Source organism: Pseudomonas borbori (assembly GCF_900115555.1).
GTDB lineage: Bacteria > Pseudomonadota > Gammaproteobacteria > Pseudomonadales > Pseudomonadaceae > Aquipseudomonas > Aquipseudomonas borbori.
This window is the reverse complement of record NZ_FOWX01000010.1, coordinates 57,672-114,608: the sequence shown is the minus strand read 5'-3', so window position 1 is coordinate 114,608 and position 56,937 is coordinate 57,672. Positions and strand designations below refer to the sequence as shown.

Here is a 56,937-nt window from a genome sequence, read left to right as displayed (position 1 = left end):
GTGCCACTTCCGGATTGTCTTCCAGGTACTTGGCCGAATTGGCCTTGCCCTGACCGATCTTGTTGCCCTGATAGCTGTACCAGGCACCGGACTTTTCCAGCAGGCCGTGTTGCACGCCGAGGTCGATGATCTCGCCATTGCGGTAGATACCCTTGCCGTAGAGGATCTGGAATTCGGCCTGACGGAACGGCGGTGCCACCTTGTTCTTGACGACCTTGACCCGGGTTTCGCTGCCGACCACTTCGTCACCCTCTTTCACCGCACCGGTGCGACGAATGTCCAGGCGCACCGAGGCGTAGAACTTCAGCGCGTTACCGCCGGTGGTGGTTTCCGGGCTACCGAACATCACGCCGATCTTCATGCGGATCTGGTTGATGAAGATCACCAGGCAGTTGGCGTTCTTGATATTGCCGGTGATCTTGCGCAGCGCCTGGGACATCAGGCGGGCCTGGAGGCCCACGTGCATGTCGCCCATTTCGCCTTCGATTTCCGCCTTCGGCACCAGAGCCGCCACCGAGTCGATGACGATCACGTCGATGGCATTGGAGCGCACCAGCATGTCGGTAATTTCCAGGGCCTGTTCGCCGGTATCCGGCTGCGACACCAGCAGATCATCGACATTCACGCCGAGCTTGCCGGCGTATTCGGGATCCAGCGCGTGCTCGGCATCGACGAAGGCACAGGTGGCGCCGAGCTTCTGCGCTTCGGCGATCACCGACAGGGTCAGGGTGGTCTTGCCGGAGGACTCGGGGCCGTAAATCTCGACGATCCGGCCTTTCGGCAGGCCACCGATGCCCAGGGCGATGTCCAGACCGAGCGAACCAGTGGAAATGGCCGGAATCGCCTGGCGCTCATGGTCGCCCATGCGCATTACCGCGCCCTTGCCGAACTGCTTCTCGATCTGGCCCAGGGCTGCCGCCAAGGCGCGCTTCTTATTCTCGTCCATTGAAGTCCTCACGTAATAAAGAAGGGCCTGCTAGCGGCCACTAACAACTGTATAAGTAGACAGTATTATTCCACAGGGCAAGTCGCTCGCCTACCCTGCATTTGGATTTTCTTGCGCAATCACGCGCAGCAGCCCTTGCAGCGCGGCTTCGACCGTTTGTCGGCGAACTTCGCCGCGGTCGCCGGCGAACTGTCGACGCACACTGAACAGCCGCTCGCCATCGCCCCAGGCCAGCCATACGGTGCCCACCGGCTTCTCTGCCGAACCGCCATCCGGCCCGGCCACGCCACTGACCGCCACCGCATAACGCGCGCCGCTCTGCGCCTGGGCGCCACGCACCATGGCCTCGACCACCTCGCGACTGACCGCGCCCACCCCGGCGAACAGCGCCTCGGGCACCGCCAACTGCTTGGTCTTCTGCGCGTTGGAATAGGTGATGTAACCGGCCTCGAACCAGGCCGAACTACCAGGAATGCGGGTAATCGCCTCGGCAATACCACCGCCGGTACAGGACTCCGCGGTAGTCACCTGGGCACCTTGCGCCTGCAACCGCTGGCCCAGTTCGGCGGCCAGTCGGGTCAGGCGTTGATCATTCACGGCCATCTGCACTCCGGGGTTAAAGCCAACCAGGAAGGTACCGTACACCAATGGCAAAGCAGCCGGCCAGCCGACATCCGGGCACGACAGGGACGCCCCGGCGCAATCGTGGGCGCAGGGAAGACGCTCAGAGGTTGTGAAAAAATCGAGCGCCGTAGCGAGACCGTCTCCAGACGTTCGCGTAGCGCAACACCGCAGCGGGCGTTTGGAGGCGGGCGCAGTAGGCGAGAGTTTTTTCACAAGCTCTCAATACTCCACCTGCAACTCGGCACTGGTGGGCTCTGCCTGACAGGCCAGGGTCCAGCCCTGACGCACTTGCTGCTTGCTCAGCGCCTGATTGTTGCGCATGGCCACGCTACCCGACACCACCCGACATTTGCAGGCGGCACAGACGCCCGCGCGGCAGGCCGTGGGTGGGTGCAGGCCGGCCTGCTCCATTGCCTCCAGCAAGACCTCGCCGCTGTGCACATCCAGTTCATGGCGGCGTCCGTCAAGCGCCACGTTCAAGCGACTCACTGGCTTGGCGGTTACCGGTTGAGGGTTGCGCGGGACCGGCGTGGCAAAGCGCTCCAGGTGAATCCGCGCGGCGGCCACCCCCAGGCCGGTCAGCGCCTCGCGCGCACCGTCCATAAAGGGTTGCGGACCACAGATGAAACATTCGCCGGCGCACCAGTCGGCGATCGAGTCGGCAATGGCACCGGCATCCGCTACACCATGGCTCGCGTCGAACCAGTAGCGTACCTCCAGCCGCTGCGGATAGCGCCGCTGCAACCCTGCCAGTTCCTCGGCAAAGATCACCGAGTCGGCATCTCGGTTGGCGTAGAACAGACAGATTCGCCCGCGCCCCTCGGCCAGCACCGCCTGCAGGATCGCCATCAGGGGCGTGACGCCACTGCCGGCACCGACCAGCAACAGATCGGTATCCAGACCGGTCGGGGTGAAGCTGCCCAGCGGCGGCAGTATGTCCAGGCTATCGCCCGGCTGCAGATTGTCGAGCAGCCAGTTCGAGGCGCGGCCGCCGGCAACCCGCTTGACGGTGATGCGCAGCGGTTGGTCGGTCGACAGCGCGCGCGACAGCGAGTAACAGCGCAGCAGTGGCGGCTCGCCGCAAGGCACCTTGAGGGTAAGAAACTGACCGGGGCGAGCAGCAAAGCGTTGACGCTGTTCAGCCGGCACGCGCAGTTCGAAGGAGCAGGCATCGGCGCTCTCCTTCACTCGACCACTGACTTGCAGCCGGACAAATTCATCGGGCGCCGATAAGGCGTCCGGCGCAGCGCCAGGCGCCGGCTTCGGCAGCCCACGCAGCATCGGCCAGGCCGCTTTGCTGCGAAAAATCAGTACATAGCCTACGTGTAGACCGATCAGCCACAGCGCCAGGTTGGCGAGGAATTCATGCACCTCTTCGGCATCGCCCAACCACGCGACGAAATCGATATCGCTGGCGACGCCGAACAGATCCGCCGGCACCCCGGGCAAGGCCGCCAACACCTCGCCATTGTCGACCATGCCAAAGCCGATCAGGCTGGCCAGGGCGAAGCTGGCCAGGGCGCCTGCTGTCAGCCATTTACCGACCACCGCCAGGCGCGGCTTGTGCCACTCCGTCCGCGACGGCGTCAGGCGCGGGAAACCGCGCAAGCGCAACGCTGCGATCAGCAAACGTAGGAACAACAGTGCAGCCAGGCCATAGCCCAGCCAGATATGCAGCAGTTCGGCATCATCGCCGCTCAGGTAGACAGCGACGAACAAGCCGGCCAGCAGCCAATGAAATAGCCGGAAGCGGTTGAATGCGACCACGATAGCAGTCCTCGGCGGGGTGGGATGCCATCCGTTTTAGCCCTCTTCGCTTAAGCGCAGCTGAATGCGCGCAGCAGGCGAATTCAGCTGCGCTTAAGCCAGCAGGCCTAGCCTCTGATCATCGCCACCGGAGAGTCCCCCATGAAAGCCACATTGTTTGCCCTCGCCTGCGGCCTGAGCCTGCCGGCCCTGGCCGCGCCAGGGCATCCGCTGCTTGCCGGCTATGCCGCACAGGCCCGCCAGGAAAATCCAGCCTTCGACGGCTTTTCCGCCGAACGCGGCAAGGCCCTGTACTTCGCCGAGCTAACGCGCGACGGCAAGACCATGAGTTGCACCAGCTGCCACACCGCCGACCCGCGTCAGAACGGTAAAACCCCGGCCTACCGCAAGATCGAACCGCTGGCGCCGGTGGCCAACCCCGAGCGTTTCAGCAACCCGAAGAAGGTGGAGAAATGGTTCCGGCGCAACTGCGACGACGTCTTCGCCCGCGAATGCAGCGCCCTGGAAAAGGGCGACTTCATCACCTGGATCAACAGCCTGCAATAGGGGTAAGCCATGCACTACGGAAAACCTCTGGCTCTCGCCCTGCTGATGCTCGCGACGGCCGATTTCAGTCTTGCCAACGACGGGCACGGCTACAAGCGCCCCAAACGCCTGGCGATACCGGCCGACGCGCCGCAGCTATGGAAGGACGAGTGCAGCGGCTGCCACATGCTCTATTCGCCGGGACTGCTGCCGGCCGAATCCTGGCGCCAGCAGATGGACACGCTGAGCGACCACTACGGCAGCAATGCGTCGCTGGAGCCCGAGGAACAGCGCGAAATCGTCGATTTCCTGGTGCGCGCCTCGGCACCCAACCGCCTGCCGCTAGAACCTTCGAAAACGACTGGCGAGCCACCGCGCATCAGTCAGACACGCTGGTTCGAGCGCAAGCACGATGATGTCAGCGCAGCGAAATTCCGCCGTGAGTCGGTGGGCGGCCGAGCCAACTGCGTGGCCTGCCACCGCGACGCCGAGCGCGGCGACTTCGATGACGACCGGGTGAAGATTCCGCGCTGACGTTCCCTGACAACCTCTCGATGAGGTAAACCTGTGCTGACGCCATCCGCTGGCTCGCCAATGAATGGATGACGAGCAGGAGAAGCTGGGCGCGCCGCAGAACGGGAAGCCCCTGATGCCGCATCCGGCTACGGACAACCACAGCGCCCATGGTGCAACAGGCCGAAACACCGCGGGCCGTGGCTGACGACTCGCGGCGTTTGCTGATGTGGCGGCTAGCGGCGTTCTCTACCCTCGCTCGCCACAACCGACTTGATTGCCACCAGCGGCGGGGTTTCCGCCTCTGCGCTGGCCGCCTCCACCGCGGGTTCGCGCTCGCGGTCTGCCGTGTTGTCGGCCAGCAGACTGTCGGTCGCGGTCTGCAGGTACGCCCGCAGTTGCTCGCTCATGGCCCGGGCGATCGCACTCGCTGCCAACCGTTCGGCCTGTGGCTGTTCACCGAGACGGTAGCGGTACAGCTGCGGCTCCTGGCCCTTGGGCTGCACCAGGATGCGATCGCCGCGCAACATCGCCACGGTCTGATCGCTGCCCGAGGGCTTGATGATGCCGAAACCCGGATCGTCCGCAGCCAGGCTGAGCAGATCGCGCCCCCAGCATTGGTGACGCACCTCGCCGCCAAACCGGCCCATGATGGTCGGCACCATATCGACCTGAGTACTGACCACCTCGCGGCGGCTGCCGAATTTCTCGGTGATGCCCGGTGCGATCAACAGCATGGGCACGTGGAAGCGGTACAGGTCCATCTCGGTAAGCTGTTCATTGGCGCCGAAACCATGGTCGCCGACTACCACGAACAGGGTTTCGTCGAACCAGGGCATCTTGCGCACCTTGTCGAAGAACGCCCCCAGCGCCCAATCCGAATAGCGCATGGCGGTCAGATGCGGGTCCAGCGAGCCGTGCCCCGTTACCGCGTCTACCGGCAGCTGCTCCGGCAAGGCATAGGGGGTGTGGTTGGACAGCGTCTGCAGCAGTGCATAGAACGGCGCGCCACGATCCAGCTGCTGCAACTCGACAACGGCGCGATCGAACATGTCCTGGTCGGAGACGCCCCAGGTCGGGTCGGCCACCACTGGATCGAGGTAATCGCTGCGGCCTATGAAGCGGGTCATGCCCTGGTTGGCGAAGAACCCGGCCTGGTTATCCCAGGCGAAGTCGCCGTTGTAGAGGTAAACGTCGTTGAACGCGCGGCTGCCGAGCAGTTGTGGCAGACCGGAGAAGCGCTGTCCGCCTTCCGGTGCCTGCATCAGGTACTCAAAGCCGGGCAGGTTGGGAAAGCAGGCCATGCTGGCAAACATGCCCTGGTGCGTGTGGGTGCCGTTGGCGAAGAATCGGCTGAACAGCAGGCCTTCTTCGGCCAGCCGATCGAAGTTGGGGGTGATGCCGTCCCGGCTGCCCAGTGCGCCGACGAAGCGCCCGGCGAAGCTTTCCATCAGGATCACCACCACATTGCGCACGGGCAGCGCTCCGGCTGCCGGCGCCTGGTAATCACGACGCACCGCGGCGCTCTGTGCATCGACCAGTCGGTCATGCCCCGTCAGCAGCAGCTGGCGGGTGATCGCCCGCGCCTGCTCGTCCGCCATGGTCGGTTTCCAGATGTTCTCTCGATGGTTCGACATCCGGCTCTTGGCCGCGTCGTAGAGACTCAGGCTGCCGTTCAGGCCGAGATGGTTGGCGAACATCGAATCGGTGGTGAAGGCATCGCCCCAGCGCAGCGGCGGGCCCTGGCGCAGGGTGCCGCGCGCCGCCACCAGCGCAATCAGCACCAGCACCAGCAGTACCGCACTACGCTGCGCCCAGCCTGCCCCACCAGATCGCTGCGGGCAACCCTTCGGCAAGCGCATCGGGCGCCGCGTCAGCCGTTCCAGCCAACCGAACAGGGCGAACATCAGCGCGCTCAGCAACGCCCAGGCAGCCAGCAGCTTGAGCACCGGGAAGCCGTGCCAGAGCATGCTCAGCACAGTGGCCGGGTCTTCCTGCAGATACTGGAACACCAGGCTGTTCAGCCGCTGGTGGAACTCCCGATAGAAGTTGAGTTCGATCAGCCCGAGCAGGATCGCCACGCTGGCGCACCCGCTCAGCCAGATGCACAGCAGCCGCCGCGCAGCCATGGCACGCAGGCTCAGCGGCGCCAGCAACAGCGGCACAAGGATATACACGCACACCCGCAGATCGAAGCGCGCGCCGTTGACGAAGGCTTCGACGAAACTGGCCAGTGGCGTGGTGCCGATCAGTTCGCGGTTGAACCCGAGCAGGCCCAGGCGCAACAGGGCGAACATCGACAGCAGCGCCAGGGCGCTGGCGGCGGTGAACGCCAGGTGCTGGCCCGAATAACCCGCGAAGGGCCGTTCAATGGATTTCATGGGAGTCCTTGTTGACGCTGGGCACGCAGGTTCATAGCAGAATCACGGCCCAGACCACTACGACCAGGCTCAGACCCAGCAGTTGCGCGGCGCTGCCCATGTCCTTGGCCTGCCTGGAGAGTGGGTGCCATTCGAGGGAAATACGGTCGACGGTGGCTTCGATGGCCGAGTTGAGCAATTCGATGATCAGCCCGAGGAACACCACGGCGATCAACAGGGCCCGCTCGACCCGGCTGACATCGAGCAGGAAGGCGACAGGAATCAACAACAGATTGAGCAGCACCAGCTGACGGAACGCCGCTTCGCCGCTATAGGCCGTTTTCAGGCCCGCCACCGAATAAGCCCAGGCATACCAGATACGGGAAAACCCGCTACGCCCTTTCATGGCGTTGCCAGTTGTGGCTGTCGAATCAACTGGCATGCCGATACACCCCGCCGGGATTGGCAAAGGATGCATCGTAGGCAAGCCGCAGCAGGCGCCAGTCGCACTCGGGCATGTCCTGACGGTGACGATACAGCTGGCGCAAATCATGTCGCGAGGCGGCTGAGCGACGCAGACGGCGACGGCTCTTTTCCAGATCGAGCAGGGCGATCTCGACCCAGGCCACATCGGCCTGGCCGTGAACCTTGATGAACACGTGCTTGGGATAGCAGCAGCCATGCTGCCAATGGGCGTGGTGAAGTCGGCTCAGGGTGAGCCCCAGGTTCTGCAACAGCTGCCGGTGAATCCGCATGCCCCACTGTTCATGCAGCTTGCCGCGGTACCAGTCGTGCAAGCTGACAAAGCCCTGGAGCTCCTCGGTCACCAGCAGCGCCTGCCACTTCCCGGCCTCCTGGCGGGCGCCGCAGTAGACGATTTTCGGTACCCGTATGCCGATGCGCGCCAGGGCGTTCAACGCCTGCCGCTCGCGCAGAATGGTGGGGCGGCCGAAGGGGTGCAGCAACGAGCGATACAGATGGCCAACCTGGCGCTTGCAATAAAGCGCCGGCAACGAGGGGCCACGTCGCTGCAAGCGCTGCACACCGCTTTCGCCATCGCGGCGCTGGTTGGGTGCCTCGACCCATTCGCCCTGGGTGTTCCACCAGCGCTGGAAAGTGCTGGTCAGGGCTTCACGGGCGGGCAGGATGAGCGGTCTGTGCATGTTCAGTTGCTCTTGCGCAGCACGTAGACCCGCCACATGGCATAGCCGGGGAGAAAGTCGTTGCGGCCGAGAATGTCGAAGCCGGCCTGAGCGAACTCCGCCTCGATCACCGAGCGCGCGACCACGAAGCGGTTCTGGTTGTCCCTGGGCGAGCGGCGGCGTTCCAGGCGCTTGCGTTTCCAGGCCTTGTAGTTGCCATCGACCCACAGCGAAACGATCAGGGTGTCGCGGCTGACCCGGTGGAATTCACGCAGCATCGCCAGGCGGTGCTGCGGGTCGGCAATGTGGTGCAGCAGGCGCATGCAGAAGATGCAGTCCACCGCGTTGTCGCCCATGTCGATGGCGAAGGCCGAGGCTTGAAACCGCTCCACCCGTTTGACCACTTCCAGCGGCTGTGCAGCCTCGGCGATGGCCAGCATGTCGCTCGAGTTGTCCGCGGCGAAGATCATCCGGCTCGGATGTTCGGCCAACAGCGGCCAGAAGCGTCCGGCGCCACAGGGCAGATCGAGCACCAGGTCGGGATCACCGGCCAGCTTCAGCGCGCGGCGTGCCAGTTGCTCGTCACGCCAGTGCGACAGACGCCGGGCCAGGCCGTCCCGATGCTTGAGCAGGTATTGATGGGCGTGCGCGCGGTCGTACTTGCGCGAGAACTCCAGTTCGATGGGGCCCGAATCGCTCATGGCAGGTACTCCTCTGAAAAGCGGAACGCCAGACTAACGAGACACACATCAAGCCCCTGTCAAAAGGATGTGAAAAAACCGTCACGCCGGGTCGGATCCGAGCACCACCTGAAAACAACTGCCCTGGGGCGGGAGCTGCTGCACACTGACCGTCCAACCCTGGTGCGCGCAGATCCGCTTGACCAGTGACAGCCCGAGCCCGAGCCCCTCCCCACGCGCCTCGCAACCACGCACGAACGGCTGAAACATGCGTTCCTGCTGTTCCAGCGGAATGCCCGGACCACTGTCCTCGACGCGAAAGCCGCCATGGCCCAGGACCAGCCGTACCACACCGCTTTCGGTGTAATGCAGGGCATTGCGCAGCAGGTTGGACATCACCGTACCGAGCAACGTCAGGTTGTACAGGCCGCTGTCATGGCCCTCCTCCACGCACTCGAAATGCAGGCCTTTTTCCCGCAGCAGCGGCGCCCAACGCTCGACCTGCTCCTGTGCCACGCGGGCCAGGGTGGCATTGCCGCCGAGGGCGCTGGTCTCCGGGCGGGCCCGGGCCAACAGCAGAAAGGTCTGCACCAGCTCGTGCATTTCCTGCGCAGCACGCTGGACCCGCACGGTCTTCTGCCTCGCCGGCGCGGGCAACTCGGCCTGATCGAGCAACTCGCAAGCCCCGAGGATGACCATCAGCGGCGTGCGCAACTCGTGACTGACGTCGCTGGTGAACAGCCGCTCACGCTCCAGCGTCTGCCGCAACTGGCCAAGGGTGCTGTCGAACGCCGCGGCCAGATGACCGACTTCATCGTCGGGGTATTGCAGCGCCAGCGGCGGTGCCAGCGGGTGCAGCTGATCGCGATGACGCACCTGCTGCGCCAGCCGCGTGACCGGCGCCATCACCCGCTGCGCCATCAGCCACCCCAACCCCCAGGCGCCGACAACGCTGAGCAGAAACCCCGCCAGCACCACATTGAACAGTACATTCTCGCGCGCCTCGAACTCGTGCTGATCCTCGACCAGCACATAACGTTCGCCGGCAATATCACGCACATAGACGTAATAGGCCTCGTCGCCGCGCACCAGTTCGGTGAAGCCCTCGTCGAGCGCGGCCAGGCCTTCTGGCAGCGCATACCGCGGCAAGTGGGAGGCGAAGAAGCGGGTGCTGGCATCCAGCTTCGGCGGCTGCCCGCGGGGCAGATCCTCGCTCAGCACGGTATCCATCTCGCGGCTCAGCGCCTCGCTGACCAGTTGCTCCTCGATAAAATGCACCACCGCAACGATGCTCAGGGCGAAGGCGCCGCTGACCACCAGGGTGGTCAGCGTGAAGGCGATGACGATGCGCCGGGCAAGCGGCTGTTTAGCGATCATCCTCGTCCTCCGCCAGACGGAAACCAACGCCATGCAGGGTGTGCAGCAGCGGTTTGGCGAAGGGCTTGTCCAACGCCTGACGCAGCTGATGGATATGGCTGCGCAGGCTGTCGCTGTCTGGTGGATCCTCACCCCACAGCGCCTCTTCCAGCGCCTCGCGGCGCACCACCGCCGGACTCTTCTGCATCAGGATCGCCAGCAGCTTGTGGCCGATGGGGTTGAGCCGCAGCGTCTGACCGGCACGGGTGGCCTGCAAGGTGTCGAGGTCGTAGTGCAGGTCGCCGACCTGCAACTGGTGCCTGCGGGCGCCCTGGCTGCGCCGCAGTATCGCCTCGATGCGCGCGACCAGTTCGGACAGGGCGAAGGGCTTGATCAGGTAGTCATCGGCGCCGGCACCGAGCCCCCGCAGGCGATCGCCCAGAGCGTCACGGGCGGTGAGCATGATGATCGGCGTATCACGCCCGGCGTCCTCGCGCAGACGCTTGCACACCTGATAACCGTCGATGCCCGGCAGCATGATGTCCAGCACGATCAGATCGTAGTGGCCGGTCGCGGCCAGGTGCAGACCACTGAGCCCGTCCTCGGCGCAGTCGACCCCGTAACCCTTGAGTTCCAGATAATCCAGCACGTTGGCCAGGATGTCGCGGTTGTCTTCGATAACCAGGATGCGCATGCATAGCTCTCGGCGAATGGGTCAGGCCGCGCTCAAGGCAAGGCTAGGCGCGGCAAAAACAGCAGATCGAAGGTGAAGCAAACGTCAGCCGACGAGCCCCTGGCTCACCCAGCCAATATGCACCACGCGACTTAAGACTGCCTTAAGAATGAGCACCAATAATCGGCTCAGACATTCAACCGAGGCTCCCCCATGGAACTGCCCTGGGTAGATCAAACAGACGCACTGGCACGCATCGGCCGCGAGCAGCCGCTGACCCTGCAACTGGCCCGGAGTGGCCAGGGCGAGCGCCGCGAGGCGCTGGAGAAGTTTATCCGGGAGCGCTTTGCCCTTCACTATCAGGCGCGCATCCAGCACTTCATGCCTTGCCTGCTCGGCCTGCATGCCAGCAATGGCGAGGTGCAGGGCGCGGTCGGCCTGCGCAGCGCCCAGCGCCGCCCGTTGTTCCTCGAACGCTACCTGAACGAGTCGATCGAACAGGCGATCGGCCGGCGTTGCGGAGGCGCAGTGCCGCGCGAAGAAATCGTCGAGGTGGGCAACCTGGCCGCCTTCGGCAACGCCTCGGCACGCCTGCTGATCGTGGCGCTAACCGACCTGCTGGTCGCCCAGGGTTTTCGCTGGGTGGTGTTCACCGGCACGCCGGCCTTGCTCAACAGCTTCCAGCGCCTGGCCCTGACGCCGATAGCGCTGGGACTCGCCGATCCGGCGCGGATGGGCGATGAACTGGCCGACTGGGGCAGCTACTACGCCAGCCGCCCACAGGTGATGGCCGGCGAGATCCTGCCCGGTCACCAACGCCTGCTGCAGCTCGGGGCCTATCCGCGCCTCGGCTACCAGCCCTTGTTCAACGTCGGGGAGGTAGCTCATGCAGCCTGCAGTTGAACATTTCTGGCAGCAGCTCGAGCAACACAACGGTGTCGCCCTGATCGAAGGCGAACGCAGGTTGAGTTACGTCGAGCTGCGCCACGAGGTGCAAGCCCGCGCCAATCACCTGAAAGAACTCGGCGTGCGGCGCGTCGCCCTGGCCATGGACAACGGCCTGCAGTGGGCACTGTGGGATCTCGCCCTGCTGCGCGCCGGACTGGTCTGCGTGCCGCTGCCGGGCTTCTTCTCCCCGGCACAGCAACAGCATGTGCTGGATCACGCAGGCATCGATTGCCTGCTCGGTGCGGAAAATGAGCTGACCCGTAGCAGCGGCTTCGCACCAACCGCGCCCGGACTGTTGCAACGCCAGCAAGCAACGGTGACCGAGGTGCCGAGCGGCACACGGAAAATCACCTACACCTCCGGCACCACCGGCCAACCCAAGGGCGTCTGCCTCGATGCCGAGGCACAGCTCGAGGTTGCCGCCAGCCTCTGGCTGGCCAGCCGCAGCTGCGACGTGCAGCGCCACCTCTGCGTGCTGCCGCTGGCCACCCTGCTGGAAAACATCGCCGGGCTTTATGCGCCGTTGCTGGCCGGTGCCAGCGTCGAGCTGCGCCCGCTGGCCGAGATCGGTCTCAGCGGCGCCAGCGGCTTCGAGCCGTTGCGCTTGATCGGCACGCTGCGCGCGAGCCAGCCGCACAGCCTGATTCTGCTCCCGCAATTGCTCCTGGCACTGGTCAACGCTGCGGAGCAGGGTCTGTCGCTACCGACCTCGCTACGCTTCATTGCCGTTGGCGGTGGCCGCGTGGCGCCACAGTTGCTGCAGCGTGCGGACAAACTCGGACTGCCTGTGTTCGAAGGCTACGGCCTGTCCGAGTGCGCTTCGGTGGTCTGCCTGAACACCCCCCAGGCGCGCCGGATCGGCAGCGTCGGCCAGCCCCTGGCGCACGTCGAATTGCGCCTGGCCGATGATGGCGAAGTGCTGGTGCGCGGCCCCCACATGCGTGGTTATCTCGGCGAACCGCCGCTGGTCGACGACTGGCTGGCGACTGGCGATCTCGCTCACTGGGAGAACAGCTTTCTGATCCTGCACGGGCGCAAGAAGCACCAGTTCGTCACGGCCTACGGACGCAACGTGAATCCCGAATGGGTCGAGGCCGAACTGCTGCAGCAGACGGCAATCGCTCAAGCCTGGCTGCATGGCGAAGCGCTGGCGGAGAACGTCGCCGTGTTGGTGCCGCGGCGCGCCGACTGCAGCGACGCCGAACTGGATGCTGCCGTGGCGACAGTCAACCAGAGCCTGCCCGACTATGCCCGCGCGCACCACTGGCTGCGCGCCGCGCAATCGTTCAGCGCCGCCAACGGCCTGGCCACCGCCAATGGTCGCCTGCGCCGCACGGCTCTGTTCAACCATTACCAGCCGGCCATCGAGGCCGTGCAGAAGCCGATCCAATGAGGAGCACCATGGAATTCTTCGAGCAACTGCAACACCAGACCCGCAACGAGCGCGAATACCTGCTCGGCGCGCCGATTTTCGCGGCCGCATTTGACGGCAGCGCCACGCTGGAGCAATACATCGCCTTCCTCACCCAGGCCTATCACCACGTCAAGCACACGGTACCGCTGCTGATGGCCTGTGGCGCGCGGCTGCCGGAGCGGCTGGAATGGCTGCGCGAGGCAATCGCCGAGTACATCGAGGAAGAACTCGGCCACCAGGAATGGATCCTCAATGACATCCGCGCCTGCGGTGGCGACCCCGACCGCGTGCGCAACAGCCAGCCGGCGCTGCCCACCGAGCTGATGGTCGCCTACGTCTACGATCGCATCGCGCGGCACAACCCGGTGAGTTTCTTCGGCATGGTCAACGTACTGGAAGGCACCAGCATTGCCTTGGCCAGCCAGGCGGCCGGCGTGCTGCAGGATCGGCTGCAGCTGCCGGCCCAGGCCTTCAGCTACCTGACTTCCCATGGCAGCCTCGACCTGGAGCACATGGAGCTGTTCAAGAAACTGATGAACCGTCTCGACAACGAGGACGACCAAACCGCCGTACTGCATACCGCCGCGGTGGTGTATCGCCTCTATGGCGACATCTTCCGCAGCCTGACGGGCACAGGGCACGACCATGCAACTCAATGAATGCCGGGCCCTGCTCACCGGCGCCAGTGGCGGGATCGGCCAGGTGCTGGTCGAGCAACTCTGTGCCGGCGGCGCCAAGCTGCTCCTGGTCGGCCGCGATAACAGTGCGCTGGAGGCCCTGGCCCGACGTTATCCGGGGCAGATCAAGCTGGTCTGCGCCGATCTCGGCCAACGCGACGACCGGCACCGGGTGCGCGATGCCGCGCGCCGCTTCGGCGGACTCAACTGTGTGATCCACGCCGCCGGGGTCAACCAGTTCAGCCTGCTGGAGCAGCAGGACGAAGATGCCATCGCCCGGCTGATCGAAGTCAATGTCACCGCCACCCTGCAGCTCACCCACCTGCTGCTGCCGCTGCTGCGCCAACAATCGAAGGCCCTGCTGGTCAATCTCGGCTCGACCTTCGGCTCCATCGGCTACCCGGGCTTCAGCGTCTACTGCGCCAGCAAGTTCGCCCTGCGCGGGTTCTCCGAGGCGTTACGCCGGGAACTCGCCGACAGCCGGATCAAGGTGCTCTACATCGCCCCGCGCGCCACCCGCACGACGATGAACAGCGAGCAGGTGGTGGCGATGAACGACGAGCTGAAAGTCGGCATGGACGCGCCCGCCAGCGTCGCCACGCAGATCGTCCAGGCCATCGCCCGCGAGCGCGAGGAGCTCTATCTCGGCTGGCCGGAGAAGCTCTTCGTGCGCCTCAACAGTTTGCTGCCGCGCCTGGTGGACCAGGCACTGCGCAAGCAACTGCCGGTGATCAAGCGCTTCGCCCGGCGCCCGACGGACACCGATGCGCCGGAGCCCCCAGCCATTAACCCTTCCCACGGAGATACACCATGAAATCCCTGTTCGGCATTTGCCTCACGCTGCTGGCGCTGTGCAGCCAGCCAAGCTTTGCCCTCAACCCCGCCAGCGAGACGGCGTTGCAGCAACTGCAGCAACGCTGGGCCGAAATCAACTATCAACTGCCGGCGGCGCAACGCGAAGCGGCATTCGCCAAACTCGCCGGCGAGGCCGAACAGGCCCTGGCTCGCGAGCCCGATGCAGCCGAACTGCTGATCTGGGACGGCATCATTCGCAGCACCTGGGCCGGCGCCAAGGGTGGGCTCGGCGCACTCGGCCTGGCCAAGCAGGCCAAGGCACGCTTCGAGCAAGCGCTGGCACTCGATCCGCAGGCGCTCAACGGTTCCGCCTACACCAGCCTCGCCAGTCTCTACTATCAAGTGCCCGGCTGGCCGATCGGCTTCGGTGACGATGACAAGGCCGCCGAACTGTTCCGTCAGGCCCTGGCAATCAACCCGCAAGGCATCGACCCGAACTACTTTTACGCCGGTTTCCTGGTCGACCAGGACCGCTACGCCGAAGCCCGCAGCGCGCTGGAAAAGACCCTGGCAGCCCCCGATCGGCCCGGACGCGCAATTGCCGATACCGGTCGCCGCAACGAAGCCCGTAAACTGCTCGACGATGTCGACAAAAAGCTGGAATAACCCAACGCAGCGGCGTTGAATGCTGCACAAGCTCTCAAGCCCCACTGGAACATCCATGCGCCTATTGTTGGTAGAAGATGACCGCGCACTCGCCGAAGGCATTCGCACCGCGCTCAAGCCCGAGGGTTACACCGTCGACTGGCTGCAGGACGGCGCCAGCGCGCTCCATGCGCTGAGCCATGAGAGTTTCGAGCTGGTAATTCTCGACCTCGGCCTGCCACGGCTGGATGGCATTGAACTGCTCAAGCAGCTGCGCGGCGCGGCGAATCCGGTGCCGGTGCTGGTACTGACCGCCCGCGATGCCACCAGCGACCGGATCGCCGGGCTCGATGCCGGCGCCGACGACTATCTGGTCAAGCCGTTCGATGTCGCTGAACTCAAGGCGCGTCTGCGGGCGCTGCTGCGGCGCAGCTTCAACCGCCCACAACCGGCGCTGGAATATCGTGGCATCCGGCTCGACCCGCTGGATCAGCAGGTCAGCTACCTGGGTAACCCGGTCAACCTGCCACGCAAGGAATTCCTCCTGCTGCATGAACTGCTGGCCCAGTCCGGCCGGGTACTGACGCGCGACAAGCTGCAGCAGGTGCTCTATGGCTGGGACGAAGAAGTCGAAAGCAACGCGCTGGAGGTGCACATCCACCACCTGCGCAAGAAATTCTTCCCCGAGTTGATCCGCACCGTGCGTGGCGTCGGCTACCTGGTGGACAAATGCTGAGACGCTCGATCCGCAACCGCACCCTGGCACTGGTGCTCGGTGCACTGGTGCTGTCGTTGAGCCTGATCTCCTATCAGAGCTACCGCGATGCGGGTCATGAAATCGAAGAGTTGTTCGATGCCCAGCTGGCGCAGAGCGCCCGACTGGTACAGGGGCTGGTGGTGCGCGAAATGAGCCCGCAGGTGCGCCAGTCGCTACAGGCCGCCCTGGACGAAGCGGTCAACGTGCAGCGCAGCCGGGGGACTCCCGGGCATGTCTATGAGACCAAGCTGGGTTTCCAGGTGTTCGCCGAAGATGGCGGCACGCTGCTGCAATCGGCCGGGGCTCCGCAGGGTGCACTGCAGCAACTGCTCGCCGGGGCCGGCGCAGCGCCGGCGCAACCTTTCGCCCGCCTGGCCAGCGGCTACCACGAGGTGACGCTCGACGCCCACGACTGGCGCCTGTTTCTGCTGCACGATCGCCAGGACGGCTTGTGGATTCTGGTCAGCGAACGCGACGACGTGCGCGGCGAACTGGTCGGCAAGATCGCCCGGCGCAGCCTGCTGCCGGACCTGATCGGCCTGCCGCTCCTGGCGCTGCTGATCTGGCTGGCGGTGGGCTGGGGCTTGCGCCCGCTGGAGCAGATAGCTCAGCTGCTGAAAAGCCGCGACCCGGACAATCTCGCGCCGCTGCTGCTGGCCCCGCTGCCCTTGGAGCTGGAGCCGGTGGCCGCTTCACTGAACCGCCTGTTGCAGCAGGTCAGGCAACTGATCGAACGGGAAAAACGCTTTATCGCCGATGCCGCCCACGAACTGCGTACGCCGCTGGCGGTGTTGCGCATCCACGCGCAGAACGCCCTGCAGACCCACGACGAAACCGACCGGGCACAGGCGCTGGAGCAATTGATAGCCGGCGTCGATCGCACCACTCGGGTGGTCGCCCAGCTACTCACCCTGGCGCGCCTGGAACCGAACGCGCAGCAATTGCGCATGCAACCGCTGGATCTCTCGACCCTGGTTCGCGACACCCTGGCGGAGCTGACGCCGCTTGCCATCACCCGCGAGCAGGAGCTGACCCTGGACGCCGCAGAAGGCGAAGACTTCAGTCTGATCGGCGATGCCGCCAGCCTGGCGACACTGTTGCAGAACCTGGTCGGCAACGCTCTGGAATACACCCCAACCGGCGGACAGATTCAGGTGCGCCTGGAACCCCGGGCGGACAACCTGATAGTGGAGGTGGCGGACAGCGGCCGTGGAGTGCCCGCCGAACTGCGCCCCCAGTTGTTTCAGCGCTTCTTCCGCCAGGGCGAAGGCCAGGGCGCCGGACTCGGCCTATCGATCGTCGCGCGCATCGCCGAACTGCATGGCGCCGACGTCGAGTTGCTCGACTCGCCGCTGGGCGGGCTGCGGGTCAGCGTTCATCTGCCCCGCTCGGTCAATCCGCAGAGCCCCGTGTGCCGCTGAATGCCGCTTGCGCCTGTCCTCTAAACGCGTGCTCCCACTACGGGAGTGGGTGGCCGGCACGGGGATCGGGATTCGGCAAAGCCCGGTGGTGCAGGTGCCTGGTCCGTACCCGAGTCCTGGAGCGCTAGACAGGGCAGCGTCCCGCACCAAGACAAGTCCGCCCTCGCCGCCCATAGCAAACCCGCCACAGCTGCGCCTGCTGGAGTCCGACAGCCCGTGGTAACCTTGCGTTCATTTCAAAGCCGCTGGGGCGCAAAGACTTCAGCATGCGGGGCGCATGTCTACGCCAGGTGGATGGCTGGCGAGCCACACAACCGGCACTGCGTGCAAAAGCCCTGAACCTGCCCCACACAATTCAACTACTTGCGCTAACTATCTGATGAATATGGCAACCCAGGATTTATCCAGCCACACCCCGATGATGCAACAGTACTGGCGACTGAAGAACCAGCACCCGGATCAGCTGATGTTCTACCGCATGGGCGACTTCTACGAAATCTTCTACGAGGACGCGAAAAAGGCCGCCAAGCTGCTGGATATCACCCTCACCGCCCGCGGCCAGTCGGCCGGCCAGGCGATTCCCATGTGCGGGATTCCCTACCACGCCGCCGAAGGCTATCTGGCCAAACTGGTCAAGCTCGGCGAGTCGGTGGTCATCTGCGAACAGATCGGCGACCCGGCGACCAGCAAGGGCCCGGTGGAACGCCAGGTGGTGCGCATCATCACCCCCGGCACGGTCAGCGACGAAGCCCTGCTCGACGAGCGCCGCGACAACCTGCTGGCCGCGGTACTCGGCGACGAACGGCTGTTCGGCCTGGCGGTACTGGATATCACCAGTGGCCGTTTCAGCGTGCTGGAGATCCAGGGCTGGGAAAACCTGCTGGCCGAACTGGAGCGCCTCAATCCGGTCGAGTTGCTGATCCCGGACGACTGGCCCCAGGGCCTGCCGGCGGAAAAACGCCGCGGCGCACGCCGCCGGGCGCCCTGGGATTTCGAGCGCGACAGCGCGCACAAGAGCCTCTGTCAGCAGTTCGCCACCCAGGACCTGAAAGGCTTTGGCTGCGAGAACCTGAGCCTGGCCATCGGTGCCGCCGGCTGCCTGCTCGGCTACGCCAAGGAAACCCAGCGCACCGCCCTGCCGCACCTGCGCAGCCTGCGTCATGAGCGGCTCGACGACACCGTGATCCTCGACGGCGCCAGCCGCCGTAACCTGGAGCTGGACGTCAACCTCGCCGGCGGCCGCGACAACACCCTGCAGTCGGTGGTCGACCGTTGCCAGACCGCCATGGGCAGCCGCCTGCTCAGCCGCTGGCTGAACCGCCCGCTGCGTGACCGCGCCATATTGGAAGCACGCCAGGAGTCGATCGCCTGCCTGCTGGAACGCTACCGCTTCGAAACCCTGCAGCCGCAGCTCAAGGAAATCGGCGACCTGGAACGGATCCTCGCCCGCATTGGCCTGCGCAACGCCCGGCCGCGCGATCTGGCGCGTCTGCGCGATGCCCTGGCGGCCCTGCCGACGCTGCAAATGGCCATGGCCAACCTCGAGTCGCCGCACCTGGCGAACCTGGCCAGCACCGTCAGCACCTACCCGGAGCTGGCCGAGCTGCTGTCCCGCGCCATTATCGACAACCCACCGGCGGTGATCCGCGACGGCGGCGTACTCAAGACCGGCTACGACGCCGAGCTGGACGAGCTGCAGTCGCTCAGCGAAAACGCCGGCCAGTACCTGATGGACCTGGAAGTGCGCGAGAAAGCCCGCACCGGCCTGGCCAACCTCAAGGTCGGCTACAACCGGGTGCACGGCTATTTCATCGAGCTGCCGAGCAAGCAGGCCGAGTCGGCCCCGGCCGACTATATCCGCCGCCAGACCCTCAAGGGTGCCGAGCGCTTCATCACTCCCGAGCTCAAGGAATTCGAGGACAAGGCCCTGTCGGCCAAGAGCCGCGCCCTGGCCCGCGAGAAGATGCTCTACGAAGAGCTGCTGGAACGCCTGATCGGCCACCTCGGCCCGCTGCAGGACAGCGCCGCGGCCCTGGCCGAACTGGACGTGCTGAGCAACCTGGGCGAGCGCGCGCTGAACCTCGATCTCAACCGGCCACGCTTCGTCGACGAACCCTGCATGCGTATCGAGCAGGGCCGTCATCCGGTGGTCGAACAGGTGCTGACCACGCCCTTCGTGGCCAACGACCTGAGCCTCGACGACGACACGCGCATGCTGATCATCACCGGGCCGAACATGGGCGGTAAATCCACCTATATGCGCCAGACCGCGCTGATCGTGCTGCTGGCCCATATCGGCAGCTTCGTCCCGGCGAAAAGCTGCGAGCTGTCGCTGGTCGACCGCATCTTCACCCGTATCGGCTCGAGCGACGACCTGGCCGGCGGCCGCTCGACCTTCATGGTGGAGATGAGCGAGACCGCCAACATCCTGCACAACGCCAGTGAACGCAGCCTGGTGCTGATGGACGAAGTCGGCCGCGGCACCAGCACCTTCGACGGCCTGTCGCTGGCCTGGGCGGCCGCCGAGCGACTGGCCAAGCTGCGCGCCTACACGCTGTTCGCCACCCACTATTTCGAACTCACGGTTCTGCCGGAAAGCGAACCGCTGGTGGCCAACGTGCACCTCAATGCCACCGAGCACAATGAGCGCATCGTCTTTTTGCACCATGTACTGCCCGGCCCGGCCAGTCAGAGCTATGGTTTAGCTGTGGCGCAACTGGCGGGTGTGCCCGGCGAAGTGATTCTGCGCGCCCGCGAACATCTGGCGCGCCTGGAAACCACCAGCCTGCCCCATGACTTGCCCCGCAGCGAGTCCGGACAGCCGACGACTCCACTGCAAAGCGATCTGTTTGCCAGCCTGCCGCACCCGGTGCTGGAGGAATTGATCATGATCAACCCTGATGATCTGACTCCGCGCAAAGCGTTGGAACTGTTATATACATGGAAGGCGCGAGTCTAACGCCCGCGCTCGCAAGCTGTTAGAATCCCGCGCGCTTTGGGGTACTGCGGCCTACTAGCCTGGCGTCGCAGTCATAGTTTCCCTAGCCGAGGGGCTGTTTATGGAAAACAGTCCCCGCGCCGTAGCCTGAGGAGAGAATTAGAAATGACCTTCGTCGTCACCGACAACTGCATCAAGTGCAAGTACACCGACTGCGTGGAAGTCTGTCCGGTGGACTGCTTCTACGAAGGCCCGAACTTCCTGGTGATCCACCCGGACGAGTGCATCGACTGTGCGCTCTGCGAGCCGGAGTGCCCGGCCCAAGCGATCTTCTCCGAAGACGAAGTGCCGGAAGATCAACAGGAATACATCGAGCTCAATGCCGACCTGGCCGAAGTCTGGCCAAACATCACCGAGAAGAAAGAAGCTCTGCCTGATGCGGAAGAGTGGGATGGCGTAAAAGACAAGCTGCAACACCTGGAACGCTAAGGCTCGACCGGCGTTCATTAAAAGACCCGCCTTGCGCGGGTCTTTTGCTTTCCTGCAGACAAAAAAAGGGGCGGTATTACCCGCCCACTCTTTTGTCCCTACTCCCTGTATTCCCTGCTCATCGTCCTGATGGAATCGCATCCTGCGATTGTCCTGACCCCAATCCTTGGTAGTCTGTGCCAGTCCCTAGGCACGGGGGTAATACTAGCGTTCTCCTGGCCTGCCACAAGCCTGCCAAATAACCTGAAAAGCTCAAAACCTGACAGCATAAAATAAAATAGCTTTATAAATCATATAGTTGAATTAACGCATCAAATTCAAGCAGCGACTTGCCTGCCATTCTTTCCCTTAATCGCTTACACGCCCTGTAAGTGATGACTTACACGCCACCCACAAAACCCCGGCCTGGCCCGCAAGGCTGTTCACTTATGCGGCCAGCCGGCTCGAGGCCGTAAGTCAGATAACACGCGCGTAGCCGGATACAGTCCGGGAACGATCGTTCAGGCGCCAGTCGGCCCGGATTTCATTGAGCTACAAAAAAAATGCTGCTCACTTGCCTTCAGTGAACAGCATTGCGGTCTGGCCTGGACTTTGTAGAAAAAAGCGGGAGCTACTGGAACAACGCCTCACTCGACAGGCCGTTCTTTTCCAGAATTTCACGCAAGCGCTTGAGTGCCTCGACCTGAATCTGCCGCACACGCTCGCGAGTCAGACCGATTTCCTGACCGACTTCTTCCAGGGTGCAGCTTTCGTGGCCGCGCAAGCCGAAACGCCGCACCACGACCTCACGCTGCTTGTCGGTCAACTCGGACAGCCATTGATCGATGCTTTGTGAAAGGTCGTCGTCCTGCAGCAACTCGCATGGATCGGTGGGCCGATCATCTGTCAGGGTATCGAGCAGGGTCTTGTCGGAATCCGGGCCGAGGGAAACATCCACCGAAGAAACCCGCTCATTCAAGCCGAGCATGCGCTTGACCTCCCCCACTGGTTTTTCCAGCAGATTGGCGATTTCTTCCGCCGACGGCTCGTGGTCGAGTTTCTGGGTCAACTCGCGCGCCGCGCGCAGGTAGACGTTGAGTTCTTTGACCACGTGGATCGGCAATCGAATCGTACGGGTCTGATTCATGATCGCCCGTTCGATGGTCTGGCGGATCCACCAGGTCGCGTAAGTCGAGAAGCGGAAGCCACGCTCCGGGTCGAACTTTTCGACCGCACGGATCAAGCCGAGGTTACCTTCTTCGATCAGGTCGAGCAGCGACAAACCGCGATTGACATAGCGGCGGGCGATTTTCACCACCAGGCGCAGGTTGCTTTCGATCATGCGCTTACGCCCAGCCGGATCGCCCTTCTGCGCCAGACGCGCAAAGAACACTTCCTCTTCAGGGCTGAGCAGGGGGGAAAAGCCGATTTCGTTGAGATACAACTGAGTGGCATCGAGCGCGCGGGTGTAGTCGATGTACTTGTGTTGCTTGCTGCCGGATGGCTTGGCTTTGCTGCGAGTGATTGGCGTTTCAGCCTGTTCACTCGATACATCAGTCAAGACGATACCCGTCTCCATCAGGAGCACTTCATCGTCGACGTCAAACTCCGGCGCTTCTTTTGGATTGAGTGCCATTATTGTTGTCCCTTGCTGAGTTCGACAGCAAGCCCGGGCGGCACCTATCTCCCTGGCGACACCTGAGCCCGTCCCTCCCACGTGATGGAACAGACGAGCGGCAGATCAACGGCGTGGCAAGTATTGCAGCGGATCTACAGGTTTTCCCTGCCGGCGAATTTCAAAATGAAGCTTCACCCGGTCGGCTCCCGTGGAACCCATCTCGGCAATCGTTTGCCCGGCTTTGACCTGCTGTCCCTCCTGCACCAGCAGCCTGCGGTTATGTCCGTAGGCACTTACGTAGGTATCGCTGTGTTTGATGATCAGCAACTCGCCGTAGCCCCGTAAACCACTCCCGGCGTACACCACTGAGCCATCAGACGCAGCCAAAACAGGCTGTCCCAAATCACCGGCGATATCAATGCCTTTATTCAAACTGCCGTTTGAGGAGAATCGCCCGATGACCACACCGCTGGCAGGCCAGGCCCAGCCTGACGCTGAGCGCTGTACCGGTTGCACCGCAGTGGTCGCCTGGGTCGCCTTGATTGGCGCCGGGGCCTGAGCCTGCGGCCGTGCAGCAGGGGCCTGAATCGGTGCAACCGGGCGGGCAACAGGTGCCGGCCGGCTCACCGCCGGCGCAACGGCAACCGCGGGCGCACGCGCCGGCTGACGACCGTCGAAGCGAATCACCTGGCCGACCCGGATCAGGTACGGCGGGACAATGCCGTTGCGAGCAGCCAGGGCTTTCCAGTCCCAGCCGAAGCGAAAGGCGATCGAATAGAGGGTATCGCCGCGGCGCACCACATATTGGCCGCTGGTCACCGGCTGACGCTGCTGTAGCGCCCCCCGGTTATTGCGATCGACGACCTGCACCCCTCCTGGTGGCGGACTGGCGCAACCAACCAGCAGCGCGCCAATCACCAGGCCAGTCAACAGACTCCGGGTGCTACTGCTGCAAATTCGCGGTTGAATGGCAGTGAAACTCACCCGTGTCTCCCTTATTTGGCTAGTGGCGTCTGCGGTTTGGCCGGTATTGTGCCGCAATTATTCGGCGCAGCCAGTGCTTTGCTGACGGTGACTGGCCAGCCACTCCAGCCCGAGCACCAACAGCACCCCTCCCAGAGCCAGGAGAATAGCCAAGAGCAGCTGTGGATCCTGTCCGCTGACCTCGGCAAAACGTCCTGGCAAGAGATTGGCCTGTAGCAACGGTACTGGCTCGCCGTGGCGGTCGGTTTGCCAGGTCAGGGTTTCTTTCCACGGCCAGAGCTTGTTCAGCGAGCCGAGCATCAACCCCGTCAACAACGCCAGGGTCAGGTCGCGCCAATGCACCAACAGCCAACGCAGCAACCCGGCAAAACTGACGATGCCCACCAGGCAACCACTGGCAAACAGTGCCAAGACACTGACATCGAGGCCTTTCACCGCCCCGAGAATGAAGGGATACAACCCCAGCAGCAGCAGGATGAAGCTGCCGGAAATACCCGGCAGGATCATCGCGCAGATGGCAATCGCACCGGCGCAGAAGATGCTCAGCGAACCAGTGCCCCACTGCACGGGCGAGGCCACTGTGATCCAGTAGGCGAAGGCCGCCCCCATGGCGAAACTGACGAAACGACTCCAGTTCCAGCGCTGAATTTCGCGGGCGACCAGGTGCGAAGACACCAGAATCAAGCCGAAAAAGAACGACCAGACCGGGATCGGATGCTCGGCCAGCAGGAAGGTGATCAGCCGCGCCAGACTGAGCACACTGGTCAGGATGCCGGCCAACAGAACCAGCAGGAAGGTCGCGTTGGCCGCCTGCCACGCGGCGCGGATACGACCGCGCACGAGCATGCCCAGCGCGGCGGGCACGCTGGCGATCGAACGCAGCAGCTCATCGTAGATGCCGCTGATAAAGGCGACGGTGCCGCCGGAAACGCCAGGCACCACATCGGCCGCGCCCATGGCGATGCCCTTGGTGAAGAGCAGGATATGTTTCTTCATGGATCCATCCAGTCGAACGCTAAAGATCAGGCCAGGGGCCCATTGAGCAAGGGAACGAAACGCACGGCATCCAGCACATGCCGGGCAAAGCCCTGCTCCTCACGGACGATCAGCAGCAGCTGCTGGACATCGCCGGCACCGACCGGAATCACCAGGCGCCCTTCCGGCGCCAACTGATCGAGCAAGGCCTGGGGCACCTCGCTGGCGGCAGCGGTGACGATAATGCCATTGTAGGGCGCCAGGGCCGGCCAGCCCTCCCACCCATCGCCCCAGCGGAACACCACATTGCGCAGATTCAGCGCGCTCATGCGTTCCTTGGCGCGATCCTGCAGGCCCTGGATACGCTCGACGCTGAAGACCCGCTCGACCAGCTGCGCCAGAATGGCGGTTTGATAACCGGAACCGGTACCGATTTCCAGCACCTTGTCCAACGGCCCCGCTGCCAGCAGCAGCTCACTCATGCGCGCCACCATGTAGGGCTGCGAGATGGTCTGATTATGGCCAATCGGTAACGCGGTGTCTTCGTAAGCGCGATGGGCCAGGGCTTCATCGACGAACAGGTGGCGCGGCGTGCGCCGGATCACCTCCAGCACCTGGGCATTGGACAGCCCTTCTTCGTACAGCCGCTGAATCAAGCGCTCACGGGTACGCTGCGAGGTCATGCCGATGCCGCGATGATGCAGTTCGTCTTGTTCACGCCTCATCAGAGCAAGCCCTCCAGCCAGGGTTGCAGGCTGCTGAGACCGTCCTGGAAGGTGCGATCGAGCTGCAAAGGAGTAACGGAGACGAAGCCCTGCATCACCGCATGGAAATCCGTGCCCGGTCCGCCGTCCTCGGCATCGCCGGCGACCGAAATCCAGTAGCCTTCCTTGCCGCGCGGATTGATCACCTTGACCGGAGCTGCCGCACGGGCGCGATGGCCCAGGCGGGTCAGTTGGATGCCACGGATGTGTTCCAGCGGCAGGTTGGGGATATTCACGTTGAGCACGGTGCGCGCTGGCAGATCCAGCAGCTCATGCGCCTCCACCAGCTTGCGCGCGAAGTAGGCGGCGGTCGCCAGATTGTCCGGCTGGCGCGAAAGCAGGGAGAAGGCAAACGCCGGACGGGACAGAAAACGTCCTTCCAGGGCGGCGGCCACCGTGCCGGAATAGAGCACGTCATCGCCCAGGTTGGCCCCCAGGTTGATACCGGCCACGACCAGATCCGCTACCTGCGGCAGCAACCCGTTCAAGCCCAGGTGCACACAGTCGGTGGGTGTGCCGTTGAGGCTGATAAAGCCGTTGGGCAAGGTGCAGGGGTGCAACGGACGGTCGAGGGTCAGCGAGCTGCTGGCGCCACTTTTGTCTTGATCGGGTGCGATCACCGCGCACTCGGCATAGTCAGCCAGGGCAGCATGCAGCGCGGCAAGGCCCGGCGCGGCCACGCCGTCATCGTTGGAAATCAGAATACGCATGGGTTGTCCGTCTGCCCTGCAGGCAACAGATCGACGAGTTCACGCACCAAGACGGTGGCAAAGCATCCAGCCGGCAGGACGAATTCCAGTTGCAGAATGTCAGGCTCGGGATAATGCCACGTCAAACCGCCGATGGGGAGGCGCAGGATACGCCGTTCGTGCGTCATGCCCGCTTCTGCCAACCATTCGACCAGGGCGCGCTCGTCCTCGGCGACCTTCTGCTCCAGAGCCTGGGCGACGCCACCGGCGGTCGAGACGCCCGCACCCCACAAGGGTCCGGTCGGGTGCAGATCGAGAATCGCCAGGCGCGGGTCGCTGCACTCGGCCTCTCCAGCCGGGAAAAAGCTGCGGCTATCGGTAAAGGCCAGCAGGTCGCCAGGCAGAGCCTGATTCCAGGTGCCGGCCGCCACTCGCTCGGCCAGCACCCTGTTGAACAGCAAGCTGCGCGCCGCCGAGAGCACGCGCGAACGCACGTTGCGCTGTTCGGGCAGGGTCTGGCGCTCGGCGAAATGCCGCGCATGGGCGATATTGCCGCCCTCGAAGCCAAAGCGTTGCAGACCGAAGTAGTTGGGAATGCCCTGGGCGGCAATCTGCGTCAGACGCCGTTGCAGTGCATCGCGATCCGCATTCAGCTGGGTCAGGCGCAGGGTGAAACCGTTGGCCGCATGGGCGCCACGCTGCAATTTACGCGAGTGGCGCACCTGCCTGAGGATGCACAGGCTGGCATCCTCGGCTGCACTCAGCTGCGGGTCGGCCTTGCCCGGCAGGTGCAGGCTGAACCATTGACGGGTCAACGCCTGGCGATCCTTGAGCCCGGCATAGCTGATCATGCGCAGCGGCACGCCGGCGGCGCGGGCAATACGCCGCGCGGCATCCTCGGTATTCAGGCCGCGCTTCTCCACCCACAGCCAGAGGTGTTCGCCCTCGCCAGCCAGGGCAATATCCAGCACCTCATCGACCTGGAAATCTTCCGCCACGGCCTTGAGCAGCGCCGTGCCGCAAGGCGCGCCATGGCCGCGCGGGCCGAGCAGTTCGAGCTCGTTCATCGGGCCACCAACAGCGCGACGGCGTGCACCGCGATGCCTTCTTCGCGGCCGGTGAAGCCGAGTTTCTCGGTGGTGGTGGCCTTGACGTTGACCGCGTCCGGCGCGACTTGCAGGTCCTCGGCGATCAGGGCGCGCATGGCCTCGATGTGCGGCGCCATCTTCGGCGCCTGGGCGACTATGGTGGCGTCGACATTACCCACCTGCCAGCCTTTGGCCTGGATCAGACCCAGGACATGGCGCAGCAGCACACGGCTGTCGGCGCCCTTGAAGGTCGGGTCGGTATCGGGAAAGTGCTTGCCGATATCGCCCAGTGCCGCGGCGCCGAGCAAGGCATCGGCGAGCGCATGCAGCAGCACATCGCCGTCGGAATGAGCGACCAGCCCGAAGTTGTGGGGAATCCTTACGCCGCCGAGGGTGATGAACTCACCCTCAGCGAAACGGTGCACGTCGTAACCGTGGCCAATACGCATAGTGCTCTTCATGGAAAATCAGGCCCTGCAGAAGTCAGGGCGTGATTCTACATGCAGGAGCCTGGCTGTAGGGTGTGCCGTGCATCTGCTGCGAACATGCGCCGCTGCTTACGCCAACGCCTGGGCATGATGACGCAGATGGTCTTCGATAAAGCTGGCGATGAAGTAATAGCTGTGGTCATAGCCGGGCTGCAGGCGCAGGGTCAACGGATGCCCGGCTGCTTGCGCGGCGTTTTTCAGTGCGTCCGGCTTGAGCTGGCCCTCGAGAAAATCATCGCGATCGCCTTGGTCGACCAGGATCGGCAAACGCTCGGCCGCTTCCGCGATGAGCGCACAGGCATCCCATTCGCGCCAGCGCGAACGCTCTTCGCCGAGGTAGCGGGAAAACGCCTTCTCGCCCCAGGGGCAGTTCATCGGGTTGCTGATCGGTGAAAACGCCGACAGCGACTGGTAACGCCCGGGGTTGCGCAGCGCGCAGACCAGCGCACCATGGCCGCCCATTGAGTGACCGCTGATGCCGCGCTTGGCCGAGACCGGGAAGTTGGCCTCGATCAGCGCCGGCAGCTCGCTCACCACATAGTCGTGCATGCGGTAATTGCGCGCCCAGGGCTCCTGGGTGGCGTTGACGTAGAAGCCCGCGCCCTTGCCAAAGTCCCAGGCATTCTCGGGGTCACCCGGCACATCATCGCCACGCGGGCTGGTGTCCGGCGCGACTATGACCAGGCCCAGCTCGGCAGCCAGCCGCAGGGCACCGGCCTTTTGCATAAAGTTCTCGTCGGTGCACGTTAGCCCGGACAGCCAGTACAGCACCGGCAATTTGACGCCCTGCTCTGCCTGGGGCGGCAGGTAGACGGCGAACACCATGTCGCAGTTGAGCGTGGTGGAGCGATGGCGATAGCGCTTGTGCCAGCCGCCAAAGCTCTTCTGGCAGGAAATGTTTTCCATGAAACCTCCAACGTAAGAGGAAACGAATGCCCGGGGAGCATGCTCTCCGGGCCCGTCAGTGCACTTAGAAGTGGATGACGGTACGGATGCTCTTGCCTTCGTGCATCAGTTCGAAGGCCTCGTTGATCTGCTCCAGACCCATGTTGTGGGTGATGAAGGTGTCCAGCGGGATTTCACCCTTCTGCGATTTCTCGACATAACCCGGCAGCTCGGTCCGGCCCTTGACGCCCCCGAAGGCGCTACCGCGCCAGACGCGGCCGGTGACCAGCTGGAACGGACGGGTGCTGATCTCGGCACCGGCCGGCGCCACGCCGATGATGGTCGACTCGCCCCAGCCCTTGTGGCAGCACTCCAGCGCCGCGCGCATCAGCTGCACGTTGCCGATGCACTCGAAGCTGTAGTCGACGCCGCCGTCGGTCATCTCGACGATGACGTCCTGGATCGGCTTGGCGTGCTCCTTGGGATTGACGAAGTCGGTCAAGCCCAGCTCACGGGCCACGGCTTCCTTGCCCGGGTTGATGTCTATACCGATGATGCGCGAGGCCTTGGCCATCTTGGCGCCGATAATGGCCGCCAGACCGATACCACCCAGACCGAAGATGGCCACGGTGGCGCCCTCTTCCACCTTGGCGGTGTTAAGCACCGCACCGATACCGGTGGTCACGCCGCAGCCCAGCAGGCAGACCTTGTCCAACGGCGCTTCTTTCGGGATCACCGCGACCGAGACTTCCGGCAGCACGGTGTACTCGGAGAAGGTCGAGCAGCCCATGTAGTGGTAGATCGTCTGACCTTCGTAGGAGAAGCGGCTGGTGCCGTCCGGCATCAGACCCTTGCCCTGAGTGGCGCGCACCGAGCTGCACAGGTTGGTCTTGTTGGATTTGCAGAATTTGCACTCGCCGCACTCGGCGGTGTACAGCGGGATCACGTGGTCACCCACCTTCACCGAGGTCACGCCTTCGCCGACGGCTTCGACGATGCCACCGCCCTCGTGCCCGAGCACGCAAGGGAACACGCCCTCGGAGTCCTGGCCAGACAGGGTGTAAGCGTCAGTGTGACAAACGCCGCTGGCGACGATGCGCACCAGCACCTCGCCGGCCTTCGGCGGCGCGACATCGATCTCGACGATCTTCAGCGGTTGGTTGGGGGCAAAGGCTACCGCAGCACGTGACTTGATCATGATCGCTCTCCGACGGGTTGTAACAGTGGCGGGAAGTGTAGATCAGCCTTCACAGGCTAGTAATCGACGTTATGGCAAAACATTATTGCGATATGGGGATAATCAGCCACAACCGGATTAGAATTCCACGATCGCCAGGCAGCAGCCATTCTCGAAGACGCTCCCGGCGTATTTCCTACCTCCTCCATCCATGGAGCCGCCTACGGCTTGCTGCACTTCCCACATCCATGTGGGTCGCAAGCTGGCTCCTGACTAAGGAACAGAACGATGAATCGCTGGGAAGGCCTGGATGAATTCGTGGCGGTGGCCGAGTGCGGCCAGTTCACCGCCGCCGCCGAGCGCCTCGGCCTGTCGTCCTCGCAGGTCAGCCGCCAGGTCGCCCGCCTGGAGGAGCGCCTGCAGGCCCGGCTGTTCTACCGCAGCACCCGGCGCGTGGCGCTGACCGAGGCCGGGCAGACCTTTCTGCAGCATTGCCAGCGCCTGCAGGACGCCCGCGAAGAAGCCCTGCGCGCGGTCGGCGACCTCGGCAGCGAACCCAAGGGCCTGCTGCGCATGACCTGCGCGGTGGCCTACGGCGAGCGCTTTATCGTGCCCCTGGTGACCGACTTCATGATCCGTCACCCGCAACTACGGGTGGACATTGAACTGAGCAACCGCAACCTGGATCTGGTTCATGAAGGCCTGGACCTGGCCATTCGCCTGGGCCGCCTGCAGGATTCGCGGCTGGTCGCCACCCGCCTGGCGCCCCGGCGCATGTACCTGTGCGCGGCGCCAGACTATCTGCAGCACTACGGCCGCCCGCACAGCCTGTCGGAGCTCGGCCGGCACAACTGCCTGATCGGCAGTTCGGATACCTGGAGCTTTCAGCTCGACGGCCGCGAAACCGCGCAACGGGTGCAGGGCAACTGGCGCTGCAACAGCGGCCAGGCGGTGCTCGATGCAGCCTTGCGCGGTCTGGGGGTGTGTCAGCTGCCGGACTACTACGTTCTGCAACATTTGCGCAGCGGCGCCCTGGTCTCCCTGCTGGATAACCAGCAGCCTCCCAACACCGCAGTCTGGGCGCTCTACCCACAACAACGGCACCTGTCGCCGAAAGTGCGGCAACTGGTGGACGCGCTGAAAGCCGGGCTGGCTCAGCGCAGCGAGTATCGCTCCTGACGGCCCGACATGCTCGCCGCAGACCGGCAGGATGGGTTAGCGGCGCGGAACACAGAACGCCAACACAACGCCGAACCCCGTGCGCCGCGTAACCCATCAACCATGCCGCGCGGGGGAACGCCGCAGTCAACCCGACAGCATGGGTATCGCTGCACTCATCCTACGCTTGAGTTCAGCGCCGCCCGGCCCAGTGCCGGCGCAGCCACTCCAGGTCTTCCGGACGGGTCACCTTGAGGTTATCGGCACGCCCCTCGATCAGGCGCGGTGCCTGCCCGAGCCATTCGACGGCCGACGCCTCATCGGTAATCGTCACCCCGGCAGCCAAAGCCTCTGCCAGCGCATGGCGCAGCAAGCCGAGGCGAAACATCTGCGGCGTATAGGCCTGCCAGATCGGCGCACGATCGACGGTTTCCACTACCCGGCCGTCGGCGCCGGCCCGTTTCAAGGTGTCGCGCACCGGCACCGCGAGCAGACCGCCGACCGCATCGTCAGCCAGCTCCGTGAGCAGCAGATCCAGATCAGAGCGCGTCAGATTGGGCCGTGCCGCATCGTGCACCAACACCCAGTCGCTGTCCTGCGCCCCCAGCTCGCGCAGGCGCTGCAAGCCATTGAGTACCGAATCCGCGCGTTCGCGACCACCCTCGGCACGAACGATGCGCGGATCCCGTGCACAAGCCAGGCTCGGCCAGTAGGGATCATCGAGCGCCAGACTGACCACCACGCCGCGCAACCGCGGGTGATCGAGAAAGCAGGCCAGGCTGTGTTCCAGAATGGTTTTACCGGCCAACTCCAGGTATTGCTTGGGCCGGTCGGCACCCATGCGGCTGCCAACCCCCGCGGCGGGGATAAGGGCCCAGAAATGTGCAGATGCGAAAGTGTTCATTCGGTCAGCTGATAGAGAGTCTCGCCCTCTTTGACCATGCCCAGCTCATGCCGCGCGCGCTCCTCGACGGTTTCCATGCCTTGTTTCAGCTCCATGACTTCCGCCTCGAGAATCCGATTGCGCTCCAGCAGACGCTGATTCTCGCCCTGCTGATCAGCAATCTGCTGCTTCAACTCGGTTACCTGGGCCAGGCTGCCATCGCCCACCCACAGGCGATACTGCAGGCCAACCAGCAGCAGGATCAGGACGACTAACAACCAATAAGGACTACGCATGACAGTAAAAGCATCCCAACGAAAAGAGGGGCGACTCGCGCCGCCCCTCTTTTACCACGCCTTGGCCAGTCACTGAAAACGTCGCGAGCGAAGGCTAGGCAAGGCGAAATCAGGCGAGGCAGCGGGCTGGGCTCGCACGCGAGTTTACTGCAGTAAATGAGCATGCCGAGCCTGATTGACTCGCTTCGCTCGCCCTTCGGGCCAGCCTTCGGCTGTTACTTCGCTTCGCTGCGTTGCAACGCAGCATAGTCGAGCGCAGCAGTTTTCAGCCGCGGAACTCGGCACGACCGCGATACGGTGCCTTGCCCGCCAACTGCTCTTCGATGCGCAGCAATTGGTTGTACTTGGACACCCGGTCGGAGCGGCACAGCGAGCCGGTCTTGATCTGGCCTGCGGCAGTACCCACAGCCAGGTCGGCGATGGTGCTGTCTTCGGTTTCACCCGAGCGGTGCGAGATCACGGCAGTGTAACCCGCGGCCTTGGCCATCTGGATGGCTTCCAGGGTCTCGGTCAGGGTGCCGATCTGGTTGAACTTGATCAGGATCGAGTTGCCGATCGACTCGTCGATGCCACGCTTGAGGATCTTGGTGTTGGTTACAAACAGGTCGTCACCGACCAATTGCACCTTGCTGCCGATCTTGTCGGTCAGCACCTTCCAACCAGCCCAGTCGGACTCGTCCATGCCGTCTTCGATGGAGATGATCGGGTAACGCTCGGCCAGGCCAGCCAGGTAGTCGGCGAAACCAGCGGCGTCGAAGACCTTGCCTTCGCCAGCCAGGTCGTACTGACCATCCTTGAAGAATTCGCTGGAGGCGCAGTCCAGGGCCAGGGTGACGTCGTCGCCCAGGGTGTAACCGGCATTGGCCACGGCCTCGGCGATGGCGGCCAGGGCGTCTTCGTTGGAGGCCAGGTTCGGCGCGAAGCCGCCCTCGTCACCCACCGAGGTGCTCAGGCCGCGGGCCTTGAGCACGGCCTTGAGGTGATGGAAGATCTCGGTGCCCATGCGCAGCGCGTCGGCGAAGGTCTTGGCGCCTACCGGCTGGACCATGAACTCCTGGATGTCGACGTTGTTGTCGGCATGCTCGCCGCCGTTGATGATGTTCATCATCGGCACCGGCATGGAGTAGACGCCCGGGGTGCCATTCAGATCGGCGATATGCGCGTACAGCGGCACGCCCTTGGCCTGAGCGGCAGCCTTGGCCGCGGCCAGGGATACGGCGAGGATGGCGTTGGCACCCAGGGTGGCTTTGTTCTCGGTGCCGTCGAGGGCGATCATCGCCAGGTCGAGGGCTTTCTGGTCGGTGGCATCCTTACCCAGCAGCAGCTCGCGGATCGGGCCATTGATATTGGCCACGGCCTTGAGCACGCCCTTGCCCATGTAACGGCTCTTGTCGCCATCACGCAATTCCAGCGCTTCACGCGAACCGGTGGAGGCACCCGACGGCGCGCAGGCGCTGCCGATGATGCCGCTGTCGAGAATCACGTCGGCTTCCACAGTCGGGTTGCCACGGGAGTCGAGAACCTCACGGCCTTTGATGTCGACGATCTTTGCCATTGCGTTTAGCACTCCAAAAAGTTGACGAAAAGGGTAGTACCGAGTTGCACACTCATTGCGCGCTGAGCGTTAGCCCGGCGCACAACATGTACCGACTATTTAGTAAGATTGTATACAAAATGCACTTTACCGGAGATTTGCCGTTTCAGGCAGTCTCAATCGGCGCAAAACTCTTGATCAGATCATCCAGCTGCTTGAGCTGGGTGAGGAAGGGTTCCAGCTTGTCCAGGCGCAGGGCGCAGGGGCCGTCGCACTTGGCGTTATCCGGATCCGGATGGGCTTCGAGGAACAGCCCGGCCAAGCCCTGACTCATGCCGGCCTTGGCCAGGTCGGTGACCTGGGCGCGGCGGCCACCAGCGGAATCGGCACGCCCACCCGGCATCTGCAGGGCATGGGTGACGTCGAAGAACACCGGGTAGCGGGTCTGCTTCATGATGCCGAAGCCAAGCATGTCCACCACCAGGTTGTTGTAACCGAAGGAGCTGCCCCGCTCGCAGAGGATCAACTGATCGTTGCCGGCTTCCACGCACTTGGCCAGGATGTGTTTCATCTCCTGGGGCGCAAGGAACTGGGCTTTCTTGATATTGATCACCGCGCCGGTCTTGGCCATGGCCACCACCAGATCGGTCTGCCGCGAGAGGAAGGCCGGCAACTGGATGATGTCGCACACATCCGCCACCGGCTGCGCCTGCTGCGGCTCGTGGACGTCGGTGATCACTGGCACGCCGAAGGTCCGCTTCACTTCTTCGAAGATCTTCATGCCCTCTTCCAGGCCGGGGCCACGGAAGGAGCTGATCGAGGAGCGATTGGCCTTGTCGAAACTGGCCTTGAACACGAAGGGAATGCCGAGCTTGTCGGTGACCCGCACGTACTCTTCGCAGGCGCGCATGGCCAGGTCGCGCGATTCGATGACGTTGATGCCGCCGAACAGGACGAAGGGCTTGTCGTTGGCGATCTCGATGGCGCCGACCTTGATGATCTTCTGGCTCATGTCCTTATGCCTTCTTCGCGTGCTGCGCCAGTGCGGCGTTGACGAAACCGCTGAACAGCGGATGACCGTCACGCGGGGTCGAGGTGAACTCCGGGTGGAACTGGCAGGCGACAAACCATGGGTGATCCGGCGCTTCCACCACTTCGACCAGGGCACCGTCAGCGGAACGGCCGGTGACCTTGAGGCCGGCCTCGATCAGTTGCGGCAGCAGGTTGTTGTTCACTTCATAGCGATGGCGATGACGCTCGACGATCACATCCTTGCCGTAGCATTGATGCACCTGCGAGCCGCCGAGCAACTGGCAGTCCTGCGCGCCGAGGCGCATGGTGCCGCCCAGGTCGGAGGCATTGTCGCGCTGTTCGGTGACGCCGGTGGCGTCCTGCCACTCGGTAATCAGGCCGACCACCGGATGGCTGCTGCTGGCGTCGAACTCGGTGGAGTTGGCATCGCTCCAGCCCAGCACATTGCGGGCGAACTCGATCACCGCGACCTGCATGCCCAGGCAGATACCCAGGTAAGGGATCTTGTTCTCGCGGGCGTATTGCACGGTGGTGATCTTGCCTTCCACGCCACGCAAGCCGAAACCGCCGGGCACCAGGATGGCATCGACGCCTTCGAGCAGGGCGGTGCCCTGGTTCTCGATGTCTTCGGAATCGATATAGCGCAGGTTGACCTTGGTGCGGTTCTGGATGCCGGCATGGCTCATCGCTTCGATCAGCGACTTGTAGGCATCCAGCAGCTCCATGTACTTGCCGACCATGGCGATGGTGACTTCATGCTCCGGGTTGAGCTTGGCGTCGACCACCCGCTCCCACTCGGACAGATCGGCGCCGCCGCACTCCAGGGCGAAGCGCTCGACGACGAAATCATCCAGGCCCTGGGCATGCAGCACGCCCGGGATCTTGTAGATGGTATCGACGTCTTCCAGGGAAATCACCGCACGCTCTTCAACGTTGGTGAACAGGGCGATCTTGCGCCGCGAGGACACGTCCACCGGATGGTCGGAGCGGCAGATCAGCACGTCTGGCTGCAGGCCGATGGAACGCAATTCCTTGACCGAATGCTGGGTCGGCTTGGTCTTGGTCTCGCCGGCGGTGGCGATGTACGGCACCAGGGTCAGGTGCATCAACATGGCGCGCTTGGCGCCTACTTCCACGCGCAACTGGCGGATGGCTTCGAGGAACGGCTGCGACTCGATGTCACCGACCGTGCCGCCGATCTCGACCATGGCCACGTCGGCATCGCCGGCGCCCTTGATAATGCGGCGCTTGATCTCGTCGGTGATGTGCGGGATGACCTGAATGGTCGCGCCCAGGTAATCGCCACGGCGCTCTTTGCGCAGCACGTGTTCGTAGACCCGACCGGTGGTGAAGTTGTTGTCCTGGGTCATGGTGGTGCGAATGAACCGCTCGTAGTGGCCCAGATCGAGGTCGGTCTCGGCGCCGTCGTGGGTGACGAACACCTCACCGTGCTGGAACGGACTCATGGTGCCCGGATCGACGTTGATGTAGGGATCCAGCTTGAGCATCGTGACCTTCAGGCCCCGCGCCTCCAGGATAGCCGCCAATGAAGCCGAGGCGATGCCTTTCCCCAATGAAGAAACAACACCACCCGTGACGAAGATGAAGCGCGTCATGAAAAACCCTAGAAGTCTGCGTTTAGGCGGTCAGCGCCGCCGGGGAAAGCGAAGGAAGGCCGAAGCCACAACCACGCACAGGGCGCAATTGGCAAGCCGTTGCCGACTCCATTTCCTTGACGAAAAGGGGTCCGCAAAAGCTCTGGTAAGACGGGAGCGTAGTCTACCGGAAAGGCATTAGCAGCTCAAACCTTGATCATGCATCGGTGGCTGCCAACTGAGTCGCCATTGGCCATCACCCGCCCCGTCCAGGCCGGCCAGATTGGCCACGGCCCGCAGCTCGCCATTGCACAGCAACAGGGGCAAGCGCGGGCGGACAAAGGCCGGCACCTGCCGCTCATTGAGCAAGCGCTTCAAATCGCGATGACCGCGCCCGGCCAGGCTCATCACCTCGCCACCCTGGCGATAGGCCAGCCGCCAGTCGCCGGCAGGCAAACGCCCCTCGACGCGCACGCAACCATTGCCCACCAGCGGCAACCAGCCCCCCGAACCAAGCCGAACCTCGGGTGCTGGCGGCATACGCAGCCAGTCGCCACTGAGCCACCACAACCGCTGGTCGGCTCGACGCAATTCGCCTGCCGCCAGACGCCAGACCGGCGCGGCGTCGCCGGCCGCATCGCGCAGCGCCTGCCAGCCGGCCCAGTGCTCGCTGTCCGGCATCGGGGTCAGGCGGCGCAGCCAGTAGCGCAAGGCGTTGCGCTGCCGGGCATCGCTCAGCGCCCGCAACGGCGCCAGGGACAGGCTCGGCAGATCGAGCCAGGCAAATTCGCCAGGCGTCTGCGCCGCCTGCAGGTCCTGCTGCGCCAGCTCATCGAGCAGCTGCGCCGCCTCGCCCAGATGCTCGGCGGCACGCGCGATGCTGGCGGTCGCCTGCGGCCAGCGCCTGGCGAGCAACGGCAAGACCTGATGGCGCAGGTAATTGCGCGAGAAACGGCTATCGGCATTCGACGGATCTTCTACCCAGCGCAGCCGATGTTCGTCGGCATAGGCCTGCAACTCGGCACGCGAGCACTGCAGCAGCGGCCGCAGCAGGTAGCCGGCACCCAGCGGCCGGCTCTGCGGCATGGCCGCCAGCCCCTGCACACCGGCGCCGCGCAGCAGACGAAACAGCAGGGTCTCGGCCTGATCGTCGCGATGCTGCGCCGCCAGCAAAACCTCGCCGGGACCGAGCCGCGCACGAAAAGCCGCATAACGGGCCTGCCGCGCGGCGCCCTCGATACTGGCGCCCGCCTGCACCTGCACATAGTCCACCTGCAGCGGCACAGCCAGCGCATCGCACAAGCGGCGGCAAGCCGCCGGCCAGCTATCGGCAAGCGCCTGCAGGCCGTGATGAACATGAATAGCGGAAAGCGGCGGCAACGCCTCGCGTTGCGCGAGACGGACCAGCAGATGCAGCAGCACGGTTGAATCCACCCCCCCGGAAAGGGCGACACGCCAGGCCGGCGCATCGCGCCAGGGAGCCAGGGCCGTCAGCACGCGGGATTCGAGGGTCATAGAGGCAGTTTCAGGCGACAAGCTACAAGCTGCAAGCTAAAGGCGAGCGCCTTCAGCTTCTGGCTTGCAGCTTGTAGCTCATGGCTTGCAGCTGTGGCCGTCAGGCCACCCCATAGCTCATCAGGCGCTCATAACGACGCGCCAGCAGTTCGGCGGTATCGAACTTGCGCAGCATGGCCAATTGCACGGCCAGCTCCTGACGCACCGATTCGGCGGCGGCGACCGGGTCGCGGTGGGCGCCGCCCAATGGCTCGCCAATCACCTGATCGACAATCCCCAGGCCCTTCAGGCGCTCGGCGGTGATGCCCATGGCTTCCGCGGCCTCCGGCGCCTTGTCTGCGGTTTTCCACAGAATCGAGGCGCAACCTTCCGGCGAAATCACCGAATAGGTGGCGTACTGCAGCATGTTCAGCTGGTCGCAAACGCCAATCGCCAGGGCACCGCCGGAACCACCCTCACCGATGACGGTGGCGATGATCGGGGTTTTCAGGCGCGCCATTACCCGCAGGTTCCAGGCAATCGCCTCGCTCTGCCCACGCTCTTCGGCGTCGATCCCCGGGTAGGCGCCCGGGGTGTCGATAAAGGACAGGATCGGCATCTTGAAGCGCTCGGCCATTTCCATCAGGCGACAGGCCTTGCGGTAGCCTTCCGGGCGCGGCATGCCGAAATTGCGGCGGACCTTCTCGCGCACCTCACGGCCCTTCTGATGACCGATGACCATCACCGGCTCGCCGTCCAGACGCGCTACACCACCGACAATCGCCGGGTCATCGGAGAAATGCCGATCGCCGTGCAATTCATCGAACTCGGTGAAGATGTGCTGCAGATAGTCGAGGGTATAGGGGCGCTGGGGGTGGCGAGCGAGCTTGGCGATCTGCCAACTGCTCAGGTTGCCGAAAATGCTTTCGGTCAGCGCACTGCTCTTGTCCTGCAGGCGGGCGATCTCATCGCTGATGTTCAACGAGTTGTCGTTACCGACCAGGCGAAGCTCTTCGATCTTGGCTTGCAGGTCGGCGATCGGCTGTTCGAAATCGAGAAAATTCGGGTTCATAGTCATCCGTCTTGCGTCGACGGCCATGCGGCCGGGGAGCTGTATCCGTTTCGCGCCCTACCTTATAGGAACAGGCGCATTCAGGTCGACACTCGGGTCTGGATAAAAGTCACCGAAACCCGGCGATTTACTCACAATCCCAGCCACAAGTGCCGCAACCAACACGCGAGGCCTGAGCCTCACAAATCAGCGGTAGTGCAGAAAGACGTTGTCTCGCCCGAACTGGTCACGCAATGTCTGAATCAGACTGTCCGCCGGGTCGATTCGCCAGCCCTCGCCAAACTGCAGCATGGCCCGCGCCTCCTCCCCGATGTACTCCAGGGTGATCGGGCAGGCGCCGCGATGGCGCTTGCACACATCCGCCAGCCAGCGTAGCCGATCGCCCTTCAAGGCGCTGCCGGCAATCCTCAGCCGCAGGCTGTCGGCCAGTCCGGTGCGCGCCTCCTCCAGGCTCATCACCCGCTTGGCCCGCAAGCGCAGGCCGCCGGAAAAATCATCGTTGCTCACCTCGCCTTCGACCACCACCAGGGCATCGCTCTGCAGCAGCGCCTGATTGCTGGCAAAGGCTTCGGCGAACAATGACGCCTCGATGCGACCCGAGCGGTCATCCAGGGTGATGAAGCCCATCTTGTCGCCCTTCTTGTTCTTCATCACCCGCAGGTTGACGATCAGGCCGGCAACCGTCTGATCGCCACGCGCCGGCTTCAGGTCGATGATTCGCTGGCGGGCGAAACGGCGCACCTCGCCTTCGTACTCGTCGATCGGATGACCGGTCAGGTACAGGCCGAGGCAGTCCTTCTCGCCCTTCAGGCGCTCCTTGAGCGACAGCTCGCGGGCCTTCAGGTGATTGGCATAGACATCGGCCTCGGCATCGGCAAAGACCCCGCCGAACAGGTCCATATGGCCGCTGTCATGGCTGCGCGCGGTCTGCTCGGCCGCCTGCACCGCCTCCTCCATCGCCGCCAGCAGGACCCCGCGATTGCGATCGATATTGGCCTTGTAGGCTTTGATTTCCTCGTGGAAATACGGCCCCAGGCGATCCAGGGCGCCGCCGCGGATCAGCGCGTCCAGGGTGCGCTTGTTGATGCGTTTGAGGTCGACCCGCGAGCAGAAGTCGAACAGGTCCTTGAACGGGCCGTCCTTGCGCGACTCGACGATGGCCTCGACCGGCCCCTCGCCGACCCCCTTGATCGCACCCAGGCCGTAGACGATCCAGCCCTCGTCGTTGACGGTGAACTTGAAGTCGGAAATGTTCACATCCGGTGCATCGAGGCGCAACTTCATGCTGCGGCACTCCTCGATCAGGGTCACGACCTTGTCGGTGTTGTGCATATCCGCCGACAGCACCGCGGCCATGAATGCGGCCGGATGGTGCGCCTTGAGCCAGGCGGTCTGGTAAGAGAGCAGGCCATAGGCGGCCGAGTGCGACTTGTTGAAGCCGTAGCCGGCGAACTTTTCCACCAGATCGAAGATGTTGCCCGCAAGGTCGCCATCGATGCCGTTATTCGCGCAGCCCTCGATAAAGCCGCCGCGCTGCTTGGCCATCTCCTCGGGCTTCTTCTTGCCCATGGCGCGGCGCAGCATGTCCGCCCCGCCGAGGGTGTAGCCGGCCATCACCTGGGCGATCTGCATCACCTGTTCCTGGTACAGGATGATGCCGTAGGTGGGCTTGAGCACCGGCTCCAGGCCTGGGTACTGGTAGTCCTGATGCGGGTAGGAAATCGGCTCGCGGCCGTGCTTGCGGTTGATGAAGTCGTCCACCATGCCCGACTGCAATGGGCCCGGACGGAACAGCGCCACCAGGGCGATCATGTCTTCCAGGCAGTCCGGCTTGAGCTTCTTGATCAGCTCCTTCATGCCGCGCGACTCGAGCTGGAACACCGCGGTGGTCTCGGCCTTCTGCAGCATCTGGAAGGTCGGCTTGTCGTCCAACGGGATGAAGTCGATGTTCAGGTCCGGCAGGCCCTGCTTGGCCTGCTCGCGATTGATCGTCTCCATCGCCCATTTGATGATGGTCAGGGTGCGCAGGCCGAGGAAGTCGAACTTGACCAGACCCGCGGTTTCCACATCGTCCTTGTCGAACTGGGTGACCAGGCCGCCGCCCTCGTCATCGCAGGCGATCGGCGAGAAGTCGGTGAGCTTGGTCGGCGCGATGACCACGCCGCCAGCGTGCTTGCCGGTGCCGCGGGTGATGCCTTCCAGCCTGCGCGACATTTCCCAGATTTCCCGGGCATCCTCGTCGATCTTGAGGAAATCGCGCAGCGGCTCCTCCATCTCGTAGGCCTTCTCCAGGGTCATGCCGACCTCGAAGGGGATCATCTTCGACAGACGGTCGGCCAGGCCGTAGGACTTGCCCTGGGCCCGCGCCACGTCGCGCACCACCGCCTTGGCCGCCATGGTGCCGAAGGTGATGATCTGGCTGACCGCGTTACGCCCGTACTTCTCGGCGACGTAATCGATGACCCGGTCGCGGCCGTCCATGCAGAAGTCGACGTCGAAGTCGGGCATGGAGACCCGTTCGGGGTTGAGGAAGCGCTCGAACAGCAGGTCATAGGCCAGCGGATCGAGGTCGGTGATCTTCTGTACATAGGCCACCAGCGAACCGGCACCCGAGCCCCGGCCGGGGCCCACCGGCACGCCGTTGTTCTTCGCCCACTTGATGAAGTCCATGACGATCAGGAAGTAACCGGGGAAGCCCATCTGGATGATGATATCCAGCTCGAAGTTCAGCCGGTCGATGTAGACCTGCTTCTTCGCGTCGTAGTCCGGCGTGTCCTTGGGCAAGAGGACTGCCAGGCGCTCATCGAGGCCGTCGAAGGAGACCTTGCGGAAGTACTCGTCCATGGTCATGCCGGCCGGCACCGGGAAGTCGGGCAGGAAGTACTTGCCCATCTGCACTTCGATATTGCAGCGCCGGGCGATCTCCACAGTATTTTCCAGGGCCTCCGGCAGGTCGCTGAACAGCTCGGCCATCTCTTCCGGGCTCTTCAGGTACTGCTGATCCGAATAGGTGCGCGGCCGCCGCGGATCGTCCAAGCTGCGGCCCTCGCCGATGCACACACGGGTCTCGTGGGCGGCGAAGTCGTCCTGCTTGAGGAAGCGCACATCGTTGGTCGCCACCAGCGGCGCGCCGACCCTGGCGGCCAACTCGACCGCCAGGTGCAGATGCTCCTCGTCGTTGACCCTGTTGGTGCGCTGCACCTCCAGGTAGAAGCGCTGCTCAAACACCTCCAGCCATTCGCGCAGCAACGCCTCGGCTGCGGCCGGCTCGCCGTCCAGCAGGGCATGGCCGATTTCGCCCTCCTTGGAACCGGACAGCGCGATCAAGCCTTCGGCGGCGGCCTTGACCCAATCGCGCTGGATGATCACCTGGTCGTTGCTTTGCCCCTCGGTCCAGCCGCGCGACACCAGCTCGGTCAGGTTGCGGTAGCCCTTGGGATTCATCGCCAGCAGGGTCAGGCGCGACAGCGGACCATCTTCGTCGGCGCTGGCCAGCCAGATGTCGGCGCCGCAGATCGGCTTGATCCCGCCGCCCATGGCCGCCTTGTAGAACTTGACCAACGAGCACATGTTGCTCATGTCGGTGACCGCCACCGCCGGCATACCCGCGCTCGCCACGGCCTTGATCAGCGGTTTGACCCGCACCAGACCGTCGACCAGGGAGAATTCGGTGTGCAGACGCAGATGGACGAACGAAGCGGTCATGGCAGTTCCATACAAAACACAAAAACGACAAGGCGGGGATTGTACAGCCTTCGCAGCGGCAAGCTGCAAGCGCAGAACCACAGACCGCAGAACACAAGCGCAGTGCCGCAGGTTGCAGAAAAGAAGCCGCGAAGCGGCGGCCGACCAGCGGTGGCGGCCTCAGTCTTCCAGCAGCGCGCGCACCGGGGCGAACGAGCGCCGATGAATCGGCGTAGGCCCCAGACGGCGCAGGGCTTCCAGGTGCACCGCCGTCGGGTAGCCCTTGTGCCCGGCGATGCCGTAGCCGGGGTACTGCGCATCGAGCAGCTGCATCTCGCGATCGCGGCTGACCTTGGCCAGGATCGAGGCGGCGGCGATCGCCGGCACCTGGCTATCGCCCTTGACCACCGCCGCACTCGGCACCTGCAGGATCGGGCAGCGATTGCCATCGATCAGCGCCAGCCGGGGGGTGACGCTCAGCCCCTCGACCGCGCGTTGCATGGCCAGCATGGTCGCATGGAGGATGTTCAGGCGGTCGATTTCCTCCACCTCGGCGCGGGCGATGCACCAGGCCAGGGCCTTTTCGCGGATCTCGTCGAACAGCCGCTCGCGCCGTGCCTCGCTGAGTTTCTTCGAATCATTGAGGCCGAGGATCGGCCGTGACGGATCGAGAATCACCGCCGCGGTGACCACCGCGCCGCACAGCGGGCCGCGGCCGACCTCGTCGACACCGGCGACCAGCTCCTGCACCTGGCTGAAATCCAGACCCAGCTGCATCACGCCCGCCCTACCAGCTTGAGCACGGCCTCGGCCGCCTGCGCAGAAGCATCGCGGCGCAGGGCACGATGAATCACATCGAAACCCTCGGTCTGTACCTCACCGTCATCGAGCAGCGGCGCCAACGCCTGGGCCAAGGCCTCGGGAGTGGCCGCATCCTGGATCAGTTCGGGCACCAGCAAACGCTCGGCCAACAGGTTGGGCAGCGAGATATAGGCGCTGCTGACCAGGCGCTTGAGAATCCGGTAGGTCAAGGGGGCGACCTTGTAGGCCACCACCATTGGCCGCTTGTACAGCAGGGCTTCCAGGGTGGCCGTACCCGAGGCGATGAGCACCGCATCACAGGCTGCCAGGGCATCGTGGGAGCGACCATCGAGCAGGGTCAGGGGCAAGTCACGCCCGACCAGCATCTGCTCCAGTTGCACACGGCGCTCGGGGCTGGCGCACGGCAAGACGAAACGGATGCCCGGGCGCAGGGTGCGCAAACGCACCGCCGCATCGAGAAACAGCGCACCCAGGCGCGCCACCTCGCCGCCCCGACTGCCCGGCAACAGGGCCACCACGGTACTGTCCTGGGGCAGGTCCAGAGCCGCGCGCGCCGCCGCCCGATCAGCCTGCAGGGGAATCGCATCGGCCAGTGGATGACCGACGAAACGCACCGGCACCTGATGGGCGTCGTAGAACTGCGCCTCGAACGGAAACAAGGTCAGCATCAGGTCGCAGGCGTCACGAATCTTCAACACGCGCTTCTGCCGCCAGGCCCAAACGGAGGGACTGACGTAGTGCACGGTCTTGATCCCGGCACGGCGCAATTTGAGTTCGAGGCCCAGGTTGAAATCCGGCGCATCGATGCCGATGAACAGGTCCGGCTTGGCATCGATCAGGGTCTTGACCAAGTGCCTGCGCCGCACCAGCAACTCCGGCAGGCGGCCGAGCACCTCGACCAGGCCCATCACCGCCAGGCGCTCCATGGGAAAATAGGATGTCAGGCCCTCGCCCTGCATGAGCGGGCCGCCGACACCGATGAATTCGATCCGTGGATGACGGGCCTTCAAGGCCTGCATCAGGCCGGCACCGAGAATGTCGCCGGAGGCTTCGCCTGCCACCAGCGCGACGCGCAATAGCTCCGTCATAAGTTAGCGGGTAATGCCGCGACTGGACGCCTGAATCGAGTCGCGGAACACCGCGACCTCGGCAAACTGCAGGGAAGGCTCCGCCAGCTCCACCAAGGCTTCTTCGATGGTCAGACCCTGGCGATACACAGTCTTGTAGGCGCGGCGCAGGGCCTGGATCGACTCGGCACTGAAGCCGCGGCGGCGCAGACCTTCGAAATTCATGCTGCGCGCTTCCGCCGGATTGCCGGAAACGGTGACGTAGGCCGGTACGTCCTTGCCAATCGCGCTGCCCATGCCGGCAAAGCTGTGCGCGCCGATATGACAGAACTGATGAACCAGGGTGTAGCCGGACAGGATCGCCCAGTCGGCGATGTGCACGTGGCCGGCCAACGCGACATTGTTGACCAGGATGCAATGGTTGCCGACCACGCTGTCATGACCGATGTGGGCATAGGCCATGATCAGGTTGTGGTCGCCCACGGTGGTCTCGTCACGGTCCTGGATGGTGCCCCGGTGCATGGTGACACCTTCGCGAATGATGTTGTGATCGCCAATCACCAAACGCGTAGGTTCGCCCTTGTACTTGCGATCCGGGGTGTCCTCGCCCAGCGAGGAAAACTGATAGACGCGATTGTGCTTACCAATTCTGGTTGGCCCCTTGATGATCACATTGGGCCCAAGCACGGTACCCTCGCCGATTTCCACATCTGGCCCAATGATCGACCAAGGACCGACGACGACGTCGTCAGCCAGTCTGGCAGCGGGATCGATGATGGCGCGAGGGTCAATCAAACTCATAGTTTGCGTTCCGCACAGATGATTTCAGCCGAACATACTTCCTTGCCGTCGACACTGGCCCTGCACTCGAATTTCCAGATGCTGCGCTTGTTGCTCAGGTGGCGGGCCTCGAGGATCAATTGATCGCCCGGCACTACCGGCTGACGAAAACGCAGTTTGTCCGAGCCGACGAAGTAATACAGGGTACCGTCGGTGGGCTTCAAGCCCATCATCTTGAAACCGAGAATACCGGCCGCCTGGGCCATTGCCTCGATGATCAGCACACCGGGCATGATCGGATGCTGGGGAAAGTGGCCGTTGAAGAATGGCTCATTGATGCTGACATTCTTGTGGGCACGTATGCACTTGCCCTCTACATCCAGATCCACCACCCGATCGACCAGCAGGAACGGGTAACGATGCGGCAGGTACTCACGTATTTCGTTGATGTCCATCATGTCCAGAGAAGCCTGTAATAAAAAGAGAAGAGCACGGCACAACCGGCTCAGGCATCAGATGAGGCATTTCCGCTGGAGGTCACGGCAGCCAGTTGTTTTTCCAACTGCTGCAGTCGCCGCGCCATGTCATCCAGTTGACGAATGCGCGCCGCGCTCTTGCGCCACTCGCCCGCCGGCTGCATGGCGGTGCCGGAAGAATAAGACCCCGGCTCGGTAATCGAGCGGGTCACCATGGTCATGCCGGTGACGAACACGCCGTCGCAGACTTCGATGTGCCCGACCATGCCGACGCCGCCGGCGATCATGCAGTTCTTGCCAATCTTGGTACTGCCGGAAATACCCGCACAGCCGGCCATCGCCGTGTTGTCACCGATCTGCACGTTGTGCGCGATCATGATCTGGTTGTCCAGCTTGACCCCGTTACCAATCAGGGTATCGGCCAAGGCGCCGCGGTCGATGGTGGTATTGGCACCGACTTCGACGTCGTCGCCGATCACCACACCACCGATCTGGGCAATCTTCTGCCAGACGCCCTTCTGGTTGGCGAAACCGAAGCCCTCGCCACCGATCACCGCCCCCGACTGGATCACCACCCGCCTGCCGATGCGTACATCGTGATACAGGGTGACCCGCGGCGCGAGCCAGCCGCCCTCGCCGATCAGCGAACGCGCACCTATCACGCAATGCGCCCCGATCGTCACGCCCGCAGCGATCCGCGCACCGCTCTCGATCACCGCGTAAGCACCGATGCTGGCGCTGGCGTCGACCTGCGCATCGGCCGCTACCAGCGCGGTCGCATGCACGCCGGCCAGCGACTGCGGCTTGCGATCGAACAGATGGGACAGTTGCGCGTAGGCCAGATAGGGATTGGCGACGATCAACGCATCGCCGCCGTAGCTGTCAGCATCGGCAGCGGTCAACAGCACTGCGCCGGCACGGCAATCGGACAGGTATTTGCGGTATTGCGGGTTGGCCAGGAAGCTCAATTGATCGGGGCCGGCCTCCTGCAGAGTGGCCAGACCGCTGATCGCCTTGCCGGCGGCGCCACGCAAAGTGGCACCCAGGCGTTCGGCCAACTGACCGAGGGTAAAAACTGGAACTGTCATGATCAGCGCAGCTGATTCATGCGCTCGATAACCTGCAGAGTGATGTCGAACTGGGGTTTGACATCGATCACCGCACCGCGCTCGAGCACCAGGTCGAAGTTGCCTTTCTTGATCACTTCTTCCACGGCCTTGTCCAGGTTGGGCTTGAGCTTCTTCAGCATCTCGCGATCGGCTACGGCCTTGGATTCGTTCAGTTCCTTGGACTGGAACTGGAAATCGCGGGCCTTCTGTTTGAACTCGAGTTCCAGACGCTCACGTTCGGCGGTTTGCATCTTATCGCCATCTTTGACGATGCGATCCTGAATGCGCTTGGCATCGCTTTCCAGGGTTTTGAGCTTGTTCAGCTGCGGGCCGAACTTCTTCTCGGCATCGACCGCATAGCGCTTGGCCGCGTCGGACTCGAGCAGGGCCATTTGGTAGTTGAGTACCGCTACCTTCATTTCGGCGAATGCTGGGGTTGCCAGCAGAGCCACACTTAACAGAACCAGATGAGTCAACTTACGCACGGTGCAACTCCTGCAAAAACTGTTGTCGTTGTTCGGTCAGCAAACACTTAGAACGTCTGACCGAGGGAGAACTGGAAGACCTGGGTGTCGGCATCGTCAGGTTTGACGACCGGCATGGCCAGGCTGAAACTCAACGGACCCAGCGCGGTGATCCAGGTCAGGCCAACGCCCACGGAGCTGGCCAGCTCGCCGGCGTCGATATCACTGCAACTCGGTGACGAGGACGAACAGCTGGTGTCGAACACATTACCCACATCCCAGAACAGCGCGGTACGCAACGAACGCTGATCCTTGACGAACGGCATCGGGAACAGCAACTCGGCGCCACCCTGGATCAGCACATTACCACCAAACGGCAGCGGATCCTGATCCGGATCGGCCAAGGTTCCTTGATTGCCGGTCACGCCAGCGCCGCGACTCGGCGTGCTGCGCGGCCCCAGGCTGCTGTCCTCGAAACCGCGCACCGAGCCGAAACCGCCGGCGTAGTAATGCTCGTAGAACGGCAGCTCCTCGGTCGAGCCGTAGCTATCGCCATAGCCCAGCTGGGTGTGGAAGCGCAGGGCGTAGCTGTCGCTCAGCGGCTTGAACACCTGGCCACGGTAGTCGACCTTGTAGAACGACAGGTCGCTACCCGGCACCGTGGTTTCCAGCACCAGGCTCTGCGAGTGACCGCGGGTGGCCATGACGCCGCGGTTGAGGGTCGACTCCGACCAGCCCACCGAAGCCTTGAGGTTCATATAACTGTCGCCTTCCTGCTCGAGGAAATCGAAGATCTCGTCGACCGTGTAGACGCCGGTGCTGATGTCATCCTGCTGCACAGTCAGGCCGTAGGTCAGGCGCGCGGTTTCGCTGATCGGGTAACCGATGCTGACGCCGGCACCGTAGCTGTCGACGGCATAGCTGGACACATCGGTGTCGAGTTCGTCGTAGTCGGTGGTGCGGTAGAAGGCGTTGTAGCCCAGGCTGACGCCATCGGCGGTCCAGTAGGGGTCGACGAAGCCGAAGTTGTAGCGCTCCTGGTACTCGCTGCGGGTCAGGCCGACGCTGACCTTGTTGCCGGTGCCGAGGAAGTTGTTCTGGGTGATCGAGCCACCGAGGATCAAACCGGCGTTCTGGGCGAAGCCGACGCTGGCGGTGATCGAGCCGGATGCCTGCTCTTCGACGCTGTAATTGACATCGATCTGGTCGTCGCTACCCGGCACTTGCGGGGTTTCGACGTTGACTTCCTTGAAGAAGCCCAGGCGCTCCAGACGGGTTTTCGACTGATCGATCAGGTAAGTCGAAGCCCAGCCGCCTTCGATCTGGCGCATCTCACGGCGCAGCACTTCGTCCTCGGTCTTGGTGTTGCCGCGGAAATTGATGCGGTTGACGTAGGCGCGTTTGCCCGGGTCGACGACGAAGGTGATCGACACCGTATGGTCTTCGTCGTGCGCCTGCGGCACGCCGTTGACGTTGGCGAAGGTGTAGCCCTCGTTACCCAGACGGCGGGTGATCAGCTCGGAGGTGGTGGTCATCACCTTGCGCGAGAACACCTGGCCTTCCTTGACCAGCAGCAGCGACCTGATGTCCTCTTCCGGCACTTTCAGGTCGCCGGAGAGTTTGACCTCGCGCACGCTGTACTTCTCGCCTTCGTCGATGTTGACGGTGATATAGACGTGCTTCTTGTCCGGGGTGATGGAGACCTGGGTCGAGGAGATATCCATGTTGATGTAGCCGCGGTCCAGGTAGTAGGAACGCAGACGTTCCAGGTCACCGGAAAGCTTCTCGCGGGCATACTTGTCGTCGTTCCTGAAGAACGACAGCCAGTTGCTGGTCTTCAGTTCGAACAGGTCGATCAGGTCTTCGTCGGCGAAAACGCTGTTGCCCACCACGTTGATGTGCTGGATGGCGGCGACCGTGCCTTCGTTGATGTTGATCTTCAGCGCCACGCGGTTACGCGGCTGCGGGATCACTTCGGTTTCGATTTCGGCCGAGTAGCGGCCCTGGGCCACATATTGGCGCTGCAGTTCGTTGCGCACACCCTCGAGGGTCGCACGCTGGAAGATCTCGCCCTCCGCCAGCCCGGACTGATTCAGTCCCTTGAGCAGGTCTTCGCTGCTGATGGCCTTGTTGCCCTCGATCTCGATGCCGGAAATCGAAGGACGCTCCACCACGGTAATGACCAGCACGTCACCATCGCGACCGAGCTGGATATCCTGGAAGAAACCGGTCTTGAACAGGCCACGAGTCGCTTCCACCAGCGCGCGGTCATCAGCCACTTCACCGACATTGAGCGGCAAGGCACCGAATACGCTGCCCGCAGACACCCGCTGCAGGCCATTGACGCGAATATCGGAGATGGTGAAGGACTCGGCGTGAACTTCGGCGATCATCAATGCGGCAAGCACCGCAGGTAGCAGCAGACGTTTCATGAAGTCCTTTCTTATTCCAACTGACGATAAAAAATCTGCCGCCCAAGGCGGCAGTTTTGTAATTCAGTAGCTTTGTAATTCAGTAGCGCTCTACAGACGCCCCAGATCGTTGATCAAGGCCAATAACATCACCCCGATCACCAAACTGATGCCGATCTGCATCCCCCAACCCTGCACCCGCTCCGACAGTGGACGACCACGCACCCACTCGACCAGGTAATAAAGCAGATGCCCCCCATCCAGCACTGGGATGGGCAGCAAATTGAGAACCCCCAGGCTTATGCTCAAGTAGGCGAGGAAGTTGAGAAAATCCCCCATACCCGACTCGGCCGAAGCGCCCGCCACTTTAGCAATGGTTATCGGCCCGCTCAAGTTTTTTACCGAGAGCTCGCCAAACAGCATTTTCTTCAATGAATCAAGGGTCAGCAGGCTCATCGTCCAGGTGCGTCGAAAGCCCTCGGCCACGGCCTCCAGCGGCCCGAAACTGACTTCGCGGAGCATTTCCGGCGGCCACTCGACACCTGCAACGCCCGCGCCCAGATAACCCGTGCGCGCCTCGCCCTCGCCCCGCGCGGCGAGGGTCACGTTCACCTGCAGCTGCTGGCCGTCACGCTCGACGGCCAGGCTGATCGGCTCGCCCGGCATGCCCTGCACGCGATCGACCAGCTGCTGCCACTCGCCCAGCGGCTGGCCATCGAGCATCAGCAGGCGGTCGCCAACCTGCAGTCCGGCGGCCTGCGCCGGCCCCTTCGGATCGAGCTGCGCCAGCACCGGCACCAGCGCCGGGCGCCAGGGCCGGATGCCCAGGGCGGCAATCGGATTGGGTTCCTCGACGCCCCTGAGCCAATCCTTCAACACGAGTTGATGCGGTCTGTCGGCCGCGGACCCCTGATCGCGAACACTGACACTCAAGGTGCCGCTTTCACCCAGGCGCCGCACCAGCTGCAGGTTGACCGCCGCCCAGCCGCTGGTCGGCTCGCCATTCACCGCAACGATTTCCTGCCCCACCTGCAAGCCGGCAGCGGCGGCCAGACTGCCGACCTCCACCGCACCGATAACCGGACGCACCTGCTGGCTGCCGAGCATCGCCACCGCCCAGAAAAACACCAAAGCCAGCAGGAAGTTCGCCGCCGGCCCCGCCGCCACTATGGCAATACGCTGGCGTACGCTCTTGCGATTGAACGACTGATCGAGCTGCCCGAGCGGCACCTCGCCTTCGCGCTCATCGAGCATCTTGACGTAGCCGCCCAGGGGAATCGCGGCGATGACGAATTCGGTGCCCTGGCGATCATGCCAGCGCACCAGCGGCGTACCGAAGCCCACGGAGAAACGCAGAACCTTGACCCCACAGCGGCGCGCCACCCAGAAGTGACCGAACTCGTGAAAGGTAACCAGCACCCCCAGGGCAACCAGGGTACCGATAATCATATAGAGCGCACTCATCTAGCTTCTCCGCGTCTGAGGGGGGCTCGCAGCGCAGGGCAAGCCGCGCTGGAATTCTGCGCGCGCCCGTCAACCACGGCTATTCAGCCATTGCCCGGCAAGCTCACGCGCCCGACGATCCGCCGCCAGGACCGCTTCCACACTTTCGACCGCAACACCCACCTCGGCGTTCAGCACGGCATCTATGATACTCGCGATCTCGGGAAAGCGAATGCGCCGCTCGAGAAAGGCCGCCACCGCCACCTCATTGGCCGCATTGAGCATGGCCGGCACACTGCCGCCCGCCTCTGCCGCCTGACGAGCCAGGCGCAAGCAGGGGAAACGCTGCTCGTCCGGCGCCTGGAAGTCCAGGCGGGCGATGGCGAACAGATCCAGCGGCGCCACCCCCGAATCGATGCGCTGCGGCCAGGCCAGGGCATGACTGATCGGCGTACGCATGTCCGGGTTACCCAGCTGCGCCAACACCGAACCGTCGACATAGTCGACCAGCGAATGGATCACGCTCTGCGGATGGATCACCACCTCGACCTGCGCCGGCGTGGCATCGAACAGCCAGCAGACCTCGATCAACTCGAGACCCTTGTTCATCATGCTCGCCGAATCCACCGAGATCTTGCGCCCCATCGACCAGTTGGGGTGGGCGCAGGCCTGCTCGGGAGAGACCTCGCGCAACTGCTCCAGCGGCGTCTCACGGAACGGGCCGCCGGATGCGGTCAGCAGAATCCGCCGCACGCCCACCTGCTCCAGCCCACGGGCATAATCGCCGGGCAGGCACTGGAAGATCGCATTGTGTTCGCTGTCGATGGGCAGCAAGACCGCGCCGCTACGCCGCACCGCCTCGATGAACAAGGCACCGGACATCACCAGCGCCTCCTTGTTGGCCAGCAGGACCTTCTTGCCCGCCTCGACCGCCGCCAGCGTCGGCTTGAGCCCGGCCGCCCCGACGATAGCCGCCATCACCGCATCCACCTCGGGATGGGCAGCCACCTCGCACAGGCCCTGCTCGCCGAACAGCACCCGCGTCGCCAGTCCCGCGGCATGCAAGCCGCCCTGCAGATGGCGCGCCGCACGCTCATCCGCCACCACGGCGTAGCGCGGCCGGTACAGCAGGCACAGCGCCTCCAGCTCGACCAAACGACTGAAGCCGGTCAGGGCGAACACCTGATAACGCGCGGGATGCCGGGCGATCACGTCCAGGGTGCTGAGGCCGATGGAACCCGTCGCCCCGAGCACCGTAACCTGCTGCAACTGGCTCACAGGGCACCCCAGCCGGCCAGCCACAGCAGCGCGGCGAACATCGGAATGGCCGCGGTCAGGCTGTCGATGCGATCGAGCACACCACCGTGCCCCGGCAGCAGATTGCTGCTGTCCTTGAGCCCGGCCTGACGCTTGAACATGCTCTCGGTCAGATCGCCGACCACCGAAATCGACACCACCAGCGCCGCACCCGCCAGCACCAGGAGCCACTCACTGACGGACCAGCCCCGGTACAGGCCAACCGCCGTGGTAATCAACAAACTGGCGAACAAACCGCCCGCCACGCCTTCCCAGCTTTTGCCCGGACTGACCTGCGGCGCCAGCTTGCGCTTGCCGAAAGCCTTGCCGGTGAAATAGGCACCGATATCCGCCCCCCAGACCAGCACCATCACCGCCAGGATCAGCCCATTGGCTTCCGGCCATTGTTTGAACAACACCAGGCCTTGCCAGGCCGGCAGCAGGATCAGCAAGCCGATCGACAACTTGGCCGGCAGCCCGGCCCAATGCCGGCTACTGGCCGGATAGCCCAGCACCAGCACAGTGGCCAGCACCCACCAGGCAACCGCGAGCAGCAGCAGCCAGGGCGCCAATAGCGGCAGCTGGTAAAGCCCGAACAGCAGGGCAGCGACCACCCCGGCATAGGCCACTCGCAGCGTTTGCCGGGACAACCCCGCCAGACGCGCCCACTCCCAGGCACCGAGACTGACCACGACGCCGATGAACAGGGCAAAGGCCGCCCCGTCGAGCAGGAAGAATCCGCCCAGGGCGATGGGCAGCAACACCAACGCAGTGATGATCCGTTGTTTAAGCATCAGGCACGCGCCTCGGCATCGACCTGCTCGGCGGACCGGCCAAAACGCCGCTGGCGCCTGGCGTAATCCGCCAAGGCCTTGCGCATGGCGTCGTGCTTGAAATCCGGCCAGAACAGATCAGAGAAATACAGCTCGCTGTAGGCCAACTGCCATAACAGGAAATTGCTGATGCGGTGCTCGCCGCCCGTGCGGATGCACAGATCGGGCAAGGGCAAATCGCCGGTCGCCAGGCAACCCTGCAACAGCTCGGGGGTGATATCTTCGGGCCGCAGATGCCCCGCCTGAACCTCACGAGCCAGACGCTGCGCCGCCTGCGCGATATCCCACTGGCCGCCGTAGTTGGCGGCGATCTGCAAGATAAACCGCTTGTCGCCAGCGGTCATGGCCTCAGCCTCGCGCATGGCGGCCTGCAGTTCTGGATGGAAGCGCGAGCGATCGCCGATGATGCGCAGGCTGATGCCGTTGTCGTTGAGCTTCTTCGCCTCGCGACGCAGCGCACCGAGAAACAACTCCATCAGCGCGCTCACCTCGTCGGCCGGGCGCTGCCAGTTCTCGCTGGAGAAGGCAAACAGGGTCAACACCTCGACCCCGGCCTCGGCGCACACCTCGATGACCGCGCGCACGGCATCGACACCTGCCTTGTGCCCGGCCACCCCCGGCAACAGGCGCTTGCGCGCCCAGCGGTTATTACCATCCATGATGATCGCCACATGACGTGGCACGGCCACCTTAGCGCCGCCTATGGTCTTGTGCATGAGGATCTCCTGACCGCTAAACGGCCATCAGATCCGCTTCTTTCTGCTTCACGGCCACCTCGATTTCCGCCACGAACCTGTCAGTCAGCTTCTGGATCTCGTCGGCGGCGCGACGCTCTTCGTCTTCGCTGATTTCCTTCTCCTTGACCAGATCCTTCAACTGACTCAAGGCATCACGACGGATATTGCGCACGGCAATACGAGCATCTTCGGCGGCATCACGCGCCTGCTTGGTGAAACCCTTGCGGGTCTCCTCGGTCAGCGCCGGCATGGAAATCAGCAGCAGCTCGCCCAGGTTGGTCGGATTGAAGCCCAGACCGGAACTCTGGATCGCCTTATCGACGGCAGCCAGCATGTTGCGCTCGAACGCCACCACCTGCAGGGTGCGGGAATCCTTGACGGTGACGTTGGCAACCTGATTCAAGGGAGTGTCGGCACCGTAGTAAGGCACCATCACACCACCCAGAATGCTCGGGTGGGCCTGGCCGGTACGAATACGGCTGAAAGCATGGATCAGCGAATCCAGGCTCTTCTGCATACGTTCCCGGGTATCTTTCTTGATCTCGTTGATCATTGTTCACCTTCCTCGATCAGAGTGCCTTCGGCGCCACCCACCACGATATTCAGCAGGGCACCGGGCTTATTCATGTTGAAGACGCGCAGCGGCATCTTGTGATCGCGACACAAGCAGATGGCGGTCAGATCCATCACGCCGAGCTTGCGATCCAGCACTTCATCGTAAGTCAGTCGGTCGAATTTCTCCGCATGCGGATCCTTGAACGGGTCGGCGGTGTACACCCCGTCCACCTTGGTTGCCTTCAACACCACGTCGGCATCGGTCTCGATGGCCCGCAGGCAGGCGGCCGAATCGGTGGTGAAGAACGGGTTGCCGGTGCCCGCGGCGAAGATCACCACCTCACCGGTTTTCAGATGACGCAGCGCCTTGCGCCGATCGTAATGATCGGTTACCCCGACCATGGAAATCGCCGACATCACGATGGCCGGGATATTCGAGCGCTCCAGCGCATCACGCATGGCCAGGGCATTCATCACGGTGGCCAGCATGCCCATGTGGTCGCCGGTCACCCGATCCATGCCGGCAGCGGAGAGTGCCGCGCCACGGAACAGGTTGCCGCCGCCGATGACCAGGCCGACCTGCACGCCGATACCGACCAACTGGCCGACTTCCAACGCCATGCGATCGAGCACCTTGGGATCGATGCCGAAATCTTCCGAGCCCATCAGGGCCTCGCCGCTGAGTTTGAGCAGAATGCGCTTGTAGCGCGGTTGACGACCACTCACCTGCTGAGCCATTACCAGTCTCTCCTGCGGCGTTTGAATTCTTTTGCGCGCCTTGCGGCACGGATTTGTCGAGCGCTTTGACAACGTCCGGAGCCATTTGTCGCCTACCTGGCAACAAAGGCCTTGCTCACCCCTTAATTTGACGAAGAGGCCGCGCGCATAAGCGGGCAGCCTCTTCGGGGCGACAACAGCGTCTTATTGCTTGCTGGCAGCCAGTTGCGCAGCGACTTCTTCAGCGAAGTTGTCTACCGGCTTCTCGATGCCTTCGCCGACCTGGAAGCGCGTGAAGGAAACGATCTCAGCACCGCCCTTCTTGGCCAGCGCACCGACCTTGATTTCCGGGTCCTTGACGAAGGCCTGCTCAACCAGGCTGGCTTCGGCGAGGAACTTCTGGATACGACCGCCAACCATCTTCTCGACGATCTCAGCCGGCTTGCCCTTGATCTTGTCTTCGTTGAGGCTCATGAACACGGCTTTTTCGCGCTCGATCGCCTCGGCGGAAACTTCCGTAGGCAGCAGGAACTCCGGATTGCTGGCCGCCACGTGCATGGCGATATCCTTGGCCAGCTCGGCGTTACCGCCATTCAGGACAACTACAACGCCGATCTTGTTGCCGTGCAGGTAAGCACTGACCACGTCGCCTTCAACGCGGGCCAGACGACGAATGTTGACGTTCTCACCGACCTTGGCCACCAGCGCTTCGCGCGCAGCTTCCTGGGCAGCGATCAACGGCGCGGCGTCGGTCAGCTGGTCGGCGAAGGCTTTTTCCAGGCTTTCGTTGACGAAGTTCTTGAAGTCGTCCTGCAGCGCCAGGAAGTCGGTTTGCGAGTTGACTTCGAGGATCACGGCCGACTTGCCGTCTTCAGCAACCTTGACCGCGATAGCACCTTCGGCGGCGATGTTGCCTGCCTTCTTGGCGGCCTTGATCGCGCCGGAAGCACGCATGTCATCAATGGCTTTTTCGATGTCACCGCCGGCCTTGGTCAAGGCCTTTTTGCAATCCATCATGCCTTCGCCAGTGCGCTCACGCAGCTCCTTGACGAGTGCCGCAGTAATCTCTGCCATTTCAAATTCCTCTTGGATAGGTTGTTAACCATTCCACCCGCCGGAGCGGGCGATCGATTCTGTAAACACACTGCCCGGACTCGACGCACAGCAACCGGCTGACAATGGTTTTCAAAGTGGCAAAAAGGGGGCCTAGCCCCCTTTTTGCGCAGCGAATAACGCTTGGCGCCTAGCGCTTAGCCTTGAGTCGCTTCGGCGGCGGGAGCCTGCTCGACGAATTCGTCGGCGCCGCCGGTGTTGGTACGACCGCGAACTACGGCATCAGCCATGGCACCCATGTACAGCTGGATGGCGCGGATGGCGTCGTCGTTACCCGGGATGATGTAGTCAACGCCTTCCGGGCTGCTGTTGGTATCGACGATGCCGATAACCGGGATACCCAGCTTGTTGGCTTCGGTGATAGCAATGCGCTCGTGGTCGACGTCGATCACGAACAGAGCGTCCGGCAGACCGCCCATGTCCTTGATACCACCCAGGCTGCGATCCAGTTTTTCCAGATCGCGGGTACGCATCAGGGCTTCTTTCTTGGTCAGCTTGGTGAAAGTGCCGTCCTGGGACTGAACTTCCAGATCACGCAGACGCTTGATCGAGGCGCGGATGGTCTTGTAGTTGGTCAGCATGCCGCCCAACCAGCGATGATCGACGTACGGCGAGCCGCAACGTGCAGCTTCCTGGGCAACGATCTTGCCGGCGGAACGCTTGGTGCCGACGAACAGGATCTTGTTCTTGCCGGTAGCCAGCTTCTCAACGAACGACAGCGCTTCGTTGAACATCGGCAGGGTTTTTTCGAGGTTGATGATGTGAATCTTGTTACGCGCGCCGAAAATGTACTTGCCCATTTTCGGGTTCCAGTAACGGGTCTGGTGGCCGAAGTGCACACCGGCCTTCAGCATATCGCGCATATTGACTTGGGACATGATAGTTCCTTGATAAGTCGGGTTAGGCCTCCACGCATCCCAATCTCCAACCATCCGCACGCGGCGAAAGGCACCCAGGAAATCGTGTCGATACGTGTGTGGATTAAAGCTTTCGGGCACACAGCCCGTAAAGCGGCGCGTTTTATACCATAAAAGGCAGGCGCAAGCTAC

At 63.5% G+C, this 56,937-nt stretch carries 53 protein-coding genes (1 of these 53 cut by a window edge); 12 read left to right on the top strand and 41 right to left on the bottom strand.

What is annotated here, in order from left to right:
• From recA to BM315_RS09740, 3 genes are all read right to left on the bottom strand, one after another.
• A protein-coding gene (gene recA / locus BM315_RS09750; RefSeq protein WP_090500344.1) for a recombinase RecA crosses the window boundary here: on the bottom strand, positions 1-946 show its 5' portion. The gene continues 92 nt to the left of window position 1, outside the view; only the first 946 of its 1,038 coding nucleotides appear in the window; its start codon is at positions 944-946; the stop codon falls past the left edge of the window.
• Between the two features lie 90 nt (positions 947-1,036).
• Positions 1,037-1,549 (bottom strand): CinA family protein, encoded by a 513-nt coding sequence (locus BM315_RS09745; protein ID WP_090500342.1) that lies wholly within the window; start codon positions 1,547-1,549, stop codon positions 1,037-1,039.
• Positions 1,550-1,789: 240 nt separating this feature from the next.
• On the bottom strand, positions 1,790-3,337 hold the full coding sequence (locus BM315_RS09740; RefSeq protein ID WP_090500340.1) for a 2Fe-2S iron-sulfur cluster-binding protein: 1,548 nt from the start codon (positions 3,335-3,337) through the stop codon (positions 1,790-1,792).
• A 141-nt stretch (positions 3,338-3,478) separates the two neighbouring features.
• Between BM315_RS09740 and BM315_RS09735 the strand changes: the two genes are divergently transcribed.
• Both BM315_RS09735 and BM315_RS09730 read left to right on the top strand, forming a co-directional pair.
• A complete protein-coding gene (locus tag BM315_RS09735; RefSeq protein ID WP_090500338.1) occupies positions 3,479-3,883 on the top strand; it encodes a DUF1924 domain-containing protein in 405 nt (134 codons plus the stop codon).
• A gap of 9 nt (positions 3,884-3,892) precedes the next feature.
• Positions 3,893-4,396 carry a diheme cytochrome c gene (locus BM315_RS09730; protein ID WP_090500336.1) on the top strand — a complete coding sequence of 168 codons (504 nt, stop codon included), beginning with the start codon at positions 3,893-3,895 and terminating at the stop codon, positions 4,394-4,396.
• 215 nt (positions 4,397-4,611) lie between these two features.
• On the opposite strand, the gene BM315_RS09725 is transcribed toward BM315_RS09730, so the two are convergent.
• From BM315_RS09725 to BM315_RS09700, 6 genes are all read right to left on the bottom strand, one after another.
• Positions 4,612-6,756 (bottom strand): LTA synthase family protein, encoded by a 2,145-nt coding sequence (locus BM315_RS09725; RefSeq protein WP_090500334.1) that lies wholly within the window; start codon positions 6,754-6,756, stop codon positions 4,612-4,614.
• 31 nt (positions 6,757-6,787) lie between these two features.
• Positions 6,788-7,177: a diacylglycerol kinase gene (locus BM315_RS09720; protein ID WP_090500332.1), complete on the bottom strand. Its 390-nt coding sequence runs from the start codon at positions 7,175-7,177 to the stop codon at positions 6,788-6,790.
• Positions 7,167-7,898 carry a lipopolysaccharide kinase InaA family protein gene (locus BM315_RS09715; RefSeq protein ID WP_090500330.1) on the bottom strand — a complete coding sequence of 244 codons (732 nt, stop codon included), beginning with the start codon at positions 7,896-7,898 and terminating at the stop codon, positions 7,167-7,169. The genes BM315_RS09720 and BM315_RS09715 overlap by 11 nt, the downstream gene beginning before the upstream one ends.
• 2 nt (positions 7,899-7,900) lie before the next feature.
• Entirely contained in the window at positions 7,901-8,578 is a 678-nt protein-coding gene (locus tag BM315_RS09710) for a class I SAM-dependent methyltransferase (RefSeq protein WP_090500328.1), read from the bottom strand.
• A gap of 81 nt (positions 8,579-8,659) precedes the next feature.
• A complete protein-coding gene (locus BM315_RS09705; protein WP_090500327.1) occupies positions 8,660-9,934 on the bottom strand; it encodes a sensor histidine kinase in 1,275 nt (424 codons plus the stop codon).
• The gene (locus BM315_RS09700; protein ID WP_090500324.1) at positions 9,924-10,607 is read right to left on the bottom strand and encodes a response regulator transcription factor; all 684 of its coding nucleotides are present in this window, start codon (positions 10,605-10,607) and stop codon (positions 9,924-9,926) included. The genes BM315_RS09705 and BM315_RS09700 overlap by 11 nt, the downstream gene beginning before the upstream one ends.
• Positions 10,608-10,799: 192 nt before the next feature.
• On the opposite strand from BM315_RS09700, the gene BM315_RS09695 reads away from it, so the two are divergent.
• The 9 genes from BM315_RS09695 to fdxA all read left to right on the top strand — a co-directional run bounded on the left by BM315_RS09695 (position 10,800) and on the right by fdxA (position 20,670).
• On the top strand, positions 10,800-11,489 hold the full coding sequence (locus BM315_RS09695) for a thermostable hemolysin (protein ID WP_090500323.1): 690 nt from the start codon (positions 10,800-10,802) through the stop codon (positions 11,487-11,489).
• The gene (locus BM315_RS09690; RefSeq protein ID WP_090500321.1) at positions 11,473-12,927 is read left to right on the top strand and encodes an AMP-binding protein; all 1,455 of its coding nucleotides are present in this window, start codon (positions 11,473-11,475) and stop codon (positions 12,925-12,927) included. Before BM315_RS09695 ends, BM315_RS09690 begins: the two co-directional genes overlap by 17 nt.
• An 8-nt stretch (positions 12,928-12,935) precedes the next feature.
• Positions 12,936-13,607: an iron-containing redox enzyme family protein gene (locus tag BM315_RS09685; protein ID WP_090500319.1), complete on the top strand. Its 672-nt coding sequence runs from the start codon at positions 12,936-12,938 to the stop codon at positions 13,605-13,607.
• Positions 13,594-14,439, top strand: a complete 846-nt coding sequence (locus BM315_RS09680; RefSeq protein ID WP_090500316.1) for an SDR family oxidoreductase — start codon at positions 13,594-13,596, stop codon at positions 14,437-14,439. The genes BM315_RS09685 and BM315_RS09680 overlap by 14 nt, the downstream gene beginning before the upstream one ends.
• Complete coding sequence (locus BM315_RS09675) at positions 14,436-15,086, top strand: tetratricopeptide repeat protein (protein ID WP_090500314.1); 651 nt, start codon at positions 14,436-14,438, stop codon at positions 15,084-15,086. Before BM315_RS09680 ends, BM315_RS09675 begins: the two co-directional genes overlap by 4 nt.
• A gap of 55 nt (positions 15,087-15,141) precedes the next feature.
• Positions 15,142-15,801: a response regulator gene (locus tag BM315_RS09670; RefSeq protein WP_090500313.1), complete on the top strand. Its 660-nt coding sequence runs from the start codon at positions 15,142-15,144 to the stop codon at positions 15,799-15,801.
• Complete coding sequence (locus BM315_RS09665) at positions 15,795-17,243, top strand: sensor histidine kinase (protein WP_090500310.1); 1,449 nt, start codon at positions 15,795-15,797, stop codon at positions 17,241-17,243. The genes BM315_RS09670 and BM315_RS09665 overlap by 7 nt, the downstream gene beginning before the upstream one ends.
• A 379-nt stretch (positions 17,244-17,622) precedes the next feature.
• Positions 17,623-20,202: a DNA mismatch repair protein MutS gene (mutS, locus tag BM315_RS09660; protein WP_090500308.1), complete on the top strand. Its 2,580-nt coding sequence runs from the start codon at positions 17,623-17,625 to the stop codon at positions 20,200-20,202.
• 144 nt (positions 20,203-20,346) lie between these two features.
• Entirely contained in the window at positions 20,347-20,670 is a 324-nt protein-coding gene (gene fdxA, locus BM315_RS09655; protein WP_090500306.1) for a ferredoxin FdxA, read from the top strand.
• A gap of 610 nt (positions 20,671-21,280) precedes the next feature.
• Here fdxA and rpoS read toward each other — a convergent pair.
• The 9 genes from rpoS to BM315_RS09610 form a co-directional block, all read right to left on the bottom strand.
• Complete coding sequence (rpoS, locus tag BM315_RS09650) at positions 21,281-22,285, bottom strand: RNA polymerase sigma factor RpoS (RefSeq protein WP_090500304.1); 1,005 nt, start codon at positions 22,283-22,285, stop codon at positions 21,281-21,283.
• A gap of 105 nt (positions 22,286-22,390) precedes the next feature.
• Positions 22,391-23,251, bottom strand: a complete 861-nt coding sequence (locus BM315_RS09645) for a peptidoglycan DD-metalloendopeptidase family protein (RefSeq protein ID WP_090500302.1) — start codon at positions 23,249-23,251, stop codon at positions 22,391-22,393.
• A 57-nt stretch (positions 23,252-23,308) separates the two neighbouring features.
• On the bottom strand, positions 23,309-24,247 hold the full coding sequence (locus BM315_RS09640) for a polyprenyl-phosphate transporter (protein WP_090500300.1): 939 nt from the start codon (positions 24,245-24,247) through the stop codon (positions 23,309-23,311).
• Between the two features lie 26 nt (positions 24,248-24,273).
• Positions 24,274-24,909: a protein-L-isoaspartate(D-aspartate) O-methyltransferase gene (locus tag BM315_RS09635; RefSeq protein ID WP_170862191.1), complete on the bottom strand. Its 636-nt coding sequence runs from the start codon at positions 24,907-24,909 to the stop codon at positions 24,274-24,276.
• 41 nt (positions 24,910-24,950) lie between these two features.
• Positions 24,951-25,700 carry a 5'/3'-nucleotidase SurE gene (surE, locus tag BM315_RS09630; RefSeq protein ID WP_090500295.1) on the bottom strand — a complete coding sequence of 250 codons (750 nt, stop codon included), beginning with the start codon at positions 25,698-25,700 and terminating at the stop codon, positions 24,951-24,953.
• Positions 25,688-26,746, bottom strand: coding sequence for a tRNA pseudouridine(13) synthase TruD (truD, locus tag BM315_RS09625; protein WP_090500293.1), 1,059 nt, complete (start codon positions 26,744-26,746; stop codon positions 25,688-25,690). The genes surE and truD overlap by 13 nt, the downstream gene beginning before the upstream one ends.
• Complete coding sequence (gene ispF / locus BM315_RS09620; protein ID WP_090500291.1) at positions 26,743-27,216, bottom strand: 2-C-methyl-D-erythritol 2,4-cyclodiphosphate synthase; 474 nt, start codon at positions 27,214-27,216, stop codon at positions 26,743-26,745. The genes truD and ispF overlap by 4 nt, the downstream gene beginning before the upstream one ends.
• 108 nt (positions 27,217-27,324) lie before the next feature.
• Positions 27,325-28,161 carry an S-formylglutathione hydrolase gene (gene fghA, locus BM315_RS09615; RefSeq protein ID WP_090500289.1) on the bottom strand — a complete coding sequence of 279 codons (837 nt, stop codon included), beginning with the start codon at positions 28,159-28,161 and terminating at the stop codon, positions 27,325-27,327.
• A gap of 64 nt (positions 28,162-28,225) precedes the next feature.
• Positions 28,226-29,338, bottom strand: a complete 1,113-nt coding sequence (locus BM315_RS09610) for an S-(hydroxymethyl)glutathione dehydrogenase/class III alcohol dehydrogenase (RefSeq protein WP_090500287.1) — start codon at positions 29,336-29,338, stop codon at positions 28,226-28,228.
• Positions 29,339-29,605: 267 nt separating this feature from the next.
• Between BM315_RS09610 and BM315_RS09605 the strand changes: the two genes are divergently transcribed.
• Positions 29,606-30,496 (top strand): LysR substrate-binding domain-containing protein, encoded by an 891-nt coding sequence (locus BM315_RS09605; protein ID WP_090500285.1) that lies wholly within the window; start codon positions 29,606-29,608, stop codon positions 30,494-30,496.
• A 172-nt stretch (positions 30,497-30,668) separates the two neighbouring features.
• Here BM315_RS09605 and ispD read toward each other — a convergent pair whose 3' ends face one another.
• From ispD to rpsB, 23 genes are all read right to left on the bottom strand, one after another.
• Entirely contained in the window at positions 30,669-31,379 is a 711-nt protein-coding gene (gene ispD, locus BM315_RS09600) for a 2-C-methyl-D-erythritol 4-phosphate cytidylyltransferase (protein WP_090500283.1), read from the bottom strand.
• On the bottom strand, positions 31,376-31,654 hold the full coding sequence (gene ftsB / locus BM315_RS09595; protein ID WP_090500281.1) for a cell division protein FtsB: 279 nt from the start codon (positions 31,652-31,654) through the stop codon (positions 31,376-31,378). Before ftsB ends, ispD begins: the two co-directional genes overlap by 4 nt.
• 265 nt (positions 31,655-31,919) lie before the next feature.
• On the bottom strand, positions 31,920-33,209 hold the full coding sequence (eno, locus tag BM315_RS09590; protein ID WP_090500279.1) for a phosphopyruvate hydratase: 1,290 nt from the start codon (positions 33,207-33,209) through the stop codon (positions 31,920-31,922).
• Between the two features lie 145 nt (positions 33,210-33,354).
• A complete protein-coding gene (kdsA, locus tag BM315_RS09585) occupies positions 33,355-34,200 on the bottom strand; it encodes a 3-deoxy-8-phosphooctulonate synthase (protein WP_090500277.1) in 846 nt (281 codons plus the stop codon).
• 4 nt (positions 34,201-34,204) lie between these two features.
• On the bottom strand, positions 34,205-35,836 hold the full coding sequence (locus tag BM315_RS09580) for a CTP synthase (RefSeq protein WP_090500275.1): 1,632 nt from the start codon (positions 35,834-35,836) through the stop codon (positions 34,205-34,207).
• A 177-nt stretch (positions 35,837-36,013) separates the two neighbouring features.
• The gene (gene tilS / locus BM315_RS09575; protein ID WP_090500266.1) at positions 36,014-37,330 is read right to left on the bottom strand and encodes a tRNA lysidine(34) synthetase TilS; all 1,317 of its coding nucleotides are present in this window, start codon (positions 37,328-37,330) and stop codon (positions 36,014-36,016) included.
• A gap of 100 nt (positions 37,331-37,430) precedes the next feature.
• The gene (accA, locus tag BM315_RS09570) at positions 37,431-38,381 is read right to left on the bottom strand and encodes an acetyl-CoA carboxylase carboxyl transferase subunit alpha (RefSeq protein ID WP_090500264.1); all 951 of its coding nucleotides are present in this window, start codon (positions 38,379-38,381) and stop codon (positions 37,431-37,433) included.
• 186 nt (positions 38,382-38,567) lie between these two features.
• Entirely contained in the window at positions 38,568-42,086 is a 3,519-nt protein-coding gene (gene dnaE, locus BM315_RS09565) for a DNA polymerase III subunit alpha (RefSeq protein WP_090500262.1), read from the bottom strand.
• A gap of 159 nt (positions 42,087-42,245) precedes the next feature.
• Positions 42,246-42,842, bottom strand: a complete 597-nt coding sequence (gene rnhB, locus BM315_RS09560) for a ribonuclease HII (RefSeq protein WP_090500259.1) — start codon at positions 42,840-42,842, stop codon at positions 42,246-42,248.
• Positions 42,842-43,975 (bottom strand): lipid-A-disaccharide synthase, encoded by a 1,134-nt coding sequence (gene lpxB, locus BM315_RS09555; RefSeq protein ID WP_090500257.1) that lies wholly within the window; start codon positions 43,973-43,975, stop codon positions 42,842-42,844. The genes rnhB and lpxB overlap by 1 nt, the downstream gene beginning before the upstream one ends.
• Before the next feature lie 3 nt (positions 43,976-43,978).
• Positions 43,979-44,755, bottom strand: a complete 777-nt coding sequence (lpxA, locus tag BM315_RS09550; RefSeq protein ID WP_090500255.1) for an acyl-ACP--UDP-N-acetylglucosamine O-acyltransferase — start codon at positions 44,753-44,755, stop codon at positions 43,979-43,981.
• Positions 44,752-45,192, bottom strand: a complete 441-nt coding sequence (fabZ, locus tag BM315_RS09545; RefSeq protein ID WP_090500253.1) for a 3-hydroxyacyl-ACP dehydratase FabZ — start codon at positions 45,190-45,192, stop codon at positions 44,752-44,754. The genes lpxA and fabZ overlap by 4 nt, the downstream gene beginning before the upstream one ends.
• Positions 45,193-45,239: 47 nt before the next feature.
• Positions 45,240-46,298: a UDP-3-O-(3-hydroxymyristoyl)glucosamine N-acyltransferase gene (gene lpxD, locus BM315_RS09540; protein WP_425287775.1), complete on the bottom strand. Its 1,059-nt coding sequence runs from the start codon at positions 46,296-46,298 to the stop codon at positions 45,240-45,242.
• 2 nt (positions 46,299-46,300) lie between these two features.
• Complete coding sequence (locus tag BM315_RS09535) at positions 46,301-46,804, bottom strand: OmpH/Skp family outer membrane protein (protein WP_090500249.1); 504 nt, start codon at positions 46,802-46,804, stop codon at positions 46,301-46,303.
• 47 nt (positions 46,805-46,851) lie between these two features.
• A complete protein-coding gene (bamA, locus tag BM315_RS09530) occupies positions 46,852-49,215 on the bottom strand; it encodes an outer membrane protein assembly factor BamA (protein ID WP_090500247.1) in 2,364 nt (787 codons plus the stop codon).
• Between the two features lie 90 nt (positions 49,216-49,305).
• Positions 49,306-50,658 (bottom strand): RIP metalloprotease RseP, encoded by a 1,353-nt coding sequence (gene rseP / locus BM315_RS09525; RefSeq protein ID WP_090500245.1) that lies wholly within the window; start codon positions 50,656-50,658, stop codon positions 49,306-49,308.
• A gap of 69 nt (positions 50,659-50,727) precedes the next feature.
• Complete coding sequence (gene ispC / locus BM315_RS09520) at positions 50,728-51,915, bottom strand: 1-deoxy-D-xylulose-5-phosphate reductoisomerase (protein ID WP_090500243.1); 1,188 nt, start codon at positions 51,913-51,915, stop codon at positions 50,728-50,730.
• Entirely contained in the window at positions 51,912-52,727 is an 816-nt protein-coding gene (locus tag BM315_RS09515) for a phosphatidate cytidylyltransferase (protein ID WP_090500241.1), read from the bottom strand. Before BM315_RS09515 ends, ispC begins: the two co-directional genes overlap by 4 nt.
• Positions 52,727-53,482 (bottom strand): polyprenyl diphosphate synthase, encoded by a 756-nt coding sequence (gene uppS / locus BM315_RS09510; protein ID WP_090500239.1) that lies wholly within the window; start codon positions 53,480-53,482, stop codon positions 52,727-52,729. The genes BM315_RS09515 and uppS overlap by 1 nt, the downstream gene beginning before the upstream one ends.
• A 16-nt stretch (positions 53,483-53,498) precedes the next feature.
• On the bottom strand, positions 53,499-54,056 hold the full coding sequence (gene frr / locus BM315_RS09505) for a ribosome recycling factor (RefSeq protein ID WP_090500237.1): 558 nt from the start codon (positions 54,054-54,056) through the stop codon (positions 53,499-53,501).
• A complete protein-coding gene (gene pyrH, locus BM315_RS09500; protein WP_090500235.1) occupies positions 54,053-54,796 on the bottom strand; it encodes a UMP kinase in 744 nt (247 codons plus the stop codon). Before pyrH ends, frr begins: the two co-directional genes overlap by 4 nt.
• Positions 54,797-54,979: 183 nt before the next feature.
• The gene (tsf, locus tag BM315_RS09495) at positions 54,980-55,849 is read right to left on the bottom strand and encodes a translation elongation factor Ts (protein ID WP_090500233.1); all 870 of its coding nucleotides are present in this window, start codon (positions 55,847-55,849) and stop codon (positions 54,980-54,982) included.
• Positions 55,850-56,025: 176 nt separating this feature from the next.
• Complete coding sequence (rpsB, locus tag BM315_RS09490) at positions 56,026-56,766, bottom strand: 30S ribosomal protein S2 (protein ID WP_090500231.1); 741 nt, start codon at positions 56,764-56,766, stop codon at positions 56,026-56,028.
• Positions 56,767-56,937: the final 171 nt, after the last annotated feature.

What these genes read in the sequence shown, in the direction of transcription:
- BM315_RS09745 (WP_090500342.1), bottom strand. Translation starts at nt 1,549, where the DNA reads ATGGCCGTGAATGATCAACGCCTGACCCGACTGGCCGCCGAACTGGGC.
- BM315_RS09680 (WP_090500316.1), top strand. Translation starts at nt 13,594, where the DNA reads ATGCAACTCAATGAATGCCGGGCCCTGCTCACCGGCGCCAGTGGCGGG.
- accA (WP_090500264.1), bottom strand. Translation starts at nt 38,381, where the DNA reads ATGAACCCGAATTTTCTCGATTTCGAACAGCCGATCGCCGACCTGCAA.
- BM315_RS09710 (WP_090500328.1), bottom strand. Translation starts at nt 8,578, where the DNA reads ATGAGCGATTCGGGCCCCATCGAACTGGAGTTCTCGCGCAAGTACGAC.
- dnaE (WP_090500262.1), bottom strand. Translation starts at nt 42,086, where the DNA reads ATGACCGCTTCGTTCGTCCATCTGCGTCTGCACACCGAATTCTCCCTG.
- rseP (WP_090500245.1), bottom strand. Translation starts at nt 50,658, where the DNA reads ATGAGTGCGCTCTATATGATTATCGGTACCCTGGTTGCCCTGGGGGTG.
- BM315_RS09725 (WP_090500334.1), bottom strand. Translation starts at nt 6,756, where the DNA reads ATGAAATCCATTGAACGGCCCTTCGCGGGTTATTCGGGCCAGCACCTG.
- fabZ (WP_090500253.1), bottom strand. Translation starts at nt 45,192, where the DNA reads ATGATGGACATCAACGAAATACGTGAGTACCTGCCGCATCGTTACCCG.
- BM315_RS09700 (WP_090500324.1), bottom strand. Translation starts at nt 10,607, where the DNA reads ATGCGCATCCTGGTTATCGAAGACAACCGCGACATCCTGGCCAACGTG.
- surE (WP_090500295.1), bottom strand. Translation starts at nt 25,700, where the DNA reads ATGCGTATTCTGATTTCCAACGATGACGGCGTGGCCGCGCCGGGCCTT.
- BM315_RS09695 (WP_090500323.1), top strand. Translation starts at nt 10,800, where the DNA reads ATGGAACTGCCCTGGGTAGATCAAACAGACGCACTGGCACGCATCGGC.
- BM315_RS09515 (WP_090500241.1), bottom strand. Translation starts at nt 52,727, where the DNA reads ATGCTTAAACAACGGATCATCACTGCGTTGGTGTTGCTGCCCATCGCC.
- lpxB (WP_090500257.1), bottom strand. Translation starts at nt 43,975, where the DNA reads ATGACGGAGCTATTGCGCGTCGCGCTGGTGGCAGGCGAAGCCTCCGGC.
- frr (WP_090500237.1), bottom strand. Translation starts at nt 54,056, where the DNA reads ATGATCAACGAGATCAAGAAAGATACCCGGGAACGTATGCAGAAGAGC.
- BM315_RS09690 (WP_090500321.1), top strand. Translation starts at nt 11,473, where the DNA reads ATGCAGCCTGCAGTTGAACATTTCTGGCAGCAGCTCGAGCAACACAAC.
- kdsA (WP_090500277.1), bottom strand. Translation starts at nt 34,200, where the DNA reads ATGAGCCAGAAGATCATCAAGGTCGGCGCCATCGAGATCGCCAACGAC.
- rpsB (WP_090500231.1), bottom strand. Translation starts at nt 56,766, where the DNA reads ATGTCCCAAGTCAATATGCGCGATATGCTGAAGGCCGGTGTGCACTTC.
- tsf (WP_090500233.1), bottom strand. Translation starts at nt 55,849, where the DNA reads ATGGCAGAGATTACTGCGGCACTCGTCAAGGAGCTGCGTGAGCGCACT.
- BM315_RS09720 (WP_090500332.1), bottom strand. Translation starts at nt 7,177, where the DNA reads ATGCCAGTTGATTCGACAGCCACAACTGGCAACGCCATGAAAGGGCGT.
- BM315_RS09605 (WP_090500285.1), top strand. Translation starts at nt 29,606, where the DNA reads ATGAATCGCTGGGAAGGCCTGGATGAATTCGTGGCGGTGGCCGAGTGC.
- mutS (WP_090500308.1), top strand. Translation starts at nt 17,623, where the DNA reads ATGAATATGGCAACCCAGGATTTATCCAGCCACACCCCGATGATGCAA.
- BM315_RS09705 (WP_090500327.1), bottom strand. Translation starts at nt 9,934, where the DNA reads ATGATCGCTAAACAGCCGCTTGCCCGGCGCATCGTCATCGCCTTCACG.
- BM315_RS09610 (WP_090500287.1), bottom strand. Translation starts at nt 29,338, where the DNA reads ATGATCAAGTCACGTGCTGCGGTAGCCTTTGCCCCCAACCAACCGCTG.
- BM315_RS09685 (WP_090500319.1), top strand. Translation starts at nt 12,936, where the DNA reads ATGGAATTCTTCGAGCAACTGCAACACCAGACCCGCAACGAGCGCGAA.
- BM315_RS09730 (WP_090500336.1), top strand. Translation starts at nt 3,893, where the DNA reads ATGCACTACGGAAAACCTCTGGCTCTCGCCCTGCTGATGCTCGCGACG.
- BM315_RS09665 (WP_090500310.1), top strand. Translation starts at nt 15,795, where the DNA reads ATGCTGAGACGCTCGATCCGCAACCGCACCCTGGCACTGGTGCTCGGT.
- tilS (WP_090500266.1), bottom strand. Translation starts at nt 37,330, where the DNA reads ATGACCCTCGAATCCCGCGTGCTGACGGCCCTGGCTCCCTGGCGCGAT.
- BM315_RS09635 (WP_170862191.1), bottom strand. Translation starts at nt 24,909, where the DNA reads ATGACCTCGCAGCGTACCCGTGAGCGCTTGATTCAGCGGCTGTACGAA.
- fdxA (WP_090500306.1), top strand. Translation starts at nt 20,347, where the DNA reads ATGACCTTCGTCGTCACCGACAACTGCATCAAGTGCAAGTACACCGAC.
- truD (WP_090500293.1), bottom strand. Translation starts at nt 26,746, where the DNA reads ATGAACGAGCTCGAACTGCTCGGCCCGCGCGGCCATGGCGCGCCTTGC.
- BM315_RS09715 (WP_090500330.1), bottom strand. Translation starts at nt 7,898, where the DNA reads ATGCACAGACCGCTCATCCTGCCCGCCCGTGAAGCCCTGACCAGCACT.
- uppS (WP_090500239.1), bottom strand. Translation starts at nt 53,482, where the DNA reads ATGCACAAGACCATAGGCGGCGCTAAGGTGGCCGTGCCACGTCATGTG.
- rpoS (WP_090500304.1), bottom strand. Translation starts at nt 22,285, where the DNA reads ATGGCACTCAATCCAAAAGAAGCGCCGGAGTTTGACGTCGACGATGAA.
- BM315_RS09675 (WP_090500314.1), top strand. Translation starts at nt 14,436, where the DNA reads ATGAAATCCCTGTTCGGCATTTGCCTCACGCTGCTGGCGCTGTGCAGC.
- BM315_RS09670 (WP_090500313.1), top strand. Translation starts at nt 15,142, where the DNA reads ATGCGCCTATTGTTGGTAGAAGATGACCGCGCACTCGCCGAAGGCATT.
- pyrH (WP_090500235.1), bottom strand. Translation starts at nt 54,796, where the DNA reads ATGGCTCAGCAGGTGAGTGGTCGTCAACCGCGCTACAAGCGCATTCTG.
- lpxA (WP_090500255.1), bottom strand. Translation starts at nt 44,755, where the DNA reads ATGAGTTTGATTGACCCTCGCGCCATCATCGATCCCGCTGCCAGACTG.
- lpxD (WP_425287775.1), bottom strand. Translation starts at nt 46,298, where the DNA reads ATGACAGTTCCAGTTTTTACCCTCGGTCAGTTGGCCGAACGCCTGGGT.
- rnhB (WP_090500259.1), bottom strand. Translation starts at nt 42,842, where the DNA reads ATGCAGCTGGGTCTGGATTTCAGCCAGGTGCAGGAGCTGGTCGCCGGT.
- BM315_RS09640 (WP_090500300.1), bottom strand. Translation starts at nt 24,247, where the DNA reads ATGAAGAAACATATCCTGCTCTTCACCAAGGGCATCGCCATGGGCGCG.
- ispD (WP_090500283.1), bottom strand. Translation starts at nt 31,379, where the DNA reads ATGAACACTTTCGCATCTGCACATTTCTGGGCCCTTATCCCCGCCGCG.
- bamA (WP_090500247.1), bottom strand. Translation starts at nt 49,215, where the DNA reads ATGAAACGTCTGCTGCTACCTGCGGTGCTTGCCGCATTGATGATCGCC.
- eno (WP_090500279.1), bottom strand. Translation starts at nt 33,209, where the DNA reads ATGGCAAAGATCGTCGACATCAAAGGCCGTGAGGTTCTCGACTCCCGT.
- ispF (WP_090500291.1), bottom strand. Translation starts at nt 27,216, where the DNA reads ATGCGTATTGGCCACGGTTACGACGTGCACCGTTTCGCTGAGGGTGAG.
- BM315_RS09735 (WP_090500338.1), top strand. Translation starts at nt 3,479, where the DNA reads ATGAAAGCCACATTGTTTGCCCTCGCCTGCGGCCTGAGCCTGCCGGCC.
- BM315_RS09580 (WP_090500275.1), bottom strand. Translation starts at nt 35,836, where the DNA reads ATGACGCGCTTCATCTTCGTCACGGGTGGTGTTGTTTCTTCATTGGGG.
- fghA (WP_090500289.1), bottom strand. Translation starts at nt 28,161, where the DNA reads ATGGAAAACATTTCCTGCCAGAAGAGCTTTGGCGGCTGGCACAAGCGC.
- ftsB (WP_090500281.1), bottom strand. Translation starts at nt 31,654, where the DNA reads ATGCGTAGTCCTTATTGGTTGTTAGTCGTCCTGATCCTGCTGCTGGTT.